This is a genomic window from Streptomyces griseicoloratus (genome assembly GCF_014534645.1).
GTDB classification, from domain to species: Bacteria; Actinomycetota; Actinomycetes; order Streptomycetales; family Streptomycetaceae; genus Streptomyces; species Streptomyces griseicoloratus.
Map to the genome: position 1 here is coordinate 1 of NZ_JACVQF010000101.1, position 57,671 is coordinate 57,671.

Below are 57,671 nucleotides of genomic sequence, written 5' to 3' on the forward strand. Positions count from 1 at the left end.
AGACCGACGAGGACGGCGCTGCCGTCGCCGCGGCCCCGCTCCCGCCGCCAGCGGGCGACCGCCCGGGCCAGGCCGGTGAGCAGCACCTCGTCGACCGCGGCGCGGAAGGCCGCGGGCACCGCGCCGAGCAGGGGGTCGGCTGCCTCGGGAGGCAGGCTGACGGTCAGCCGCCGGGCGGTGCGGGCGACATCCGCCGCGGCGTCGAGGGGCCGCCGCCCGAGCTGCGGGTCTGGGGTGTCCAGGATGTCGCGCCACAGGCCGAGTTCGGCGGTGCGGCGCTCGCTCAGGGCCTCCCTCGCGAGCTCGTTGGACCAGCGGCGGAACGACGTCCGCACCGGTTCCAGCCGGACCTCGCGCTCCTCGGCCACCGCGTCCCAGGCCGCCTTGAGGTCCTCCCGCAGCACCCGCCAGGACACGCCGTCCACGGCGAGGTGGTGCACGAGTACCAGCAGGCGTCCGGGCCGGCCGGGGCCCGCGTCGAACCAGACGGCGCGGACCATCCGGCCGTCGGCCGGCGACAGGTCGCCCTGCACCCGGGTCTGGGTGTCGGCGACGACGCCGATCAGGTCCCCGGCGGCCACGCCGGTGACGTCGACGCGGTCCAGCAGGGCGGTGGCGTCGACCGAGCCCCGCGGGGTGACCTCCAGACGCGGGCCCGCGGGGCCGGCGACGGTGCGTGCGCGCAGGATGTCGTGGTGGTCGAGGACCGCCTGCAGGGTTGCCGCCAGTCGTCGCCGGCCGGCGTCGGCGGGGACCTGGAGCAGGGCCGCCTGGTGAACCTCGTCGGTGGGGCCGCCCCGCTCGTACAGGTCGTGCATCACGGGGGTGAGGGCCAGTTCGCCGATGGCCTCCCCGGGGGCCTCGCCGGCCGCGGCGCCGTCGTCCTGCCGGGCGATGCGGGCCAGCGCGCGGACCGTCTTGTGCTTGAAGACGTCCCGCAGGCTGATCAGCAGGCCCGCGCTGCGGGCCCGGCCGGCCAGCTGGATGGAGACGATGCTGTCGCCGCCCAGCTCGAAGAAGTCGTCGTCCGGACCGACCTCGGCGACGCCCAGCAGCTCCGCGAACAGCCCGGTGAGGATCCGCTCGCGGTCGGCGGGGCCGTCCGCGTCGTCCGGTTCCGGCACGCCGGCCTCCGTGGCGGGCCGCTCCGGTACCGGCTGCCCCGCGATGCGCGCGCGGACGCCGGCCCACCAGCCGGGGAGCGGATCGTCCGCCGGACGCCAGGGCCCGGCCGGGTCCGCGGCCAGCGCCTCCAGGACGTCGCGCAGCCCGTCGGCGACGGCCTCGGCGTCGGCCTTGGTGAACAGGTCGGGCCGGTACCCGAAGCGGCAGTGCAGCAGGTCGCCGGCGAGGCCGGCGTCCAGGGTGAGGGGGTAGTGGGTGGCGTCGTCCATCACCAGGTCGACCGCCCGGACCCGGTCGCCGTCGCCGCCGAATCCGGCGCCGTCGGCCGGGATGTTCTGGAAGACCAGCAGGGTGTCGAAGAGTTCGCCCTTGCCGGTCAGCCGCTGCAGGTCGACCAGACGGATGTACTGGTGTGCCGTCAGGTCGAGCTGCTGCTCCCACAGCCGGGGCAGCACGGCCTCGGCGCTCTCCCCGGGCCTGAGAGCCACCCGCACCGGAACGGTGTTGATGAACAGGCCCACCATGCGCTCGATGCCCGCGACCTCGGGCGGCCGGCCGGAGACGGTGGCGCCGAAGACGACGTCGGCGCGGCCGGTGAGCCGGGCCAGCAGCTGTCCCCAGGCGGCCTGCACGACCGTGTTCATCGTGGTGCCGTGCCGGGCGGCCAGTGCCGCGAGGCCGGCGGTCAGTTCGCCGCCGAAGGTCACGGAGATCTTCTCGGTCGCCACCGCCGCCCGCTCCGGGTCCGCGGGCGCCAGCAGGGTCGGCTCGGCCGAGTCGTCCAGCACCCGGCGCCAGGCCCGCTCGGCGGCCGCCCGGTCCTGGCCGGCGAGCCAGGACAGGTAGTCGCGGTACGGCCGGACCTCGGGCAGACCGGCCGGGTCGCCCCCGGCCGCGTACAGCCGCATCAGCTCGTCGAGCAGGACCGGCGTGGACCAGCCGTCGAGCAGCAGGTGGTGCAGGGTCAGCACCAGCCGTGCCCGGCCGCCGCCGAGGCGGAGCAGGGCGCAGCGCAGCAGCGGGGGCCTGCCGATGTCGAACCGCTCCGCCCCGGCCTCGCGCATCGCCCGCTCCACGGCGTCCTGCCGTGCGGCCTCGTCGAGGTCGCCGAGGTCGGTCTCCGACCACGGCACGTCGACGTCCTCGGGGATGAACTGCACCGGTCGGCTCAGGCCCTCGTGGGCGAAGCCGGCGCGGAGGTTGGCGTGCCTGCGCAGCAGCGCCCCGACCGCGGCCCGCAGCACCGGGGTCTTCGGGTCGCCCTCCAGGTCGAGACCGAACTGCACGGTGTACACGTCCGGTTCACGCCGGTCGTACAGGGAGTGGAAGAGCAGCCCCTCCTGCAGCGGGGCCAGCGGCAGCACGTCGGCGAGCCGGTGTCCGTCGCGTTCGAGGAGGTCGACGTCCTGCTGGGTGAGGTCCACCAGCGGGAAGTCCGACGGGGAGCGGCCGCCGTCGTGGACGGCGGCGGCCTCGCGGACCGCCTGCTGCCAGTCCGCGGCGAGCTCGGCGGCCTCGCCGTCCCCGAACAGCGCCTCGGGCCAGGACCAGACGGCCGTCAGGCGGGGGCCGCCGGGGCCGTCGTGGGACCAGGTCTCCACGTCGAGGACGTAGCGGGCCGGTGTGTCCGCGTCCTCGCCGCGGACGGGCCGGGGGGCTCCCGGTGCGTCGAGGGGCACGGAGCCGTCGGCGAGCGGCTCGGCGCAGCCGTCCCGGTGTGCGACGCGCACCCACGGGGCGGGCAGCCCGGACAGCAGGGGCACCGTCTGCGGGTTGAGGTGGCGCAGCAGGCCGTAGCCACAGCCGTCGCCGGGGACGGCCGCGAGCTGTTCCTTGACCTGCTTGATGCGGGCCGCGGGCGCGGTGCCCGGCTCGCCGGCGCCGAGCAGCACCGGGTGGACGGCGGTGAACGGGCCGACGGTACGGCCGGTACCGGCACTGGCGTCGCGGTCGTCCTGTTCGACGGCGACCAGGACACCCGCGTCCGCGGGCAGTCCGCGCCGGGTGCGCCACTGGGCGACCGCGGCCGTCAGCGCGCCGAGCAGCACCTCGCGCACCCCGGTGGCCAGGCCCTCGGGGACGGTGGTGAGCAGGGCCTTCGACTCGGCCGCGGAGAAGGTCATCTCCAGTCGGCGGACGGTCCCCTCGGTGTCGCGGCGCGGGTCCGGCGCCACCGCCACCGGGGCCACGGTCCGGGCGGCGAGCATGTCGGTCCAGGCTTCGAGCTCGTCGACGAGTTCCGGGGCGGCGGCCGCCGCGGCGATCTGCTCGGCCAGGGTGCGGTAGGCGGTGGTGACCGGCGGCAGCTGGGGCGCCGCCCCGGTGGCGGCCGCCTGCCACGCGGTGCGCAGGTCGTCGAGGAGGATCCGCCAGGAGGCGGCGTCGGCGGCGAGGGTGTGCACCGCGAGGACCAGCCGGTGCTCCCCGTCGGGTCCGCCGTCCAGCCAGGCGGCCCGCAGCAGCACGCCGTCCTCGGGCGCCAGGGCGGACCGGACGGCGTCCGTCTGCCGGGCGGTCTCGGCGGCGAGCGCGTCCGCGCCGGCCGCGGCCACGTCGACGCGGGTGAGCAGGCCGGCCGCCGGCACGTCGCCGCGCGGCAGCACCTCCAGGCCCCACACCAGGTTGCCGGCGCGGCGGGTGAGCCGCTGCCGCAGTGCGTCGTGGTGGTCGACCAGTGCCTGCAGCACGGTGTGCAGCAGGGACTCGCCGGTGCCGGGCGGAAGGGCGAGCACGGCGGTGGCCGCCGAGTGGCCGGCGTGGCCGCCGCGTTCGCGCAGGGCGTGCACGGCCGGCAGCAGCGGAACCTCGCCGGTCCCGGAGTCACCCGAGCCGTCCGGGCCGTCGGCCGGGGAGAGGGCGGCCGGTCCGGTCGCGGCGGCGGCCAGTGCCTCGACGGTGCGGTGGCGCAGCACGTCCGCCGCGGTGAACTCCAGGCCCGCCTCAAGAGCCCGGCTGACCAGCTGGATGGAGACGATGCTGTCGCCGCCGAGGTCGAAGAAGCTGTCGTCGATGCTCACCGGCTGCACGCCGAGCAGGTCACCGATCAGCTCGCACAGCAGGGTCTCCTTGGCGTCGCGCGGGGCGCGGCCCTCGCCCCGGGAGGCGAAGTCCGGCTCCGGCAGCGCCGCCCGGTCGACCTTGCCGTTGGCGTTCAGCGGCAGGGCCTCCAGCAGGGTGTAGGCCGCGGGGACCATGTACTCCGGGAGCCGTTCGGCGAGGTGGGTGCGCAGCAGGCGCGGGTCGGCGTCGGCACCGTCGGCGGCGACGACGTGGGCGACCAGCTGCCCCCGTCCGTCGTCGCCGTGGTGGACGGTCACGGCCGAGCGGGCCACGGACGGGTGGCCGTCCAGCGTGGCCTCGATCTCCCCGAGCTCGATGCGGAACCCGCGGATCTTGACCTGGTCGTCGGCGCGGCCGGCGAACCGCAGCTGCCCGTCGGCGTTCCAGGCCACCAGATCGCCGGTGCGGTACAGGCGGGATCCGGGCGCCCCGAACGGGTCGGCGACGAAGCGTTCCGCGGTGAGGGCGGGCCGGTCGAGGTAGCCGCGGGCGAGCCCGTCACCCGCGATGTACAGCTCGCCGGTCACTCCGGCCGGCACGGGGCGCAGGAAGTCGTCGAGGACGTACACCCGCGTGTTCCACAGCGGGGCGCCGATCGGCGGCTGGACCGCGCCGGACTGGGGCCCGCTCATCGTCGCGCAGACGGTCGCCTCGCTCGGGCCGTAGACGTTGAGCAGCCGGCGGCCCCGGGACCAGTGGGCCACCTGCTCGGGCGGGCAGGCCTCGCCGCCGACGGCGAGGGTGCGCAGGTGGGGCAGCGGGTCGCCGGGCAGGGTGGCCAGCACACCGGCCGTGATCTGCAGGTGGGTGACCTCGTACTCGGTGAGCAGCTGGGCGAGTTCGTCGCCGACCGGGGCGCGGTTGCCGTCGGGCAGCACCAGGGCGGCGCCGCTCAGCAGGGTCATCGCCAGGTCGGCGACGGACACGTCGAAGCTGGGCGAGACGGCCTGGAGGATCCGGCTGTCGGCGTCGATGGCGAAGTTCTCCGCGTGGGCCCCGGCCATGCCCGCGACACCCCGGTGCGTGACGACGACGCCCTTGGGCCGGCCGGTCGACCCGGAGGTGTAGATGACGTAGGCGGGGTGGTCCAGGGCGAGCGGCCGCGTGCGGTCGGCGTCCGCCGGGTCGGTCGCCGGGGCGGCGGCCACCGCCTCCCGGACGTCGGCGGCGTCGGCGCGCAGGACCGGCACCCCGGCGGGCAGCGCCTGCTCCGCGAGGGCCCGGCCGCCGGTGACGACCAGGGCGGGGCGCGCGTCCTCGGCCATGTAGGCGATGCGCTCGGCCGGGTAGCCGGGGTCGACGGGCAGGTGGGCGGCGCCCGCCTTGAGCACGCCGAGGGTGACGGCGAGCCATTCCGCCGAGCGGGGCAGGGCGACCATGACCCGCTGCTCGGGGCCGACGCCCTGCCCGATGAGGTGGTGCGCCCAGCGGTTCGCCCGGGCGTTGAGGGCCGCGTAGGTGAGCCGTTCCCGGCCCGCGATCACGGCCGTGGCCTCGGGGGTGGCGGCGGCCTGCCGCTCGAACAGCCGCGGCAGGGTGGCCGCGGGCACCTCGCGGGCGGTGTCGTTCCACTCGGTGAGCACGCGGTGCAGTTCGGCCTCGGGCAGCAGGTCGATCCGGCCGAGCGGACGGTCCGGGTCCGCGGTGACCGCGCCGAGCAGTGCCGTGAAGCGGGACACCACGGACTCGACGGTGCCGCGGTCGAACAGGTCGGTGCGGTAGCTGACCAGTCCGCGCAGCCCGGCGGGGTCCCCGTCGGGGGTCCACTCCTCGGTGAGTTCGATGCCCAGGTCGGTCTTGGCCGAGGTGAGTTCCACGGCCGCCGGCCGGACGGTGAGACCGGGCAGCTCCAGGCGCGGGGCCGCGTTGTTCTGGAAGGCGAGGAACACCTGGAACAGCGGGGTGTGGGCGAGCGAGCGGGCCTCGGCGCCGAGGTGGTCGACGAGCCGTTCGAAGGGCAGGTCCTGGTGGGCGTAGGCCGCCAGGTCGGTGGCCCGCACCCGGCGCAGCAGCTCCGCGAAGGTGGGGTCGCCGGAGGTGTCGGTGCGCAGCACGAGGGTGTTGACGAAGAAGCCGACGAGGTCTTCGAGGGCCGCGTCGGAGCGGCCGGCGACGGCGGTGCCGACGGGGATGTCGGTTCCGGAGCCGAGCCTGGTCAGCAGGGCCGCGAGCGCTGCCTGCGCCACCATGAACAGGCTGACCTGGTGGGTGCGGGCGAGTTCGGTGAGGCGGGCGTGCAGCGCGGCGTCGATCCGGAAGTCCACCGTGGCGCCGTCGCCGGTCATCTCGGCCGGCCGGGGCCGGTCGGTGGGCAACGCCAGTTCGGCGGGCGCGCCGGCCAGCGTCTCGCGCCAGAAGGCCAGTTGGCGGGCGGCGAGGCTGTCGGCGTCCGTCTCGTCGCCGAGCAGGTCGCGCTGCCAGAGGGTGTAGTCGGCGTACTGCACGGGCAGTTGCGCGAAGTCCGGTGCGCGGCCGGCCTGCCGGGCGGCGTACGCCCGGGACAGGTCGCGGGCCAGCGGGGCGTTGGACCAGCCGTCGGACGCGATGTGGTGCAGGGTCAGCAGCAGGACGTGCTCGGTGCCGGAGACGGCGAACAGTGTGGCCCGCAGCGGCGGTTCGGTGGCGAGGTCGAAGCCGCGGGCGGACTCCTCGCGCAGCGCCGCGTCGAGCTCCTGCGGCCCGCAGGCCACGACCTGCAGCCGCACGGGGGTGGCGGCGGCGTCGAGGACGGCCTGCCGCGGCCGGCCGCCGTCGTCCGGGAAGACGGTGCGCAGGGTCTCGTGACGGGCCACCACGTCGGCGAGGGCCGCGCGCAGCGCCGGCACGTCGAGGGCTCCGTCGAGCCGGATGGCGAGCGGGATGTTGTAGGCGCCGGACGGGCCGTGCAGCCGGCTCAGGAACCACAGCCGGCGCTGGGCGTACGACAGCGGAATCGCGGCGGGCCTCTCCCGGGCCGTGAGCTCCGGGCGCCGGCTGCCGGATGCGGTCAGCCGGGCGGCGAGCAGGGCCGGTGTCGGCGCCTCGAAGACGGCGCGCACGTCGACGTCGGAGCCGAAGGCGGAGCGGACCCGGCTGAGCAGCCGGACGGCGCTGAGCGAGTTGCCGCCGAGCTCGAAGAAGTGGTCGTCGGCACCGACCTCGGGGCGCTCCAGCACCTGGGCGAACAGGCCGCACAGGATTTCCTCCTGCGGGCTGCGCGGGGCGCGGGTGGCCGGGCCGGCGGCCGTCTCCGGTTCGGGCAGGGCCCTGCGGTCGAGCTTGCCGTTCGGGGTGAGCGGCAGCTCGTCGAGGAGGACGACGGCGTCCGGGACCATGTAGTCGGGCAGGACCGCGGCGAGTCGCTCGCGCAGCGCGGCGGCCGCCGGCGCCGCCCCGGGCGCGGGCACGGCGTACGCCAGCAGCCGGTCGCCGTCGGCGGATCCGGTGGTCACGACGGCCTGGGCGGCGACGCCGGGCAGGGCGGCGAGGGCGGCGGAGATCTCGCCGAGCTCGACCCGGTGGCCGCGGATCTTCACCTGGTCGTCGGCGCGGCCGGTGAACACCAGGTTCCCGTCCGGCAGCCGGCGGGCCACGTCTCCGGTGCGGTACATCCGTGAGCCGGCCGGACCGTGGGGGTCGGCGGTGAAGCGCTCCGCGGTCAGGCCGGGGCGCCCGAGGTAGCCGCGGGCCAGGCAGGGCCCGGCGAGGTACAGCTCGCCCGGGACACCGGCCGGGACGGGCCGCAGGGCGCGGTCCAGGACGTAGGCGCGCACGTTGCCCTGGGGGCGGCCGATCGGGACCGGGCCGGGGGCGAGTTCGGTGCCGGGGTCGATGCGGTACTCGGTGACGTTGACGGTCGCCTCGGTGGGGCCGTAGACGTTCCAGACGGTGGCACCGGGGTGGCGCTCGCGCCAGGCGGTCAGCGACTCGCCGAGCAGGGCCTCGCCGCCCAGGAGGAGTTCGCCGGACGGCGAGTACTCCTCGGGGAGGGCGCCGAGCAGCGGGAGGTGGCTGGGGGTCGCCTTCATGAAGGTGACCGGGGTGCGCCCGAGGCGCCCGGCGGTCGCCGGGTCCTCCTCCAGGGCGGCCATCAGCACCGTGCCGCCGACCGTGAGGGGCGTGAACAGGGCGGTGACCGTCAGGTCGAAGGCGACCGGCGAGTGCAGCAGCGCGAGGCCGGCGGCGCCCCGGTAGGCGCTCCCCGCCCAGGTGAGGTAGTCCGCGACGGAGCGGTGCGTGACGACGACGCCCTTGGGGCGCCCGGTGGAGCCGGAGGTGTAGATGACGTACGCCGGGTGGTCGGCGGTGAGCGGGGCGCGCCGGTCGGCGTCCACGAGGGCGGTGGCCGGGTGGGCGCCGGCGCGCCGGGCCGTCTCCGGGTCGTCGACGACGAGCGTGCGCACGTCGTGGTCCGCGAGAACGGCGGCCGTCGCCCGGTCGGTGAGCGCCAGGCCCGGGCGGGCGTCGGCGAGCAGGTACCCGATGCGCTCGGCCGGGTGGGCGGGGTCGACGGGCACGTACGCGGCACCGGACTTGAGGACCGCGAGCAGCGCCACCGCCAGGTCCGCCGACCGTTGCATGGCGACGGCGACGAGCTGCTCGGGTCCCGCCCCCTCGGCGGTCAGGGTCCGCGCGAGACGGTTGGCGCGTTCGTCGAGCTGGGCGTAGGTGAGTTCGGTGGTGGCGTCGGCGACGGCGACGGCGTCGGGGGTGCGCGCGGCCTGGGCCTCGATCAGCTCGGGGACGAGGGTCGCGGCGGCGGCCACGGCGGGGCCGGCGGAGCCGGTGGTCAGCTGCCGGGTCTCCGCGTCGTCCAGCAGCCGGAGCCGGCCGACGGGGGTGTCGGGCGCGGTGACGACGGCCTCCAGGACGCGGCGCAGCTGACGGGTCGCGGACCGTACCAGGTCCTCGTCGAGCAGGTCGCCGCGGTAGTACCAGTTGATGACCATCCGCCGGTCGTCCTGCATCACGACCATGCCCAGCGGGTAGTGGTTGTCGCCCTTGGTGTCGACGTCGGACAGGGTGAGTCCGTGCACGGTCCGGCCGGTGCCGTCGTCGGCGGGGAAGTTCTCGAAGACGACGGCGGTGTCGAAGAGGGTGCCGAGGCCGGTCAGGCGCTGGAGGTCGGCCAGGCCCAGGTAGTGGTGGGCAAGGAGTTCCACGCGCTGCGCCTGGACGCGGGTGAGCGTCTCGGCGAGTGAGAGGGCCGGGTCGATGCGGACGCGTACCGGCACGGTGTTGCTGAACAGGCCGACCATGGACTCCACGCCGGGCAGCTCCGGCGGTCGGCCGGAGACGGTCTCCCCGAACAGCACGTCGTCGCGGCCGGTGAGGCCGGCCAGCACCAGGCCCCAGGCGCCCTGCACCACGGCGTTCATGGTGAGGCCGTGGGTCCTGGCCGCCGTGGTCAGGGCCGCCGTGAGGCCGGCCGGCAGTTCGTCCACGATCCGGCCGGGCAGGGCGGCGGCGTGCCCGGCCGCCTGCGGGGCGACGAGCGTCGGCTCCTCGACGCCGGCGAGCGCCGCCCGCCAGGCGTCCTCCGCGGCGCCGCGGTCCTGCCGGGCGAGCCAGGCGAGGTATTCCCGGTACGGGACGACGGGCGGCAGCGCCGAGGCGTCGCCACGCTGCCCGTACAGCGCGAACAGCTCACCGGCGAGCACCGGTGCCGACCAGCCGTCGAGCAGCAGGTGGTGGGCGGCGAACAGCAGCCGGTGGCGGTCCGCGCCGAGCCGGATGAGGGTGAAGCGCAGCAGCGGCGGCTGCTCGGGGTCGAAGCGGCGGGACCGCTCGGCGGTCAGCAGCCTGTCGAGTTCGGCCTGCTGGTCCGCTTCGCCGAGGCCGCTGAGGTCGATGTCCTGCCAGGGCGTGTCGGCCTCGGCCGGGATCAGCTGCACGGGCGTGCCGTCGGTGGTGCGGTGGAAGCAGGCGCGCAGGCTGGCGTGGCGGGCGAGCAGCCCGGCGACGGCATCGCGCAGTGCCCGGGTGTCCAGTTCACCGCGCACGTCGACGGCGAGCCGGGTGATGTAGACGTCCTCGGCGTCCTGGTCGTACTCGGTGTGGAAGAGCAGGCCCTCCTGCAGCGGGGAGAGCGGCAGGATGTCGGTCAGCCGCGGCCGGGCCCGCTCCAGGCGGTCGATCTCGTTCTGGTCGAGGGCGACCAGCGGCAGGTCGGAGGGGACGAGGCCGCCGGTGTCCTCGGGCCGGTCGGCGCGCGCGACGAGGGCGCGCAGGGCGTCGAACCAGCCGGTGGCGAGGTCCCGCACGTCCTCCTCGGTGAGCAGGCCGCCGGGCCAGGTCCAGGTGGCCGTCAGCCGCGGACCGTCGGCGTGGGTCTCGGTGACCGCGTTGGCGGTGAGGGTGTACGGCAGCGGCGTGCCGGGCTCCGCTCCGCCGCCCAGGCTGCTGTCCTGGCCGTCGCCGGCGCTGTCGCCGGACTCGCCGATGCGGCCGAGGTAGTTGAAGCCGATCTGCGGCTCGGCGAACCGGGCCAGGGCGGCCGCGGTGCGCGGGTTGAGGTGGCGCAGCAGGCCGAAGCCGATGCCGTTGTCGGGGATGGCCCGCAGCTGTTCCTTGACGGCCTTGAGCGCGCGGGCCGCCGCGGGACCCTCGGCGGCGAGGTCGGAGGCGGTGACCGGGCCGGGGTCGAGACGCACCGGGTAGAGGCTGGTGAACCAGCCGACGGTGCGCGACAGGTCGGCGCCGTCGAGGATGTCCTCGCGGCCGTGCCCCTCGAGCCCGATCAGCACCGAGGAGGTGTCGCCGCGGCCCTGCCGGCGCCGCCAGTCGGCGACGGCGAGCGCGAGGGCGGTCAGCAGGACGTCGTTGATCTGTGCGTGGAAGGCTGCCGGGACCCGGCCGAGAAGCGGCTCGGTGACGTCGGCCGGCAGGCGCAGGGTGAGGTGCCCGGCGCCGGCGAGGGTGTCGGCCGCCGGGTCGAGGGGGCGGTCGGTGAGCAGCGGGTCGGGCGCGGAGAGGATGGAGCGCCACAGCGGGAGTTCGCGGATGCGGTCGGGTTCGCCGGCGGCCGCGGTCAGGTGCTGGGCCCAGCGCCGGAAGGAGGTGCCGGCGGGCTCCGGTGTGAAGGCGGTGCCCCGGGCGGCGGCGTCGAGTGCGGCGGACAGGTCCGGCAGCAGGATGCGCCACGAGACGCCGTCCACGCACAGGTGGTGGACGACCAGCAGCAGGCGGCCGGGCCGGCCGGCACCGGCGTCGAACCAGACGGCCTGCACCGTCCGGCCCTCCTCGGGGGCGAGCCGGTCCTGGGCGGCGGCGAACTCCCGCTCGGTGACGGCCCGCACGGCGTCCGCTTCGAGGCCGGTGACGTCGACCCGGTGCAGGGCCTCGGCGGCGGCGACGGTGCCGGGCGGGGTGATCTCCAGCGTCCACTCGTCGATGTCCTCGATGCGGGTCAGCCGCAGCCGCAGCGCGTCGTGGTGGTCGAGGAGGGTCTGCAGGGCGGCGGTGACCCGTGCGGTGTCCAGGCCGGCGGGCACCGTCACGGGCATGGCCTGGCTGAACCGGGCGGCGGGGCCGCTGTGTTCGCGGAACCAGTGGATGATCGGGGTCAGCGGGACTCCGCCCACGCCGTCGGACGGGGCGGCGCGGCGCGGGGCGGCGGCCTCCTGGGCGACCTCGGCGAGTGCTTCGACCGTGCGGTGGGTGAACACGTCGCGGGGGGTGAGGCGCAGTCCGGCCTTGCGGGCCCGGCTGATCAGCTGGATGGAGCCGATGCTGTCACCGCCGAGCTCGAAGAAGCTCTGGTCGGCGCCGACCTTCTCCAGTCCGAGCACTTCGGCGAAGATCCCGCACAGCAGTTCCTCGCGCTCGGTGGCCGGGGCCCGGCCCTCGCCGGCGGCGGACTGGGGGGCGGGCAGCGCCTTGCGGTCGAGCTTGCCGTTGGCGGTCAGCGGCAGCGTGTCGAGGGCGACGACGACGGACGGGACCATGTACTCGGGCAGCAGTTCGCCGACGTGGGCGCGCAGCGCGTCGGCGTCGGTGTCGCGTGTCCCGTCGGACGGCACGACGTAGGCGACGAGCTGCCGCACGCCCTCCTGGAGCTCGTGGACGGCGACGGCCGCGCGGTCCACCTCGGGGTGGCGGGCCAGGGCGCTCTCGATCTCGCCGAGTTCGATGCGGAAGCCGCGGATCTTGACCTGGTCGTCGGCGCGGCCGACGAACTCCAGCTGTCCGTCCGGCCGTATCCGCACCACGTCACCGGTGCGGTACATCCGTTCGCCCGGGGAGCCGAAGGGGTCGGCGACGAAGCGCTCGGCGGTCAGGCCGGGGCGGCGCAGATAGCCGCGGGCGAGACCGGCGCCGGACACGTACAGCTCGCCCTCGGTGCCCTGGGGCACGAGGCGCAGGGCCGCGTCGAGGACGTAGAGGCGGGTGCCGCGCACCGCGGCGCCGATCGGCGGGACCGTCCCGGTGGGCTCCAGCGGGGTACTCATGGACACGGCGACGGTGGACTCGGTGGGGCCGTAGGCGTTGACCATGCGGCGGCCGGGTGCCCAGCGCTCGACGAGCTCCGGCGAGCAGGCGTCGCCGCCGACGATCAGGCAGCGGAAGTCCGGCAGTGCGGAAACGGGCACGCTGGCCAGCGCCGCCGGCGGGATCAGGGCGTGGGTGACCCGCCGGGCGCCGATCAGCTCGGCGAGCGGCTCGCCGGCGAGCGCGCCGGGCTCGGGGACGACGAGAGCGGCCCCGGAGGTCAGCGCCATGCACAGCTCCAGCACCGAGGCGTCGAAGCTGGGCGAGGAGAACTGCAGGACGCGGGCGGTGGCGTCGACGGCGAACCGCTCGCGCTCGGTCGCGGCGAACGCGGCGATCCCGGCGTGGCTGACGACGACGCCCTTGGGCACGCCGGTCGAGCCGGAGGTGTAGATCAGGTAGGCGGGCGAGGCCGCCGACACGGGCCCGGCGGGCCGCTCGGCGGCGCCGGTCCCGGGCTGGTCGTCGTCCAGGACGACGACGGTGGCGCCGCCCGCGGGGACGGCGGCGCGGTGAGTGGTGGTGGTGAGCACGGCGGCGGGACGCGCGTCGTCGAACATGAAGGCGATGCGCTCGGCCGGGTAGTCGGGGTCGACCGGGAGGTAGGCGGCGCCGGCCTTCATCACGGCGAGCGAGCCGATGACGGACTCGGCGCTGCGGCCCAGGACGAGGGCGACGATCTGCTCGGGGCCGACGCCCGCGGCGCTCAGGCGGGCGGCGAGCTCGTCGGTGCGCGCGTCCAGTTCGGCGTAGGTGAGCGTGAGACCGGGGGCGTCCACGGCCACGGCGTCCGGGGTGCGGGCCGCCTGGGCGGCGAACAGCTCGGGGAAGGTGGCCTGTTCGACCTCCTGCGGTCCCGCGGTCAGGCGGGCCCGCTCGTCGTCGCCGAGCAGGTCCAGGCCCGCGACGGTACGCGTGGGGTCCTCGGCCAGGGTGTTCAGGATGCGCACCAGCCGGGCGCCGATCACTTCGACCTGCTCGGGCTCGAACAGGTCCGGGCGGTAGTTGAGCAACAACCGGAGCCGGCCCTCGTGGACGTGGGAGACGAGGCAGAGCGGGTAGTGGTTGGCGTCCAGGACGTCGAAGCCGTCGATGCTGAGGTCACCGGCCAGCTCGCGCAGGCTCTGCAGGTCGAAGGGGAAGTTCTCGAACGCCACGTAGGTGTCGAAGAGTTCGGGGTGGCCGGAGACACGGAGGATGTCCCGCATGCCGGTGTACTGGTGGGCCGTCATCTCCAGGTGCTCGCGCTGCACCGCGTCGAGCACGCTGTGCAGGGTGTCGCCGCTGCCCAGCCGGACGCGGACCGGCAGGGTGTTGATGAGCATGCCGACCATGCGCTCGACGCCCGCCACCTCCGGGGGCCGGCCGGAGACCACGGTGCCGAACACCACGTCGTCGCGGCCGGCGAGCACCGACAGCAGCAGCGCCCAGGAGCCGTGCACGGCCGTGGAGAAGGTCAGGCCGAGGGCACGCAGCCGGGCCGAGAGCGCCTCGGTCTCCTCGGTGGACAGTTCCAGGACGCGGGTGTCGGGGTGCACGACCTCGCGCGCCGGGTCCGACGGCACCAGCCGGGTGGGGGCGTCGATGCCGGCGAGGGCCTGGCGCCAGGCCTCCTCGGAGGCCCGGTGGTCCTGGCGGGCGAGGTGGGCGAGGTGCTCGCGGAAGGGCGTGACCGGCTCCAGGCCGGAGGCGTCGCCGCCGGCGGCGTACACCTGGAACAGCTCGCCGAGCAGCACGGACGTGGACCAGCCGTCGAGCAGGATGTGGTGGAAGGTGCACAGCAGGCGGTGCGCGTCCTCGGCGAGCCGGATCAGGCGGTAGCGCATCAGCGGCGGGCGGGTGAGATCGAAGGCGTGGGCCTTCTCCGCCGCCTGGATGCGCTCCAGTTCCGCGGTCCGCTCGGCCTCGTCCAGGGAGCTGAGGTCGCTCACGGCCCAGGGCACCTCGACGTGCCGGGCGACGACCTGCACCGGTCGGCTCTGCTTGGGGTGCAGGAAGGCCACGCGGAGGTTGGCGTGCCGGTCCAGCAGCGCCTGCGCGGTGCGGTGCAGCGCCTCGGTGTCCAGGGCCCCGCCCAGGTCGAGGACGACCTGCACCGTGTAGACGTCGTTGCCGGTCTCGTCGTACAGCGCGTGGAAGAGAAGTCCCTCCTGGAGCGGGGACAGCGGAAGGATGTCCTCGGGACCCGTCTTCGTCATTGCAGCGTCCTCCACTCGGCTTCGAGGCCGTCGATCTCGTCTTGGGAAAGCTCCACCAGGGCCAGGTCCGACGGGGACCAGCCGCCGGCGTCGGGGCGTTCGGCGTGGTGGAGCAGTGCGCGTACGGCGCGGAACCAGGTGTCCGACAGTTCGCGGACGTCGGCCTCCGACAGGAGCCGTCCCGGGTAGGTCCAGCGGGCGGTCAGGCGCGGCCCGTCGGGCTGCTCCTGGATGAGGGCGTTGATCTCGATCAGGTGGGACAGCGGCAGGTCCGCGCCCTCGGCGAGGACCACGTCGCTCTCGGCGGCGGCCGCCCAGTCGCCGCCCGAGGCGGCGACCCGTCCCAGGTAGTTGAAGAGCAGGGGCGAGGTGGCGAGCCCGGCCAGGCGCGGCCCGGCGTCCGGATGCAGGTGGCGCAGTATCCCGAAGCCGATGCCCTCGTCGGGTACGGCCCGGAACTGTTCCTTGACCGTGCGCAGCACCCGGCCGGCCTCCGGCCCTCCGGACCACAGCCCCTCCCAGTCCTCGACGCCGGGGTCCAGCCGGGCGGGCCGGATGGCGGTCAGCCAGCCGACGGTGCGCGACAGGTCGACGCCGTCGGCGATCTCCTGGCGGCCGTGGCCCTCCACGTCGAGGAGGACTCCCTCGCCCTCGCCGCGGTGCCGGTGCCTGCGCCAGTGGTCGACCGCCACGGCGAGCGCGGTGATCAGGACCTCGTGCACACCGGTGTTGAGTGCGGTGGGCGCCCGGTCCAGGAGTCCGGCGGTGGCGTCGGCGCTCAGCACCTGGGTGAGGTGCCGGGCGGCGTGCGCCGTGTCCCGGGCCGGGTCGAGCGGCCGGTCGGTGAGGGAGGGGGCGGGCCGCCGGAGCGCCCGTGCCCACAGCTCCTCCTCGTCGGCGCGGGCGGTGGCCTGTTCGGTGAGCAGCTCGGCCCAGCGCCGCAACGGCGTGCCGACGGGGGCGAGTTCGGGTTCCTTGCCGGCCGCGGCCGCCTCCCAGGCGACCCGCAGGTCGGGCAGCAGGACACCCCACGACACGCCGTCGACGGCCAGGTGGTGGGCGGCGAACAGCAGCCGGCCGGGGGCGTCCTGACCGGCGTCGAACCACACCAGCCCGGCCATCGTGCCGGCCTCCGGGTCGAGGCGCCGCCAGGCGGCGCGGGCCTCCCGTTCCAGGGTCGTCCGCAGCCGTTCGCCGCTCTGCCCGGCGATGTCGACCCGGTGCACGAGCCCGGCGGCACGGACGCTGCCGGGCGCGGGGATGTCGTACGTCCACTCGGCGCCGCTGCGGTCCAGGCGCAGGCGGAGGGCCGCGTGCCGGTCGAGCAGGGCCTGCAGGGCGCCCGTGAGCGGTTCCTGCCCGAGGCCGGGCGGGACCTGGAGGAGCATCGACTGGTGGAAGGCGTCCACCGGGCCGCCGCGCTCGCGCAGCCAGCGCATGACCGGGGTCGGTGTGAGCGGGCCGCTGCTCGCGGCCGTGTCGTCGGCCGGCCCGGACTGCGCGGGGGCCGCCTGGGCGGCCAGGGCCGCCACCGTCCTCAGCTCGAAGACGTCCTTCGGGCTCAGCGCGATGCCGCGGCGCCGGGCGCGGGCCACCAGCTGGATGGAGACGATGCTGTCGCCGCCGAGTTCGAAGAAGCTCTCGTCGAGGCCGACGGCGTCACGGCCGAGGACCTCGGCGAACAGCGCGGCGAGCGTCTCCTCCACCGGGGTGCGCGGCCGGTCCGCCCCGGCCGGGGCCCCGGCGGTGAACTCCGGGGCGGGCAGCGCCTTGCGGTCCAGTTTGCCGTTCGGGGTGAGCGGCAGGGTGTCCACGACGACGACCGCCGCGGGCACCATGTGGGCGGGCAGCCGCCCGGCGGCGTGCGCGAGGACGTCCTCCAGTGCGGGCCGCTCGCCCGCGCCCGGCACGACGTAGCCGACGAGCTGCCGGTGGCCGGGCAGGTCCTCGCGCACCGTGGCGGCGGCCCGGGCCACCTCCGGGTGGCGGGCCAGCACGGCCTCGACCTCGCCCAGCTCGATGCGGAAGCCGTTCAGCTTGACCTGGTCGTCGACCCGGCCGAGGTACTCCAGCTGCCCGTCGGCGCGCCAGCGGCCCACGTCGCCGGTGCGGTACATGCGGGCGCCGGCCGGGCCGTGGGGGTCGGCGACGAACCGCTCCGCGGTGAGCGCCGGCCGGTCCAGGTAGCCGCGGGCGAGCTGCCCGCCGCCGATGTAGATCTCGCCGGCCACGCCCGGCGGGACGGGGGCCAGGGCGGGGTCGAGTACGTGGATGACCGAGTTCCACATGGGACGCCCGATCGGCACCGGTCCGCCGGGCACGGGCTCGTCGGGGCCGATGCGGTACTCGACGCAGCCGACGGTGGCCTCGGTGGGGCCGTACTCGTTGACGACGGTCACGCCCGGGCGGTGGCGGCGCAGTTCCGTGACGGCCTCGCCGATCAGCATCTCGCCGCCGACGACGAGTTCCCCGGTGGGCGAGAACTCCTCGGGGAGCACGCCGAGCAGGGCCAGGTGGGCGGGGGTGGCCTTCAGGAAGGCGGGGCGCGGGGCTCCCGTCGCGGGTCCGTCGAGCGCGGTGACGCGGACGGTGCCGCCGGTGATGAGGGGCGCGTACAGGGAGGTGACGGTCAGGTCGAAGGAGACCGGGGAGTGCAGCAGCGTGCCGCCGGCCACGGACGGGTAGTGCTCGCGGGCGTACTGGAGGTAGACGGCGACGGAGCGGTGCTCGACCACCACACCCTTGGGGCGGCCGGTGGAGCCGGAGGTGTAGATGACGTAGGCGGGGTGGGCGGGGTCGAGCGGCCGGGTCCGGTCGGTGTCGGTGGGGTCGGTCTCCGGGGCGGAGTGCTCCGCGCCGGGGTCGACGACGGGCAGCCCTCCGGGGACCGCCGCCCGGGTGCGCTCGTCGGCCAGCACCAGTGCGGGCGCGGAGTCGTCGAGCATGTACGCGATCCGCTCGGCGGGATAGTCCGGGTCGACCGGGACGTAGGCGGCGCCGGACTTGGTGACGGCGAGCAGCGCGATCACCAGTTCGACGGAGCGGGGCAGCAGGACCGCCACGCGCCGCTCGGGGCCCGCACCGGCCGCGATCAGGTGGTGGGCCAGTCGGTTGGCCCGCGCGTTGAGTTCCGCGTACGTCAGCACCCGGTCGCCCTCGCGCAGCGCCTCGGCCCGCGGGCTGCGCGCGGCCTGCTGCTCGAACAGCCGCGGCAGCAGCGCCTCGGGGGCGACGGCGGGGGCGGGGGCGAACTCCGTGAGGATCTGGCGGCGTTCCGCGGTGGAGAGGATGCCGATGTCGCCGGTCCGCCGGGCGGGGTCGGCGGTGAAGGCCTCCAGCACCCGCAGCAGGCGCTCGCTCATCGCCTCGATGGTCGACCGGTCGAAGAGGTCGGTGCTGTACTCCAGGCGGCCGGAGATGCCGGCGGCGGCCTCGTGTCCCGCGGACCGCTCGTCGAACCCGAACAACAGGTCGATCTTGGTGACGCCCGGGTCAACCTGCTGCGGCGCGGTGACCAGGCCCGGCAGTTCAAGGGTGGACTCGGCCGGTGTCTGGACGTCCATCATCACCTGGAACAGGGGGTTCCGGGCGAGCGAGCGCTCGGGGTTGAGGACTTCGACGAGCCGTTCGAAGGGGAGGTCCTGGTGCGCCTGGGCCGCCAGTGCCATCTCCCGGCTGCGCTCGATGAGTTCGGCGACGGTCGGGTTGCCGGAGACGTCGTTACGGAAGACCACGGTGTTGACGAAGCACCCGACCAGTTCGTCCAGCCGCGCGTCGCCGCGGCCCGCCACGGCACTGCCGAGCGGGATGTCGTCGCCCGCGCCGAGCTTGCTCAGCAGGACGGAGACCGCGCTCTGCAGCACCATGAAGAGGCTGGCCCGGTGGGTGCGGCCCAGGTCGATGAGCCGCTGGTGCAGTGCGGCACCGATCTCGAAGCGGACGATGTCGCCGCGCTGGCTCAGCTCGCTCGGACGCGGCCGGTCGAGGGGCAGGTCCAGCTCCTCGGGCAGGCCCGCGAGCGCCCGGGTCCAGTGCGCGAGCTGGCGGCCCAGCGGGCTGTCGGGGTCACTGTCGTCGCCGAGCACCGACTGCTGCCAGAGGGTGTAGTCGGCGTACTGCACCGGCAGCGGCGCGAAGTCCGGGGCCCGCCCGGCGGTGCGGGCGGTGTAGGCGCGTCCCAGGTCGCGGGCGAGGGGGGCGAGCGACAGGCCGTCGGCGACGATGTGGTGCAGGACGACGAGCAGGACGTGCTCCTCGGGGGCGAGCACCAGCAGGCGCGGGCGCACGGCGAGGTCGGTGGTGAGATCGAACCCCTCGGCGACGACGCCGGCGACGGTGGCGTCCACGGTGCCGGGCCCGGCGGGGAGTTCCACGAGGCGGGCGCGGGCGGCGGCCTCCTCGGGGGTGAGCACGTGCTGGCGGGGCCGTCCGTCGGCCTCCGGGAAGGTGGTCCGCAGGCTCTCGTGCCGGGCCAGGACATCGGCGAGGGCGGCGCCGAGGGCCGCCTTGTCGAGCCGGCCGGTCAGTTTCAGTGCCAGGCCCATGTTGTAGGCGCCGCTCGGGCCCTGAAGCCGGTTGACCAGCCACAGCCGCTGCTGGGTGAGGGAGAGCGGCAGTTCGGCGGGGCGGTGGGGGGCGGGTTCGAGGGCTCTGCGGCGGTCACCGGCGCCGTCGAGCCGGGCGGCGAGCCCCGCGACGGTCGGCGTCTCGAAGACCGAGCGGATGGACAGCTCCGCGCCGAACGCCTCCCGGATCCGGCCGAGCAGGCGGATCGCGGTGAGCGAGTGGCCTCCCAGGGTGAAGAAGTTGTCGTCGAGGCCCACGCGGGGCACCTTCAGCACCTCGGCCACCAGCGCGCACAGCGTCTCCTCGTGCGGGGTGCCGGGCGCGCGGTACTCCACCGCCTCGGCGGCAGCGGGCTCGCCGGCGTCGTCGTCCGTCCGCGGCGGCATCCAGCCGGCCGGCGCGGTGAGCGCGACGGAGTCGAGGGGGGCGTCCGGGGCGGTGCCGGCCAGCGCGACGAGGAAGGCGGTGAGGGCCTCGCGGTGCCCGGTGAGCGTCTCGTCGGTGTAGAGGTCGGCGTTGGCGTGGAAGTCGATGAGGAATCCGCCGTCGGGCGTGCGGTTGTCGACGACCAGCGACAGGTCCTCCTCCGGGCCGATCGAGAAGCCCCGCACGGTGGCCGGGCGGCCGGCGAAGACCAGGGGCTCCCCGTACATGACGAAGTTGACCTCCGGGCCCCACAGCCGCTTGCGGTCACCGACGAGGCCGAGGTCGCGGTGGATGTCCTCGTAGCGGTAGCGCTGGTGGCGCAGGGCGCGGTGGATGCCGTCGCTGACCGAGGCGAGGAATTCACCGACGCTCGTTCCGGGCCGCACCCGCACGCGCAGCGGCAGGGCGTTGGAGACCATGCCGGGGATCCGCCGGGCGGCGGCCCCGGGGCGGGCGGCTGCGGCGAGTCCGAGGACGACGTCGTCGGCGCCGGTGAGCCGGTTGAGGTAGGCGGCGAGGCCCGCGACCACCACGGCGGGCCAGCTGACACGGGTCTCGCGGGCCAGATCGCGCAGCGCCGACGCGGTGCCGGGGGTGACGTGGCCGGCCTGGCGGACGTGGTCGGCCGGCACCCGGGCCGGCCGCCCGGCCAGGCCGGTCGGCGGGGCGACGTCCGCCAGCTCCTCGCTCCAGAAGGCGGCGTCCGCCGCGAACTGGTCCGAGCCCCGGTAGGCGGTGTCGAGGTCGACGAGTTCGCGCAGGCTGCCGAAGCCGGACGGGGCGGGTTCCTCGCCGGCCGCCAGTGCCGAGTAGACGGCGGCCACCCGGGACACGATCAGGGACCAGCTGTAGCCGTCGACGAGGACGTGGTGGACCCGGCTGAACCAGGTGTAGCGGTCGTCGGCGAGCTTGACCAGGCCGAAGGTGAACAGCGGCCCGGACGCCAGGTCGACCGGCGCCCTCACCCGCTCCAGCATCCACTGCTCGGCAGCGGCGGCGGGGTCCGCCTCACCGCTGACGTCGGGGGTGTGCAGCTGCCAGTCCGGTTCCGCGACCACGCTCTGCACGGGGCCTTCGTCGCCCTCCGACAGCCGTACGCGCAGCACGTCGGCCTCGGCGACCGTCCGGCGCAGCGCCGTCTCGAACAGTCCCGGGTCGATCTCCCCCGATATCTCAACGCACTCGGCGATGCTGTACATCGGGTTTTCCGGATTCACCTGCTGCGCCAGCCACATTCCGTACTGAGCGGCCGTCAGCGGCAATTGGAGTCCATTCCGATCGGCCATTGCCATTCACTCCGATTGAGTAGATGCGTCGAGACCCGTGAAGAATCGCCTGCCGACAGGGGCGGCAGTCGCGGCGACCCGGCCCACCCTACGAATGAAATCCCGCCGGTCAGGCGACTCATGGAAAACTTCGAAGCGCCCGGAGAGCCATATCGAAGAATGCTCATCGCGCTGTACAGCAGGGCATTCCCGGCACCCGGAAAGCGCCGGGTGCCCCGCCTCGGAAGAAGCGGGGCACCCGGGGTGCGCACGGCCGGCCGGGGGGTTACCGCTCCGCGCGCAGGGAGACGGGCAGACTGCTGTACCCGTGCAGGAAGTTGGAGTGGATGGGACGTGCGGGCGAGGTCAGGGCGGCCTCCGCGACATGGGTGCGCAGCGCGCTGAGCATCGCGTGGATCTCCGCCCTGCCCAGATAGGCCCCGAGGCAGAAGTGCGGTCCGTACCCGAACGACACGTGCTTGTTGGGCGTCCGGCCCAGGTCGAACACCTCGGGCCGGTCGAAGACGTCCTCGTCGTAGTTGGCGGAGCTGTTCCACAGGGTGACGACGTCCCCGGCACGGATCGTCCGGCCGCCGATCTCCACGTCGGTCAGGGCACGGCGGCCGAAGTGCATGGCCGGGGAGACCCAGCGCAGCACCTCCTCCACCGCGCTCTCCACGGTGACCTCGCCCTCCTTGAGGCGACGCCACTGCTCGGGGTGCCCGATCAGCTCGTGCATCCCGCAGATCATCGACAGCCTGCTGGTCTCGTCGCCGCCGATGATGACGCTGTAGCAGTTGAGCACGATCTCCTGCTCGTTGAGCGGCTCGCCGTCGATGGTGGCCGCGGCGAGCACGCTGACCACGTCGTCGCGGGGGTCGTCCCTGCGTTCGGCGGCCAGGTCGGAGAAGTACAGCAGGAGTTCGTTGCGGGCGACCAGCGCCTCCTCCTCCGACTGCCCCTCCTCCTCGGAACTGAGGGCCTGCTTGGTCAGGGACAGCAGATAGTCCCGGTCGGCGGCGGGCACGCCGAGCAGGTCGGCGATGGTCGCCATCGGGATGTGCTCGGCGACGTCCTGTGCGAAGTCGCAGGTGCCGCGCGCCACCGCCTCGCGCACCAGCCGGTCGGCGCGTCGGCGCACCCCGTCGACGACGGGCTCCAGGACGCGGGGCGCGAACGCTTTGAGCAGGACGTTGCGCAGTTCCCGGTGGCGCCGTCCGTCGGTGACGGCCAGCATCCGGCCGGCGGCGGAGTCGCCGCCCTCCAGGAGGGTGGCGAGCACGTTGCCCCGCTCGGAGGTGAACCGCTTGTTGTCCCGGTACACCTCCATCACGTCCCGGTAGCGGGACACGACCCAGAAGCCGGGCACCGCCCGCCCCTGCACGGCATGCCAGTGGACCGGGTCCTGTGTTCTGAACGCCCGCCAGATGCCGACGAGTTCCTTCTGCCGGTCCAGGAAGGTCCGCGGGTCGGTGAGGTCGATGTCCGCGAGGTCGACGTCGCCCGGTGCCCTGGTGGCGGTGGTCATGCCGCGTCCGCCGTGCGCTGGGTCATGGCCACCAGCACCGTGCGGTCGCCGGTGAAGGGACGGCGGCCGTGCGAGGTGAGGATGTTGTCGATCATCAGCAGGTCGCCGGTCCGCCACGGCTCGGCCAGGGTCTTGTCCCGGTAGGCGCCGAGGATGGTGTCGATCTCGTCGCCCGTGATGGGCGTGCCGTCGCCGTAGTAGGCGTTGCGGGGCAGACCGTCCTCGCCGCAGATCTCCAGCAGGCCCTCGCGGACGGCCTCGGGCAGCGCGTGGACGTGGAAGAGGTGCGCCTGGTTGAACCAGACCTTGCGGCCGGTGACGGGGTGTTCCATGACCGCGGGCCGGCGCTGGCGGGTGCGCAGCACGTCGCCGTCCCACTCGGTCTCGATGCCGTGCTCGGCGCAGTACGTCTCGACCCGGCCCTTGTCGTCGGTCTGGAAGCCCTCCTGCCAGGACAGGCCCATGCCGGTGCGGTAGGTCCGGGTGTAGAGGACGCCCTTGTCCTCGAACCGGCGCACCAGGTCGGCCGGGAGCGCGTCGAGGAGGGCCGCGCTGTCGGCGACCGGGGTCTCGCCGCCGGTCTGCGCGGCCTGCGCGCAGAAGAAGAAGACGTTGTGCGGCCAGTTCTGCGAGTACGCGCTCTCGTTGTGCTGCGGGATCGTCTGGTCCTGCGGGTACTCGGTGGAGGTGTAGACGTTGCCGGTCACCCGGCTGCGCGGGGTGGAGCGCTCGTTGTACTCCAGGCTCGGTCCCCCGCCGATCTCCTCGGCGATCTCGGCCAGTTCGGCCTGCTCGGCGAGCCCGCTCCCCTTCACCATGACGGCGGCGTGCTCGTACATCGCCGATCGCAGCGCCTCGGCGTTGGCGGTGAACCAGCCGCGGTGGTCGTCCCCGGAACGGGGCGTCACCCGTACCAGGTGGGTGCCGTTGTGCTCGACCAGCTCGGTGTCGGCGTCGGTGAAAGGCGTCGTCATCATTCCTTCTCCACGTCCAGGCTGTAGCCGTTGATGCTCGTGTGGTTGACCGGGTCGCCGGCCGCGTATTCGTAGGGGTTGAGGAATGGGCCCGACGACACCGGGGCGGAGAACCGTCCGAAGGAGGGGTTGTACACGCGGGTGTCGAGGACCACGTTGTAGAGGGCTCCGGCATGCTCGGTGCCCACCTGGTACCGGCCGAGCCATCCGTAGTCGTAGTCGCCGGGCATGTTGTCCGGCACGCGCCGCGGGTCGACGGTGCCGTCGGCGGTCACCGGCTCGCCGTTCAGGCCGTAGTGGTAGAGGTCCCCGCGCTGGCGGCCGTCGTCGCCGGTGACGAGGAAGACGTCGCCGCGGACCGTGGGGTGGCTCCACGTCGTGGGTGTGGCGCCGTCCCGGCCGGCGTCCACGGTCAGCACCACTCCGCCGGGCAGGCCGACGACCCGGTTCAGCAGCCGCCCGTCGCCGTCGAGCACGAGGTCGGGGGCGGCCTCGGCCATGTCGGTGTGCCCGTAGCGCAGGTGCAGGGTGCCCTGTGCCGTGGTGGCGGTGCGGGCCATCACGTGGTCGGCGATGTCCTTGGTGTACGTCACGTCGGCGTCGCCGGGGCCCGCGCCGGTGACCCGGGCGCCGAGGTAGCGCTCCGCGGCGTCGGGACGCTGCGTCACCTGCGTGCCGTCGGCCCGGTAGCCGGTGAGGTGACCGTTGAGGGCGTAGTCCGGGCCGGTGACGGCGTGGTCGCCGGTGGTGGCGAGCAGCCGGTCGGCGTCGTCGTAGCAGTGGCCGGTGACCGTCGTGCCGCGGGCGGTGCGGTCGGTGAGCCGGACGACGTTGCCGTTGGCGCCGGCGTCCGCACGGGTGCCGCTCGGGCAGTCGTCCGCCGCCCGGGAGGTGAAGTCGCGGACGTACTCGTGCCCGCCGGTCCAGGCGCGCACCAGCCGCCCGGCCGTGTCGTAGACGAAGTCGGGGCCGCCGGGGCGGCCGCCCGCGCCCGCGACGGTCTCGTCCACGATGGTGCCGGACCGGGACCGGGTCACGCCGGTGTTCCTGCCGGTGCCGTCGGCGAGCGTCCAGTTCTTGGCGGTGATCCGTCCGGCGGCGTCGCGCTCCACGGCGAGCCGGGTGCCGTTGGCGTAGCGCACACCCTTCAGCGCGCCCGCGGCGTCGTACTCGGCGGAGGCCAGCTGCCTGCCGTCCAGGACGACGGCGGCCACGCGGCCGGCGGCGTCACGACGGAACTTCGTGACCTGGGGTGCGTCGCCCGCGGTCGGCGGGGTCACCGTTTCGAGCACGACGCGGCCGGCCCGGTCGTAGGCGGTCCGGGTGCGGGTGCCCTGGCCGTCCGTGTAGTCGACGGTGCGGCCGAGCAGGTCGACGGTGCGGGTCATGGTGTGGTCGTGCTGGGTGGCCCGCAGCGTCAGCGGGTCGCCGCCGTGGCTGTTGTCGTAGGCCACGCTCCAGGCGGGCAGGTTGGCGTTGCCCGGCATGGACATCCTGCTGATGACACCGCGCTCGTCGTACTCGACGCAGGTCCAGTCGGGGCCGCCGAAGTTGACCGCGACGGGCAGGCCGCGGGCGCCGAAGACGAACTTCTCGACGCGGGCGTCACCGTCGGCGCCGGCGGGCAGTGCAATGGACTTGGGCAGCCCGCGTTGCGGGGCGGGGTCGTTCTCCTGCGTGCAGGGGTTGTCCGCGCTCTCCGCGGTGCCGTAGTAGGTGAAGGTCTTCCGGGTGCCGGCCGGGCTGGTCTCGGCGACCGGGCGGAACGCCTCGTCGTAGGTGTAGCCGGTGGCGAGGGCGAGACCGTCGGGGTCGGTCACCAGGGCGGACGGGAGGCCGAGTTCGTTGAGGCGGGTCTGCGTGGTCAGCGGCGGCACGCCGTCGGAGTCCGCGCGGACGGTGGTGAGGCCGGTGGCGTCGAGCCGGGTGGTCTGCGCGGGGACCCGGGCGCAGCCGTCGGGGGCCGGGCTGACGGGGCGCAGATCGGCGCCGAAGCACTCGCTCGGTCCGGGGCCGTAGGTGCCGGAGGGCATGCCCGTCTCGTCGTAGACGGTCGTGCTCATCCGCCCGGCGGGGTCGGTCTGCGACCGCGGGCGGCCGTCCTCGGTCCAGGTGTGGCGGGTGGTGCGGCGGGTGGCGTCGGTGTCCGTCGCGAGGCGGCCGGCGGCGTCGAAGGTGACGCGGCGCGCCCAGCCCTGCGGCGTGGTGATCCCCGCGACCTCGACCTCGGTCTCCCGTGCCGCGGTGGCGTAGGAACGCACCGGCCGCAGTGCGGACCCGGCGTCGGTGCCGTCCGGGTCGGGTCCGGTGACACGCGAGACGACGGGGGTGTCCCCGCGGTAGTCGACGCGGTACTGGGCGGCGGCGGTGTCGCGGCCGGTGCCGGCCGCGATCCAGTCCATGACCAGCGGCGGGCGCACCGTGGTGAGCCGGTGGTCGGCCGTGTACCCGAAGTCCGTGACCTCGGCACCGGGGTTGACGACGCGGACGAGCTTGCCGTCGCGGTAGTGCAGCTGGGTGGTGCCGGCGCCGGGCACCCGGACGGCGCACACGTACCCGGCCGGCGCGTCGTCGTCGGCGCATGCCTCGTCGCCCGCGTAGCGGAAGGTGAGCCCTTCCTCCTCGGCGGCCTCGATCGCGGCGGCCTGGCCCTCGGGAACGGCGGCGGGGACCGCGTCGCCGCCGTCCTTGCCGCCGTCACCGGCGCGGGCACCCCGGCCTGCCTGGCCACCGGGGGCGGGCAGGGCGGCGGAGCCGGAGGCGGCGGAGCCGGAAGCGGCAGTGCCGGAAGCGGCGAAGCCGGAGGCCGCCGAGCCGGAGGCCGCCGAGCCCGAGGCCGTGGCCCCGGCAGGCGGGTGCCCCGCGGTCGTGGCGGCCGGTGCCGTCGCTCCGGGTGTCGTGGGCGCGCCGGTGGCGGAGGCCGCGGCGGGCGGCGTCGCGTCCGGAGTGACCGTCCAGCCGGGCGGGAGCACGGCGCCGGACGGCTGCAGCCAGGAGGCGGGGACGGGAGCGGCGTGGCGGCCGGCGGCGGCCCACAGGGTGACCTGCCCGCCCTGCTCCGGGCGGCGGTACTCGACGGTGATCCGGTGGGCGGTTCCGGCCGTCAGCCGGACGTTTCGGCCGTACACCGGCCCGCCCTCGCCGGCCCGGTCGCCCTGCCAGTCGTCCAGGAGCGGCTTTCCGTCGACGAGGACGCGCAGTCCGCCGTCGTAGGTGCCGCCGAGGCGGTAGGTGCCGTCGGCGGGAACCGACAGCCGTCCGCTCCAGCGCACCCGGAACCCGGCGCCGGGCTCGGCGTCCGGGTAGGGGGCGCCGGCGCCCCAGCGGAAGTCGACGCGGGCGTCGGTGCGCACGGCGGCCGGCTCGGCGTTCTTCCCGATACGGGCCTCGTCGTCGCCCGCGTAATAGGAGCCGGTCAGTCCGCCGACGGTGGCGGCGGCCTGCGCGTCGAAACTGAACATGGCACCGAGGTCGCCCGCACCGGTGGGCACCTGGGCGGTACTGACGGAGGTGGTGACGTTGCCGGTGGCGAGGTTGACGGTGACCGGGCCGAGGCTGTCGACGGGGACGGGACCACCCGCCTCCTGGGCGCCGAGCAGCTGGCGGACGGTGAGGGTGCGGGCCTCGGCGTCCTCGCCGACGCGGCCGGCGGCGTCCTTGGTGCGGACGGTCCAGTGGTAGCGGCCACCGTCCTTCAGCAGCCCGGCAGGAACCTGCCACCGGGGCGACCGGATCCAGCCGGACGAGGTCACCTGCCCGGTGCGCGCGCCGTCGCCGGTACCGATGACGAACTCATAGGCGCGCGCGCCGCGTTGCCGCTCGGCGGACAGCCAGGGCCGGGCACCGGTGACGGCGGCACCGTCGGCGGGCGCCGCCGCGGCGGCCCGGGCGCCGCCGCCGTCGGACGGCCCGGCGGCCGTGTCGAAGTCGCCCTCCGGCCACGCGGGCCGGTTGGGCGGTCCGGGATCGGCGGGCAGCAGTGGCACCCGGGTGGCGTCACCTCGCGCCGCGGCCTCGGTCGCCGCCGGGTGGACAGCTCCCAGCAGGGTGAAGGACAGAGCCGTCGCCGCGGTCGCGGCGGTCCATCCGAGTCTCTTGGTGTGAGCCATGCTCAATCACCGCTCCAAAGAGGGAAAAAGCGAGAAGAAGGGGGAAGACGGCGCGCGGCGGCGCTCGGGTACTGCCGTCCCGATCCTGTCAGTGGCCGGATCCGGGCCCCAGTCCGCAGAGAATCTTTGAATACGCTCCGGTGGCTGCCCCCGGGCCCGTCCAACTACGGTGCTCCCGTGACCATTCGCATTCTTCTCGCCGACGACCAGGAGTCGGTGCGCATCGGATTCCGCCTGATCCTGGACTCCCAGCCGGACATGGAAGTCGTCGGGGAGGCGGAGGACGGACGGCAGGCGGTGGATCTGGCCGAGCGGCTGAAGCCGGACGTGGTGCTCGCCGACATCCGCATGCCCCGCATGGACGGTCTGGAGGTGACCCGGCGGCTGGCCGGCCCCGAGGCCGCGAACCCGGTGCGCGTCGTGGTGGTGACGACGTTCGGGCTGGACGAGTACGTCCACACCGCACTGCACAACGGTGCCTGCGGGTTCCTGCTCAAGCGGTCGGGCCCGACCCTCCTGGTGGAGGCCGTACGGGCCGCGATGGCCGGCGACACCCTCATCAGTCCCTCGCTGACGGTGAGCCTGCTGCAGCATCTGCAGGGCGCGAACCGGCCCAGGGCCGCGCAGCCGCTGGAGGCGCTGACGGAGCGGGAGACGGAGATCGCCCGGCTGGTCGCCAAGGGACTGACGAACGCGGAGATCGGCGCGGAGCTGTTCATCTCGGCCGGTACGGCCAAGACGCACATCGCCAACATCCAGCGGAAGCTGGACGCCCGCAACCGGGTGGGCATCGCCGCCTGGGTGTGGGGCAACGGCCTGGCCCAGAACTGACCCACGGAACCCGGCCGGCTCTGGCCTCCTCCGCCGGGGCCGGAGCCGGCCGGGTCATGTCGGCGCACACACGTCTTTCATACTGTCGATCAGTGCGAGTACCGCCCGCGCCGAGGGCAATATCATCCGGCCTTCGCGGGTGAGCCTCGCGCCGGTCGAATCGCGGGTGAAGAGTTTGATGCCCAATACCTGTTCGAGGCACTTGATCTGGTAGCTGATGGCCGGTTGTGAATATCCGAGCACCCTGGCGGCCTGATCCATGCGCCCGATCTCTGCCACTGACACGAAAGCACGGAACTCACGCTCGTGCATCACTCCCCCTGTCTGTCCGGTGGAACACAAGCGGCTCCGACGGCCCCGCGCGGGGTGCCGCCGGATTCCGTCGAAATGCGCTTCCATGTCAGCCGACTTGGCCTAAAGAGGCAATGAATGGTGCAGGAAGCTGCAATCGGGGGGAGGTGCCGCGGGCGGCAACGAGCCCGGTTTCCCCCGCCGTACGGGGAAACCGGGCTCGGGCGGGTGCCCTGCGGTCAGCTGTGGTTGACGGCCGCGAGGACGTTGAGCCGCGCGCCGCGCCGGGCCGGGGCGATCGAGGCGATGACCCCGACGACCGCCGCACCGATCAGGTAGGCAACCATCTGCCCCCACGGGAGGGAGAGCCGGGTGACGCCCTGGTCCTCCATCGCGTGGGCGACGGCGAGGCCGAGCACGCCGCCGACCGCGATGCCGAGCACGGCGCCGAAGAGCGAGATCACCACCGACTCGGTCATGATCATGCGCCTCGTCTGTCCCCGGCTGAGGCCGATGGCGCGCAGCGCGCCCATCTCGCGGGTCCGTTCCAGGATGGAGAGGGCCAGGGTGTTGACGATGCCGAGGATGGCGATGAGCATCGCCACGCCCAGCAGTGCCTGGACGATCGCGAGCATCATGGCGAATCCGCCGCTGAACTCCTCGATGACGTCCTCCCGGGTCTGCACCGTCACCTCGGGGCTGTCCTTCAGGAGCGTCTCGATGCGGGACCGCACCTCGGACTCGTCGGCGCCGCCCGCCAGCTGGAAGAAGGCCTGCGAGGGCTGTCCGGTGCGGAAGCCGGCCTCGGCGTCCGCCCACGGCACGACCATGCCGTTGACGAGGGTGGAGTTGGCGAAGAGGCCGCCGACCCGGTAGGTGCGCTCCTCGCCGCGCTGGAGCTGGAGGCGGACGGTGTCGCCCACCTTCAGTCCGCGCGCCTCGGCCGTGCTCTCGTTCATCACCACGGTCCCGGCGGCCAGGGTCTCGACGGATCCGCCGGCGGACCGCAGGCCGAGCACCTCGCGCGCGGCGTTCCAGTCCCGCCAGGCGGCGACCGGCTGGTTCTCCTTGCCGACGGCGGCGGTGTCCATCGCCGCGGCGGCCAGGTGGCTGACCCCGGGCACCTCGGCGATCCGGTCCAGGGCGGCCGGGTCGATGGACGCGGAGTTGGCCGAACCTGCCTCGCCCATGGCCACCAGGTCGGCCTTCAGGTCCCGCCGGATGTCGCGGGTGACGCTGTCCTCCGACGACGCGGCGACCGTGCTGATGGCCGTCACCAGCGCGACGCCGATCATCATGGCCGAGGCCGTGATGGCGGTACGGCGGGGGTTGCGGGCGGAGTTGCCGCGGCCCAGCCGCCCGGGCAGCGAGCGGGCGAACACCGCTCCGAGCAGCTGGACGGCGGGCCGGCTGATCAGCGGGGTGAGAAGGACGACGCCGAGGAAGGCGGGAAGGAGGCCGAGCAGGATGAGGTTGGCCCCGTCGGAGGCCACGGAGCCGCCGACGAGCAGCAGTGCGCCGAGGCCGAGCAGGATTGCGCCGGTCCAGGTCTGCTTGCGGTGCCGGCCCTCCGGTCCCGCCGACGCCCTGATCACCGAGATCGGCGCGACCTTGGAGGCCCGCAGCGCCGGGAAGAGGGCGGCCAGCATGGTGGTGAGGATGCCCACCGCGAACGCGGTGACCACGGCACTGGCCGGAATGCCGAGCGAGGCCACCTCCAGGCCGTCGGTCGAGCCGGCCAGCAGGTTGGAGCCCAGCGCCCCGATGCCGACGCCGGCCGCGAGCCCCAGGGCGGAGGAGACCAGGCCGACGACGAACGACTCGAGGAGCACGGAGCCGATCATCTGCTTACGGCTGGCGCCGAGGGCGCGCAGCAGGGCCAGTTCCCGCAGGCGCTGGGCGACGATGATGGAGAAGGTGTTGATGATCAGGAAGACGCCGACGAGGACGGCCACACCGGCGAAGCCGAGGAGCACCGTGCTCATCATGTCGAGAATGCCGCGCGACTTGTCGGACGCCTTCTCCGCCAGCTCACGGCCCGTCAGCACCTCGTAGTCGGCGCCCAGGTCCTTGCTGAGCGCGGCGGCCACGGTCTCGGCGGAAGCACCCGCGGCGAGACCGACCCGCACCCCGGAGAAGTCCCCGGCGCCGTCGAGCATCAGCCGCTGGGCGACCGGCTCGCTGAAGACGACCGTCTGCTCGCCGCCGATGGAATCGCGGCCGCCGGAGTATCCGAAGACGCCCGACACGGTGAAGTCCTGCCGCGGCTCGTTGGTCAGCACGCCGATCCGGTCGCCGACCTTCAGGCCCGCCTTCTCCGCGAGACCGGCGTTGACGGCGACCTCGCCGTCGGTGCGCGGCTCGTGGCCCTCGCGGAGGTTGATCAGGTCGCTCTCCCCGCGCCAGCTGCCGCCGTAGCGGGGGCCGCCGGTGCCGGGGACGACCTTGCCGTCCTTGCCGATGGCGCGGGCGCCCTCGGCGAGGACCAGACCACTGGCCCGGTCGACGCCTTCGACGCGGGAGACCGTCTCGACCAGCGCCCGGTCGACCGGCGGTACGACGGCCGGGTCGTCGGCGGTCTGCGCCTCGACCTTGGGCTTGCGCTCCACGTACAGGTCGATGTCCTCGTACGCGCCGCTGAACTGCGCGTCGATGGAACGGTTGAGGGTGTCCTTGATGACCATGGCGCCGGACACGAACATCACGGCGAGCACGATCGCGAGGCCCGACAGGACCAGGCGCAGCTTACGGGAGAGCAGGCTCTTGAGGGTCGCGGTCAGCATCACGCCACCCGCGCCCGGGAGTCGAGGTTGCGCATCTTGTCGAGGACCGCGTCGGCGGTGGGCTCGCGCAGTTCGTCCACGATCCGGCCGTCGGCGAGGAAGACGACGCGGTCCGCGTAGGACGCGGCCCGCGGGTCGTGCGTGACCATGACAATCGTCTGGCCGAGCGTGCGCACGGAGTCCCGGAGGAATTCCAGCACCTCGGTGCCGGAGGCGGAGTCCAGGTTGCCGGTCGGCTCGTCCGCGAAGATGACCTCCGGCTGGGAGACCAGGGCGCGGGCGCAGGCGACGCGCTGCTGCTGGCCGCCGGAGAGCTGGGTGGGCCGGTGGCCGAGCCGCTGGCCGAGTCCGACCGTGTCGACGACCCGGTCGAACCAGTCCTTCGACGGCTTGCGGCCGGCGATCGCCAGGGGCAGCAGGATGTTCTCCTCGGCCGTCAGCGTCGGCAGCAGGTTGAACTGCTGGAAGATGAAGCCGATCCGGTTGCGCCGCAGCAGCGTCAGCTCCTTGTCCGACATGTCGCTGACCCGGGCGTCACCGATGTAGACCTCGCCCTCGGTGAGCGTGTCGAGGCCGGCCAGCGTGTGCATGAGCGTCGATTTCCCGGAGCCGGACGGCCCCATGATCGCCGTGAATTCACCGGCGGTGAATTCGACGTCCACACCACGCAATGCCGCGACTTGCGCCTCCCCTTCGCCGTACAGTTTCGTCACCCCGACAGCTCGGGCGGCGACCTGTCGCTTCGTCGAAGCCGAAATGGTCGCGGTCATGACTCACACTCCCCACACGGGTTTTGAGATCGGACGGTTCATGAGCGGGTCACTGTGCACCGTGCCCGGCCGTGGACAAGAACCTACGAGCAGGCCCGCCCGGGCCACATCCACCAAACGGCATAGATGGTCTCCCGGTCCGCCCCCGTGTTCCGAGGGCAGATCGAACTCTTGAAACCAGCACTGCGCCGAACGGCAGAGCCCGCCTAGCGTGCCGGACCGAACGGGGTACTCCCGGCTCGGCGGCACGGAGGTCGGACATGACAGCCACGCGGACCCTCTCCAAGTTCTGGATGCTCACCAACGAGTTCACCCAGAATCCCTATCCGGTGCTCGAATACGTGCGGCGTGAATGCCCGGTGCGCGAACTCGCCTTTCCGGACGGCGGACGGGCCTTTGTGGTGACCCGCTACGAGGACGCGAAGGCCGCGCTCGCCGATCCGCGGCTCAGCCGGGACATCTACGTCCACTACCGTCTGATGTCCGAGCGCACCGGGCGCACCATGAGCCCGCCGCCCGAGGAGGCCAACCACCTCGCGAACCTGGAGCCGCCACGGCACACACCGCTGCGCCGGGCGATCAGCTTCGCGTTCACCCCGCGCCGGGCGGAGGCCCTGCGTCCCCGGGTGGAGGAGATCGCCGACGGCCTCCTCGACGCCCTGCCCACCGGCACCGGCGCCGACCTGATCGCCGGATACGCCGATCCCCTGCCGGTCATCACCATCGCCGAGCTGATGGGCGTGCCCGCCGACCGGTGGCCGGACTTCCTGCGCTGGTCGGCCGCCCTGCGCACGTACTCGCCCACGGACGGCTCCGGCGCCCTGGACCGCAACATCCGTGAGCTGTCCTCCTACATGTCGGAGCTGATCGCCCGCAAGGAACGGGAGCGGGGCGACGACCTGCTCTCCGCGCTCATCCACGCCGATCCGGAACGCCGCCTGACCAGCACCGAGATCCTGTCCACCGGGTTCGCCCTGATGACGGGCGGCAACGACACCACCGCGAGCCTGGTCGGCGGGGTGCTCGCGGCGCTGCTGACGCATCCCGCCGAGCGGGAGCGGCTGATGGCGGAGCCGGGCCGGTGGGGCAAGTCGATGGACGAGCTGATCCGGTACGTCGGCCCGATCAGCAATGCGCTGCAGCGCGTCACGACCGAGCCGGTGGAGCTGGGCGGGGTGACCATCCCGGCCGGCGAAGTGGTCGTCATCTGCGTGATGTCGACGAACCGGGACACCAGTCAGTTCCCGGACCGCCCCGACGAGCTGGACCTGGACCGGCCCAAGCCGGCGCACCTCAGCTTCGGGCACGGCATCCACTACTGCTCCGGCGCGCACCTGGCCAAGGTGATCACCGAGATCGCCGCCCGCCGGCTCTTCGAGCGGTTCCCCGACGCCCGGCTGGCCGTCGACCCCGCCCGTCTGGAGTACCAGCAGAACGTGGTGGTGCGCCCGTTGAAGGCCCTGCCGGTCCTGCTGCGCCCGTGAGAGCCGGGCGGCGCGCCGCTCACTCCGGGCGGCGCATCGCCGTGTACAGCGCCCGCAGGATGAGGATCGCGCTCACCGCGAGGACGTGGTAGCCGACCAGCGGATACAGCTCCAGCTGGCGCGTCACCCGGGGTCCCTTGCCGGTGCCGAACACCACCAGCATCACCCCCATCAGCCCGGTGCAGCAGGCCATCAGGCTGACGGTCACCTGGTGGATGAGCCCGGAGACGAACCGCCGCTCCCGCTCGTCGGCGAGCAGCCGGATCCGCACCCCGAGCCGGCCCTCCTCCAGTGAGGCGCTGATCCGCTCCGCCCGCCGCGGCAGCCTGCGCAGCATGGGCAGCACGTGCAGCAGTTCCTGCGCCGCGCCGTGCATCAGGGCCGACACCGTCGTCGTACCGGACTCGCCGGCCCCGCCGTACGCCTTCGACGCGCCGGGCCTGAACCGGTCGGTGAGCATGCCGACGGCGAACGCACGCGCCTCCTGCAGCAGGTTGAAGGAGGGTGCGAGCCGGGTGAGGGTCCCCTCGATGGTGGCCAGCGCCCGGAACACCGCGGCGACCTCCGGGGGCACCGCCAGCCCGAACCGCGCCAGCATCCGGAACAGGGCGGTGAACATCTCGGTGTCGGGCTGGGCGTCCACGCCCAGGTGCCGGGCCATGAACCGGGCCAGCTCCCGCTCCAGCAGCGGGCCGGGCAGCAGTTCCTCGTGCACGGTCGCGCGGGTGCCGAGCAGGGTGAGCAGCGCGTCGTGCAGTCCGGCGGGGTCGCCCCGGTCCACGGCGACCAGCAGCTCACGGATGGCGCTCTGCGCGGAGGGGTCGATGCGGCCCACCGAGCCGAAGTCGATCAGCCCGATCCGCCCGTCCTCCAGCAGCAGCATGTTGCCCGGGTGCGGGTCGGCGTGGAAGACGCCCACCCGCAGGATCTGGTGGAGCATCGAGCGCAGCGCGGTGCGGGCCAGTGCCTCCCGGTCGCGGCCCGACTCGTCGGCGACCGCCGCCGCCCGGTCGAAGGTGACGCCCTCCAGCCACTCCTGCACCAGGACCCGCGCCGAGGTGTACTCGTAGTAGACGTGCGGGATGCGCACCCGGGCGTCGCCCTGGCGGCCTCCGGTGGCCTTGGCGACGGCGCCCGCGTTGCGCGCCTCGATGCGGAAGTCGAGTTCCTCGCGCACGGACCCGGCGAAGCCGTCGCTCAGCTCGCGCAGCCCGAAGGCCTGAGCGGCCCGCACCCGGCTCTGCAGACTGCGGCTGACCGCGAGGACGATGTCCAGGTCCCGTTCCACCACTTCGCGGATGCCGGGCCGCTGGATCTTGACCACGACGGTGGGTCCGCCGCGCAGCCGCGCCCGGTGCACCTGGGCGATGGAGGCGGCGGCCAGCGGCTCGTGCTCGATGCTCTCGAACACCTCCGCGACCGGCCTGCCCAGCTCCTTGCGCAGCACCGCCTCGACCTCCGGCCAGGGTGCCGGGGCCACGTCGCTCTGCAGCCTGCTCAGTTCGTCGATGAAATGGGGCGGCAGCAGATCGCGCCGGGTGGAGAGCACCTGCCCGAACTTGATGAGCGCCCCGCCGCACTCCTCCAGGGCACGGCGCGCCGACCGGGCGGACTGCTCCCCGTACGGTCCTGGCCGCATCGCCCGGTCCCAGCCGGCCCGGCCGCGCAGTACCCAGCCCAGTCCGTTGCGCATGAGGATGCGGCTGATCTGTGCGTAGCGGCGGGCCCGGCGCATCCGGTCCCCGAAGCCGCGGGCCGCCTGCAGGGGCCGGGCCCAGGTGCCGTAGGGCACGAAGACCTCCAGGGCCACCAGGGTGGCCATCGCCGCGAACAGCGCCAGCGGGATCTGGATGGTCGACAGGGCCCCGAGGTCGTCGTCGCGGCTCCCCGGGACCTGCCCGTAGAGGAAGAGGCTGGCCACGCCCACCAGGCCGGCACCGAGCGCGCGCAGCGGGGCGACGGTGACCCCGAGAAGCCGGCGCGACGCCGTGGAGACGCCGAACGCGAGGACGGCCAGCAGGACGGTGGCGATCAGGGCGACGAGGAGAGTGAGGGATATGTCGCTGAATTCACCTTCGGCCAGTAATGCCATGAAACCGCTCCCTGGGTAGGTCGCGGGTCACCCTAGGCCGAATCCGCCCTGATCCGGGGACCCGTGGCAGCTTCATGCAGCCCCGGTGCGTCCCCGCCGGCCGCAGCCGCGCCCGCGCCGCCGGCCGCCCGGCACCGCGTGTCTGTACGAAATCTGTACCGGAGCTTGCACACCCCTGTACCCGGGGGCGGAGAAGGACGCGGCAATTCGTATGCCGGCTCCTCCGAATCTGTCGTCACGGCCCAGAACGACCGGGACCGACACAGAGGAGGAGCCATGCGCAACGATCACGGATCCGCTGCCGGGGTTCAGGATCCGCTGCAGTTCCTGAACGAGATCGAGCAGCGGGCGGCGGTGTGGGGCGGCGCCGGACTGGAGGTGCCGCAGGACGGTCCGGTGCCCAGGGCCCGGCTCCTCGCGGAGTACGTCAACGCGCTCACCGAGCTGATGGCGCGACGTGCCGTCGAGCCCCCCGCGGAGATGTACACCTTCGACGAGGGGCACGCGGGCGGCTGCGGCTGACGGCACGACGGGCCCGGTGGGCCGTCCGCTCCGCTGCGGACCGCCCACCGGATGGGCGCGGTCGCCGGCCGCCGGCGTGGGCGCCGCGCCGAGGGGGCGGTCAGGCCGCGGCGAGCGTGTGACCGTGGGAGCGCCGGGCGAGCAGGCGCACCAGCGGCGCGAGCCGGTAGGACGGCCAGTCATCGCCGTCGGCGTCCCCCTCGGCCTCCAGCAGCCCCGCGTCGGCCAGTTGGCCGAGGACGTCCTCGGCGTCGTCCTCCCCGGTGCCCAGCACGAGGGCGGCGTCGGCGGCGGTCAGCCGTCCCGCGCCCGAGGCGGCGAGCGCCGTGAACGCCGTGGCGAGGGAGCCGGGCAGCGTGTCCCGTACGGCGCCGAGGCCCGCCGCCACGTCGAGGCTGCCCAGGCGCAGCTCGGCCAGCCGGCGCTCCTCCGGCTGCAGGCGGGCCACCAACCGGGCGACGGACCACTGGGGGCGCGCCGCGAGGCGGGCCGCGGCTATGCGCAGCGCCAGCGGGTTGCGGTCGCACAGCTCGGCGAGGCGCACCGTGGCCTGGGGCTCGGCGATGATGCGCTGCCGGCCCGCGACGGCGGCGAGCAGGCGCACCGCGTCGGCCGGCGACATCGGCCCGAGCCGCACCAGGCTGGTGCCCTCCAAGGAGGCGAGCGGGGCGCGGACGCCAGTGACGACGGTGCGGCAGGCTCCGCCGCCAGGGAGCAGGGGGCGTACCTGGAGGTCGTCCACCGCGCCGTCGAGGACGACCAGCAGGCGCCGGCCCGCCGACACGGTGCGGTAGAGGTGGACGCGTTCGTCGAGTCCGGCGGGCAGGTCGCCGGCGCCCAGGGCACGCAGGAACCAGCCGAGGATCTCGCGGGGGCCGCCGCGCACGGCGGCCGGGGATCCGAGGTCGGCGTAGAGCCGGCCGTCCGGGAAGGCGTCACGGCACTGCTCGGCGACGTGGCGCGCGAGCGCGGACTTCCCGGTCCCCGGTGCGCCGGTCACCACCACGTCGCGCCCGCTCCGCAACGCACCGGCCACCCGGCCCAGCTCACCCCGCCGCCCGGTGAAGTCCGCGGGGGCCGCGGGCACCTGAGCCGGCACGGGCCGACCACACCCACCGCGCACGGCGCCCGCACCGAGGCCGGACGGAACACCCGCCACGATCCCGGCACCGCCGTCCGCGGCGGGCTCCGCGGGCGTCACGGGTTCCGCGGGTGTCACGGGTGCGGCGGGTGTCACGGGTGCCGTGGCCATCGTGGGCGCCGTGGCCGCGGTAGCCGCCGCGGGCACGATGGGCGTGGGCGCGATGGGCGCCGTGATCGTGGTGGCCGCCGTGGGCGCCATGGCGGCCGTGGGTGCGGTGGACGCGGTGGGCGCGGTGGGCGCCGTGCGCGCCGTGGCAGCCGTAGGCGCTGTGGGCGTCATGGCAACCATGGGGGCCATGGGCGCCGTGGCAGCCGTGAGCGTCGTGGCCGCCGTGGGCGCCATGGCAGCCGTGGCCGTCGCGGGCGCCGTGAGCGTCGTGGCCGACGCGGGCGCCATGGCAGCCGTGGCCGTCGCGGGCGCCATGGCAGCCGTCGGTGCGATGGACGCCACGGCATCCATGGCCGTCGTGGAGGCCGTGGCAGCCATGGCATCGGTGGCCGACGCGGGCGCCGTGGGTGCGGTGGGCGTTATGGCAGCCATGGGGGCCGTGGCAACCGTGGGGGCCATGGGCGCCGTGGCAGCCGTGACTGCCGTGGGTGCGGTGGGCGCCGCGGCAGCCGTGGGTGTCATGGGTGCCGTGGCAGCCGGGGCGGCCGGTGGGGGTGGCACGGTGGCTGTGAGTATGCGCTGGTGCAGGGTGCGCAGGGCCGGGCCGGGGTCGAGGCCGAGGTCGTCGGCGAGCAGGCGGCGGCCCTCCTCGTAGACCGCCAGCCCGTCCGCCTGGCGGCCGCAGCGGTACAGCGCGGTCATCAGCTGGCCCCGCAGCCTCTCGTGCAGCGGATACCGGCCCACCTCGCGGGTGAGGCCCGGCACCGACTCGGCGTGCCGGCCGAGGGCCAGCGCGGCCTCGGCGTGCTGTTCCACGACGGCGAGCCTGGCCTCCTCCAGCCGGGGCCCCTCGGCCGCGGCGAAGCGCTCGGTCACGCCGGTCAGCACGGGCCCGTTCCACAGCGCGAGGGCGGCCGCGAGACGGCGTTCGGCCTCGGCGTGCCGGCCCGCTGCCAGATCGGCGGCCCCGGCCTCGCGGAGCTCGCGGAAGGACGCCCAGTCGAAGGAGGCGTCACCGATGTCCATGCGGTAGCCCTGGCCACTGCGCTCCACGACGACCGTGTCGCCCAGCCGGGTGCGCAGCCGGGACACATAGGTGTACAGCTGCTTGGTACTGGTGGCCGGCGGGTCGCAGTCCCACAGCAGCGTGATGAGCCGCTCGTCCGGGACCACCCTGCCCCGGGCCAGCAGCAGGGCGGCCAGCACGGTGCGCTGCTTGCCGCCGCCGAGCCGGATCGGCCGGCCCTCGCGCTCGGCCGACACGAAGCCGAGAACCCGGAAGTCCATGTCGCCCCCCCTGCGGCAGGCCCGGTGCGGTCACCGGACGGTCTCCGCGGCACGCTAGGGGGCGGGGTTTCCGTGGCTGCATCGGTGCGATTTCGTCCCCGCGAAAGCGATGCGAAACCGCCGGAGAAAGACCGCTTCGTACCTTCGTTGTGCACCGCGGCGCTCCGGCCCGCGGGTCACCCGCTCAACGCTCGTCCCCGGGAGGGCACATGCACGGCTTCCGCACCGCTTCGGCCAGGCTCGTCGCGACGACGGGCGCGGCCCTCTGGCTGACGGTGGCCGGCGCGGGCACCGCCCAGGCGCTGGCCCCGCTCACCCCGGCCGCCCACACCGGCGCCGACGACCCGTGGACGGCCGCCCCGCTGGGCGACGACCCGTGGACCGCCGCCCTCCACGGGGACGACCCCTGGACCTGACCTCCCCTGACGGTCCCGGGACGGCATGGCCGGACCCTCACGGCCGCACCAGGCCGAACAACTCGTCCGTGTCGAGCGGACCGGACCGCGACAGCAGATCCAGCAGGCGCGTCGTACGGTCGCGCCAGGACTCGACGCCCACCTCGGCGAAGAGGTCGGCGGCGATCTTGAAGCAGTCCGCCGCGCTGTCACGGTCGCCCCGCAGTGCCCGCACGCAGCCGAGCACGGTTCCGGCCCGCGCCTCCAGGAAGCGGTCGGGCACGTCGGCGGCCGCCGTGAGCGCCTCCTCCAGCACCTCCTCCGCCTGCGCGGTCCGGTCCTGCCGCCACAGCGCCTCGCCCAGCGTGCGCAGCGCGTGGGTCTCGCCGCGCCGGTCCCCCGTGGCGCGCACCAGTTCCAGGGCGCGCCGGCAGACCTCCTCCGCCCGTTCGCCGTCCCCCTGGTGGATCAGCACCTCGGCCAGCCGCACCGAGCTCTGCGCCTCCCCGCGGGCCGTGCCCAGGCCCCGGCTGCGGGCCACCGCCTCCGACGACAGTACGAGGCTCGCCTGCGGCCGGCCCCGCTCCAGCTCGATCTGCGCGAGCAGGCCGAGGACGTGGGCCTCGGCGTAGCGGTCGCCGGTGCGGCGGAACAGCTCCAGGGAGCGGTGCGCGAGGTTCCGGGCGGCGTGCAGGTCCCCGCGGTGCCGCTCGCACAGGGCCAGGTTGCGCAGGACCAGGGCGCGTCCCGTGTCCTGCCCGGTCTCCTCGAACAGCCGCAGCGCGTCCGCCAGATGGCCGAGGGCGGCGTCGTACGCCCAGCCGACGATCTCCAGGGTGCCGAGGGAGTGCAGCATGGCCGCCTCGCCGAGCCGGTCGCCGGCCCGGCGGGCGGCGGACAGCGCGCGGTCGGCGCAGTAGCGCCAGTCCTCCAGGTAGTCGCGGTTCTGGAAGAGGGTGACGCTGGTGAGCGCCAGGTCCCAGGCGTGCGCCGCCTCGCCCTCCCGGGCCAGCTGGTCGACCAGTCCGGTGATGGAGCCGCGCTCGCTGTCGAACCACTCCATGGGGTTCTCCAGCAGGCTGTCCACCAGGTGGTCCGGCAGCTCGTGCAGCGGCGCCGGGCCGTGGACGAGGGTGAAGTCCCCGCCGTAGACGCGCCGGTGGGCGGCGGAGGCGAGGGCCAGCCAGGCTCCCGCCGCCCGGCGCAGCGCGCCGCGCCGTTCCTCCTCCGGGTCCTGAGCCAGGGACAGCTCCCGCGCGAACAGCCGGGGCAGGCCCTGGAAGCGGTACCGGACGTGCCCGGTGGCCGAGGAGGACGGGATCAGCAACTGCGCGTCGACGAGTTCCTCGATGAGGTCCTCGGCGTCGAACGGGTCGATGCCGAGCAGCGCGGCGCCGACCCAGGCGGCGAAGTCGGGCACGTTGACGGAACCGAGCAGCCGGAACATCCGGGCCGTGGCGTTCGGCAGGTCGCGGTAGCTCAGCCGCAGGCCCGCCCGCACCCCGCGCTCGTCCGGGCTGAGTTCGTCGAGCCGGCGGCGCTGGTCCTCCAGCCGGGCCACCAGGGTCCGCACCGACCAGTGGGGTTTGGCGGTCAGCCGGGCGGCGGCGATCCGCAGCGCCAGCGGCAGCCGGTCGCACAGCGCGCTCAGCCGTGCGGTGGCGACCGGGTCGGCGCTCAGTCTGCCGTCGCCGTCGACGCGGGTCAGCAGCGCGATCGCCTCGTCCTGGCCCAGGGCGTCGAGGTGCAGCGCGACGCAGGCGTAGTCGCCGGCCAGTGCGCCGCCCATCGGGTCGCGGCTGGTGACCAGGACGCAGCAGCGGCCCGTGCCGGGCAGCAGGGGGCGGATCTGCTGGAACGAACGGGCGTTGTCCAGCACGATCAGCACGCGTCTGCCGCCGAGCACGGTCCGGAACAGCGCGCTGCGCTCGCCCAGGTCGGGCGGGATCTCCGAGCCGGGCACGCCGAGGGCGCGCAGGAAACGGTCGAGGACGGCGCCGGGGCGGTGCGGGGCCTCCTCGTCGTAGCCGCGCAGGTCCGCGAAGAGCTGGCCGTCCGGGAAGCGGCCCGCGACCTGGTGGGCCCAGTGCACGGCGAGCGCGGTCTTGCCCACGCCGCCGATGCCGGAGATCGAGCCGACGGGCAGCGCCGGTCCGTCCAGGTGGTCCAGCAGCCGGTCGAGGGCGGCCAGTTCGGGGTGGCGTCCGGTGAACGAGGCGACCCCGGAGGGCAGATGGGCGGGCACGGCCGCGGTCAGGGCGGGAGCCGCCGGTTCGGCCGGCGGGCCGAGGCGCGGGGAGTCGGCGAGGATCTCCTCGTGCATCTCCTGGAGCGCGGGACCGGGTTCGATGCCCAGTTCGTCGGCGAGGATCCGCCATCCCTCCCGATAGGTCTCCAGGGCCTCGGCGCGCCGCCCGGAGCGGTACTGGGCGAGCATGAGGTGTGCCTTGGCCTGCTCGCGCAGCGGGTGTTCCCGGACGAAGGCGGCCAGCTCGCCCATCACCTCGCGGTGCTGGCCGAGTTCCAGGCGCAGCCCCATGTACTCCTCGTACACGTCGAGCCGCATGCCGGTCAGCCGGGCGGCCTCGGCCTCCACCCGGCCCGCCGAGACGCCCTCCAGCGCCGGGCCGCGCCACATGGCGAGGGCTTCCTCGAAGTGGCCGCACGCCTCCTCGGCCCGGCCGCTGCGGGCGGCGGCCCGGCCCACCGCGACGCGTTCCTCGAACTCGACGGCGTCGATGCGGTGTTCGCCGGAGAAGAGCATGTAGCCGGGGTGGCTGGTGACGACCACGTCCTCGACCCCGGCGGCCTCCTTGAAGGCCTTGCGCAGGGAGGAGACGCAGATGGCGATCTGGTTGCGGGCGGTCGAGGGCGGGTTGCCGTGCCAGACGGCGTCGGCGAGGGCCTCGACCGACACGACCCGGTCGGGCGCCAGCAGCAGCATGGACATGATGGTGCGGCGGCGCGCCCCGGTGAGCACGACCGGCTGCCCACCGGCACTGATCTCCAGCGGCCCCAGGATCCGGAACACGACCTGAAGCACGACCTGCCTCCCGATACCGCGGCCGGCCGGGTGTGACCCGTTCGTGCCGCTCTTGCGCTGGTTGATGGGGCGTCGGGCTGCCCGCGACGCCGTCGGCAGCTAGCTGCCGGGCCGGCCACCGTCCGTCATCCAGGACATCGGGGGAACCAGCTCCGGCCGGGTCCAGCCGGCCCTCCGGGTCGCGGGGACCCTGTCGGCCGGGGCCTCCCCGGCGCCGGCTGCCAGCGCGCCGAGCAGGGCCGCGACGACCGCCAGCTCCTCCGCGGAGGGGGTGCCCCGGACGACCTTGTACAGGGTGGGGCCGAGGGGCCCCTCGAAGAGCTGCGCGGACATGTGACGGCCTCCTTCACGCCGGGGGGTTGCCGTGCTTGCGGGCGGGCATCGCGGCGTGCTTGGCGCGCAGCACGGCCAGCGCGTCGATGACCGCGGAGCGGGTGTCGGCGGGGTCGATGACGTCGTCGACGAGACCGCGTTCGGCGGCGTAGTAGGGGTGCATCAGCTCGGCCCTGTACTCCTTCACCAGCTGAGCGCGCACGGACTCGGGATCCTCGGCCTCGGCGATCCGCCGGCGGAAGACCACGTTCGCCGCGCCCTCGGCTCCCATCACCGCGATCTCGTTGGCCGGCCAGGCCAGGGAGACGTCGGCGCCGATGGAGCGGGAGTCCATGACGATGTAGGCACCGCCGTAGGCCTTGCGCAGGATCACCTGGATCCGGGGGACGGTGGCGTTGCAGTAGGCGTACAGGAGTTTTGCGCCGTGGCGGATGATGCCGCCGTGCTCCTGGCCGACGCCGGGCAGGAAGCCGGGCACGTCGACGAGGGTGACCAGGGGGATGTTGAACGCGTCGCACATCTGGACGAAGCGGGCGGCCTTCTCACTGGCCTGGATGTCCAGCACACCGGCGAGCACCTGCGGCTGGTTGGCGACGATGCCGACGACCTCGCCGTCCATCCGGGCCAGCGCGCAGATCACATTGCGGGCCCAGTGCTCGTGCACCTCCAGGTACTCGCCGTCGTCGGCGATCTCCTCGACGACCCTGACCATGTCGTACGGCCGGTTGCCCTCCGGCGGCACCAGGTCCAGCAGTTGCTCGCAGCGGCGGTCGGCCGGGTCGGCCGAGGGGACACGGGGCGGCGTCTCACGGTTGTTCTGCGGCAGCATCGACAGGAGGTAGCGGACCTCGGCGAGGCAGGTCTCCTCGTCGTCGTAGGCGAAGTGGCACACCCCGGAGGTCTCGGCGTGCACGTCCGCGCCGCCCAGGCCGTTGTGGGTGATCTCCTCGCCGGTGACCGCCATGACCACGTCGGGCCCGGTGATGAACATCTGCGACGTCTCACGCACCATGAACACGAAGTCCGTCAGCGCCGGACTGTACGCCGCGCCGCCCGCACACGGGCCCAGCATCACCGAGATCTGCGGGATCACCCCGGAGGCCTTGGTATTGCGCTGGAAGATCCCGCCGTACCCCGCCAGCGCCGAGACGCCCTCCTGGATGCGCGCACCGGCACCGTCGTTCAGCGACACCAGCGGAGCGCCGGCCGCGATGGCCATGTCCATGATCTTGTGAATCTTGGTCGCGTGCGCCTCGCCCAGCGCACCGCCGAAGATCCGGAAGTCGTGCGCGTAGACGAAGACCGTACGCCCCTCCACCGTCCCCCACCCGGTGATCACACCGTCCGTGTACGGCTTCTTCGCCTCCAGTCCGAACCCCGTGGCCCGGTGCCGCCGCAACTGCTCGACCTCCCGGAACGATCCGGTGTCCAGCAGCAGCTCGATCCGCTCCCGCGCCGTCAGCTTGCCCCTGGCGTGCTGCGCCTGCGTCGCCTTGGCATCCCCCGCCTCGGCCTCCCGGCGGATCAGGGTCAGCTCGGCGACCCGGTCGTGCATCGACATGGCCGGCTCCCTCTTCCTTCAGTTCGTTCGGGCGGCGACGGTGTCGCACAGCGCGTAGACGGCTCGGCGGGCCGGCAGCGACGGCAGCGCCCCGACCGCCGCCCGGGCCTCGTCGAGCCACCGGTGCAGGGACTGCTCGGCCCGCCGCGCGGCCGTGCCGCCGGTCCGGGCCAGGAGAGCGGGCCGCCGCGCCGGCCCCACGGACCCGCGGGTCCCCGGGGCCCGGCCGCGCACCGCACGGCGCATCCGGGTGCCGGTGCGCCGGCCATCCGCCGCGCCCAGGTCGTCGGCGATGTGCAGGGCGATCCCGAGGTGCTCCCCGCACCGGACCAAGGACCGGACGTACGGCTGCGGCGCGGCGGCCTGCAGGGCGCCGAGGCCGAGTGCCATGCCGAACAGCGCCGCGGTGCCGCCCGCCGTCGCCTCGACGTAGTGGGTGTGGGCGTCCTCTCCGGGTGCGGGCCCGGTCAGGGTGCGCAACTGCGCCGCCGCGAGCCGGCCGGCCGTACGGGCGTTGAGCCGCAGCGCGTCGGGGCCGAGGCCGGCGGCGAGCTGTGCGGAACGGGCCGGCAGCCAGTCGACGGCCGCGGTCGGCCCGGCGCCCCGGGCGGGCGTGGCGGACATCAGCAGGGACAGGTGGACCAGCTCCGTGACGACCGCGGCCCGGGTCACGCCCTCCCTCCACGGCTCGCCGAACTCGGCCCCGAGGAGCGTGAGCAGCACGGGGAGGCGTCCGCCGTCCCGCCTCGCGAGCCGGTCGGCCCGTTCGACGGCGTCCCCGTCGGGCATGCCGGCCAGACAGTCGCGCAGGCACTTCTCGGCGGCGTCCATCGCCTCGCGCATTCTCGACTCGAACTCGGGAGCCCGCAGATCCAGTTGCCCCAGGAGACCGGTTTGGTCGTACACGAAGTCAGCGCGCGTCTGAACGAGGTTCATGACCGCAGGCCCCTTTCGCCGTACCGAGAAGCACAATTCACCACCGAATGGCGGTACCTGGCGTCGACTCTGACACCACGGCCGAACCGGGCCAACAGCCCTGTCAGGAAAGTGCCATTGCGCGGCGACAACCGGCACACCGAACCCCCCGTACACCTTCCTGCCAACCTTTCCGCCACACCCCTGAACACGGCCGGCGCGGCTTTACGCTCCCATATCGAAGAACTCGAAGAAGGGAATGGAAATTGAGCAGACGATTCGCCCGCACCGCATTGGCGGCAGCCGGACTCGTTCTTCTCTTCGGCGGAACGGCGACCGCCGCGCCCGCGGGCGGAACGGACACCCCGCGCAGCTGTGAGGGGGTACGGCTGACCGGTTCCCTGCCGGTGCCCCCGGCCGGCCTCTCCGCCCGGCAGACCGTCACGATCGGGGAGGACTGCACCCCGGTCACGGGCAAGGTGGAGTACGTCCCGGCGGGTTCCGCCCCCGGCGCCGCGCGGCAGGCCCGTGTCGCGGCCGCGGATTCCGCCGGCCGTCATGTGCGCGGCTGGAACGAGATGTACGACTGCTGCAACATCCGGATGACCGGTCTGTACACCACGGCCGACTGGGACACGGCCGGCGGACGGATCACCACGGCGTCCAGCGCGGCGACCCAGGGCTGGAACCGTGAGCCCTGGGACGCCGGCTGGTCGCTCGCGTCGGCCGCGAACAGCCAGGACTGCGCGGCGGACTGCGCCTCCGTCACGGCGGAGGCCGACGCCTCCTTCACCTACCGGGGCATCTTCGACGCCACCGGCGACTGGTACGCCAACACGCACCGCACCTCGGTGCGGCTCAACGCGGACGGCACCGCCTCCTGCACCTTCGACGTCGAGCTGAAGCACACGTTCATCGGCTGGAACTGGCAGCGCGGCTGCGAGTGACGGAAGCGGCGGCCCGCCCACCGCGTCACGCGCCCCCGGCGCGTGGCGTGGCGGGGCGGCGTTCGTCCCCCGCCCGGGACCCGCAGGAGGCGACCGCACCCAGCGGCCACACACCCCGGGTCCTCCCCGGAGCAGCACCCGCGTGCCGCGTCCGGGCGACCAGGCGGGGTCGGGGGGTGGACGGCCTGAGCCGGGGTGGGCGGGGCACTGCCGTCCGGGCCGCGCGGCCCGGACCGGGCGCCGCGTCCCGCGCGCGGGCTCGCCGAGAGCGTGTCGATCGCCGCCCCGGCCCCCGTTCCGGCGACCGGACGGCTCACCGGCTCATCGGCACGGCGGCAGTTGCCCACCTGAACCCCTTCGAGCTGCACCCGACCGGCGGGGCCTTCGCGGTCACGCGCGACCGGCCGGCACGACCCGGCTCTCGGCCGGGCGGCGTGCCGCCCTGGACCGGCGCATCCCGTTGCTGAGTTCCCCGGCCGCGTCGATGGCGGCACCGAGCAGCAGCCGGCTCGGCGTGGCGGGCATCCGGGGGCCGCGCCCGGTGAGAGTGAGCGCCGCGATCACGTGGTCGCCGAGCGCCCACACCGGAACCGCCGTCGAGAGGGCGCCCGGAACCATGGGATCCGGGCCGTGCGCCCAGCCGCGCCGGCGGACCTGGGCGAGCTGAGCGGCACTGAAACGGGCGCCGCGCAGCCCTTCATAGAGGGTTTCGGGCTCCTCCCAGGCGAGCAGCACCTGGGCGACGGGGCCGGCGGAGGCCAGTGCCGTGCCGACCGGGACCTCCTCGGCGCCTCCGGGCTCACTGGAGGTGCCGATGCAGATCTGCGCGGCGCCGTGCCGGCGGAAGAGCCGGGCATGCAGTCCGGTCAGCGCGTGCAGATCCTCCAGGATGGGCGCGGCCGCCTGGACCAACTGGTCCCGGCGGACTTCGACGGCGATGTTCCCGAGCCGCGGGCCGACCACGAACCGGCCCTGGAAGTCCCGGGCCAGCAGCCCCAGCCGCTCCATGCCCTGCGCGATGCGGTGCACCGTGGGGCGGGCGAAGCCGCTGATCTCGACCAGCTCGGCCAGCGACGCCGGCCCCTGTTCGACCACGGCGAGCAGCGTGGACGCCTTGTCCAGCACGCCGATGCCGCTGCGCCCGGCAGGCGGCCTGACCGCGACGCTCATCGTTCCACCCCCGGCGGCACGGCCAGGGCGGCGGGTCCGTCCACGGAGACGGTCTCGATCTCCGGGTCGATCCGGCGGATCAGCCCGGCGAGGGTGCGGCCGGGGCCCAGTTCGACCAGCCGGCGGCAGCCCAGCCGCCCGGTGAGGGTGCCCACGCTGCGCTCCCACAGCACCGGGGAGGTGAGCTGCCGTACGCCGAGACCGGGCCAGTGCCGGCCCTCGGCGTACGGCTCGGCGTCGGCGTTGGCCACGACCGGGAGATGGCCGGGCGCGAACGGCGCCTGCCGCAGGGCCCGGCCGAGGGTTTCGGCGGCGGGGGCCATGTACGGGCTGTGGAACGCCCCGCCGACGTCCAGGCGCAGCATCCGGCCGCCGATCGAGCCGGCCCGCGAGCCGGCCTCGCCGACTCCTTCGGGCGAGCCCGAGACGACGGTCTGGCCGGGCGCGTTGACGTTGGCGACCCAGACGTCGGCGCCCTCGGCGCGGACCTCGCCGACCAGTGCCTCCACCTGGTCCAGGGGGGCGGCCACCATGACGCCCATGGTGCCCTCGCGGGCCAGAGCCGCCTCCCGCATGGCACGGCCGCGCGCCGCCACCAGAGCGGCGGCCGCGGAGACGGTGAGGGCCCCGGACGCGGCGAGGGCCGCGTACTCGCCGAGGCTGTGACCGGCGCACGCGACGACGTCCGGGCCGAGCATCCCGGCCCGTACGGCCTCCGCGTGCGCGATCGACGCGACGGCGAAGACGGCGAGCTGGGCCAGATCGGTACGCCGCAGCTGCTCTCGCGGGGTGCGCAGCAGCAGTTCCTCGACGTCCTCCCCGGTGACCGCGGAGATCTCGGCGGTGAGCTCCCAGGACGGGGTGTGCCGCCAGGGCACGCCCATCCCCTCTTTCTGCGTCCCCTGCCCGGGGAACACCAGGCCGACCGGTACTCGATTCATGGACTCGCCTTCCGCACGACAGTCATCGGTGGGAGCGACGGGGCCGGGTCCGGCTGCGGCCTGGCGGCCTGCCTGCCCCGGCCCCGTGCACCGACGGCCCGTCGGGGGGTACCGGCCGTCGGGGACGGGACGTGCCCGCCGCGGAGCCCCGTTCCTGGTGCCCCATCGAACTGGCCGGACGGATCGTGCGGCAACGGACCTTTCAGGAAGATGCCAGGGTGCCCCTGCGCGGCGGACCGGAACGGGTCGCGGGTGGCAGCAAACCCAGCTCCGCGGCGCGGACTCCGGCCTGGAAGCGGGAGGTCGCCCCCAGCAGCGCCATGATGTCGGCGACGTGGCGCCGGTAGGTGCGCACCGAGATGTTCAGCTCGCGGGCGGCGACCTCGTCGGTCACGCTGGCCTGCAGGGCGCCGAGGATCCGCCGGCCGAGCGCGGCCCGGTCACGGTCGCCGAAGACGATGCGCTCGCCGGCGGGCACGGCGTGCGCCCACACGTTGTCGAAGAGGGTGGTCAGGGTGTGCAGCACCTCGGGCACGCGGATCACCGAGGCGCGCCGGCCGACCGCCGAGTGGGCGACGACGACGGCGGCGGCGCCGTCGGCGATGATCGCCTGCAGGGGCGGGATGCCGGTGATCCGGATGCCCGCCGGGTGTTCGCGGCCCAGCTGTTCGCGCACGAAATCCTCGTCGATCAGCTCGGGGCTGGCCAGCAGCCGGACCGCGACGCCCTCCTGGGCGGCGTAGATCAGTTCCCGCTCGGTGCGCTCCGCCTGTTCGTCGGAGCCCCGCCGGCGGGCGTGCACGATGTCGATCGTGCGTCTGGCCCCGGCGATGAGGCCGTGTGCCTCGTCGAGCACGGTGTCGTAGTCCTGGGGCAGGACGGTGATCAGCTCCTCCTCACGGCTACGGGAGCGGTGCAGCGCCACGGTCGTCTCGATCAGTGCCTGGACTTCGAGCAGGGAACGCTCCAGCTCGTCGTCTCCCCTGTTGGGCACGTCGTCTTCCACCCTCTTCAATGGTGTGTGGGAACGGCCGGCACGGGCCCGCCCGGCCCGTGCCGGGTATGTCACGCAGCGGTGGGGCTACTCCGAGAGCAGTCCGAACTCGACGGCCCTGACGCCCGCCTGGAAACGGGAGTTGGCGTCCAGGGCGCGCATGATTTCCGCGACGTAGCGGCGGTAGGTGCGCAGCGACACGTTCAGTTCACGGGCGGCCGTCTCGTCGGTGTGGCCCGCGCGCAGCCGTTCCAGGATGTAGCGGGCCAGTTCGGTGCGCACCCGGGGGCTGAGCTGGAGGTGGCCGGCCAGCGGCCGGCCGCGCGACCATGCGCTGGCGAAGAAGAGCTCGAGGGCTCGGACGGTGGCGGCGTCGTAGACGACGGCGGCCGGGGCGGGGCCGCTCTCGGCGGACTGCACGAGGGAGGCGGACCCGTCGACGACGAGGATGGCGCGCAGTTCGCTGCGGGACACGCGCACCGCGAAGCGCTTGTCGGTCAGGTCGGTCAGCGGCGCCAGGGAGGAATCGGCGACCTCGGCGGAGCACAGCACCCGCACGGTCACCTCCTCGGGGACCTCCAGGAGTAAGCGCACGGTCGTGTCGGTGAATTCGCCGGCGTCGTCCAGCATCGCGCACACGGTGTGGCGGGCCGGGCCGATGAGCGACTCGAGGACTTCCGTGATCTGAACCCCGCCCGTGCGCGCCACCGGAGTGGGCGCCTCCGAGCGCTGCCGGTGCAGCGAGACCGTGTTCTCGATCAGGGCGCTGGCCTCCAGCAGCGCCCGTTCCACATGGGCGGCGTGATCGGCCGGTTCCGGCCGTACCGCACCTGCCACGGTCCCTTGTTCGATCACCGGCTCCGTCATGACATCCCCCACGTCTTAGAAGTCCGACCGCCCCCGACGAACCACGACGTCAAGCCGGTCGTCGCGGCCTCTCCCGCCGAGTCCGGCAGGCGGAGCTGCTTTGGAATTTCTCCAGTCACAAAGAAGAAGATCATAAGCACCCCGACAGTAGTTGACGACATAAGCCGGAGTCAACCGATCCGCACCCCCGGCGGAATGCGAATGGCTGGGTCAATCCCAAGGCCGACATCTCGCAAGAATCGGGCCCCGGGACGGGCGCCGATGTCAGCAAAGTGCATCCAAACGCGGAAACGGAGCTTCCAATTTCCGTTACCGTCACGCAGCGCAGCGAAAGGATCACCCATCGCAGTATCCGTGTCCGCTAGCGGCCAACCGTCCCACAGAGCGAGCAGATCCTCGCCTACGGTCACATCGTGACCACACGCCGCACACGAACCATGCAGCGTGCGTTCGCGACCCCTGCACGGATACCGGACCGCCCCGAGGCCCTTCGCGGAACAAAGTGGACCGTACATGTGATTCGCATCGTCCCCGCCACCCGGCGTCACCGGCACTCAGAAATGGGATTCCAGCGGCGCGGAAACAGGCTTTCCTTTTTCTTGATGTCCAACGAATCCCGGATAAACCGAATCACCCGGCCCGGAAGCGGTTAACACGACCCACCGTCCGACTCGTTTCGGAGTTGTGTGAACGGCCGTGATATCGAGTCGAACAGCGTATGAACTCCGGAACCGCACCGGCTCCGGATCTTCCCGACGATCACCGCACGACCCGTCAGCACCCGCCCCGCGTGCCCACCAGGCAAGGGAGACCACCGTGCACACCATGCGCCAGAAGACCATCGCCGACCTTCTGCTGCACGCCGCCCGGCACCACCCCGGCTCGGGCGTTCGCCACTGCCTCGGCGGAGCGTCGGCCGGCTTCGTGGACCAGAGCTACGCCGAACTCCGCGACGACGCACTGCGGCTGCTCACCGGTCTGCGCGAGCGCGGGCTGCGCCCGGGCGACAAGGTCGTCCTGCTGCTGGAGCGCCCGAGAGACTTCCTCACCGCCTTCTGGGCAGCCGTCCTCGGCGGTCTCGTCCCCTGCCCCCTGGCCCCGCTCGGCGCCGACCCGGAACGCGGTGCCGCCCAGCTCCGCCACGTGCACACCCTGCTCGACGGCCCCCTCGTCGTCACCGCCGGCCGCGGACACGGCCTGCCGCGGGTGGAGGGCCTCACGGTCGCCTCGCTCGACGAGCTGCGCACGGACCGGATCGCCGAGCCCCACGACGGCGCCCGGCCCGGCGACACCGCGGTGCTCGTGCTCACCTCCGGGTCCACGGGGAACTCCAAGGCCGTCATCCTCACGCACGCCAATCTGCTGGCGTCCATGGCGGCGAAGAACGGCCACCAGCGGCTGACCGCCGACGACACGAGTCTCAACTGGGTCTCCTTCGACCATGTCGCGGCTCTCCTGGAGGGCCACCTGTTCCCGTTGTCCACCGGCAGCCGTCAGCTGCACGTGGAGCCCCGTGTCGTCCTCGGCGAGCCCCTGGAGTTCCTGCGGCTGATCTCCCGGCACGGCGTGACGATGACGTTCACCCCCAACTTCCTGCTGGGTGCGCTGCTGTCCGCCGCGGACCGCCTGGACGACACCGGTGAGCGGCTCGACCTGTCCCGGCTGCGGCACATCGTCAGCGGCGGCGAGGCGGTGGTGTGCGCCACCGGCGAGGCGTTCCTCGACCGGTTCGCGCCCCACGGCCTGGCCCGCGACGTGCTCTGGCCCGCTTTCGGGATGACCGAGACCTGCGCCGGCAGCATCTACTCCCGGGGGGCCTTCCCGGACGCCGACCGGGGTCAGGAGTTCGCCGCCCTCGGCACGCCCGTCGAGGGGCTGCGCATACGCGTCGCCGACGGCGAGGACCGTGCGCTGCCCGACGGCGAGATCGGCGAACTGCAGCTGACCGGACCCATGATCACGCCGGGGTACCACAACAACCCGCGGGCCACCGCCGAGGCGTTCACCGCCGACGGCTGGTTCCGCAGCGGCGACGTGGGGTGGATCGACGACGGCCGGCTGACCCTCATCGGCCGCAGCAAGGACAGCATCATCGTCAACGGCGTCAACTACTTCAGCCACGAGCTCGAGACCACCCTGGAGCAACTGCCGGGCGTGACCGCCTCCCATGTCGCGGTCTTCCCCACCCGCGCGCCCGGTGACGACACCGAGCGGGTCGTCGTCGCGTTCTGCCCACAGGGCGCCGACGGGGAGACGGGCGGCGCCGTCGACGAGGGCACGCTGTACAAGGCACTCGTGGCCATCCGCAACACCGTGGTGCTGCACTGGGGTTTCCGTCCCTCGCTCGTCCTGCCGCTGCCGCGCGAGGCGTTCCCCAAGACCAGTCTCGGCAAGACCCAGCGCGCCCTGATGCGGCGCCGCCTGGAGTCCGGCGCGTACGACGACGTACGGCAGGCCGTGGCCGGCCTCACGCTGCGCATGCTGGGCGGCTACACCCCGCCCGCCGACGGCACCGAGCGCGTCCTCGCCGAGATCTACGCCGACATCCTCGGCGCCGACCCCGCCACGATCGGCGCCGACGCCAACTTCTTCGACCTGGGCGGCACGTCGCTCGACATCCTGCGGCTGCGCAGCAGGGTCGCCCAGCGGCTGGGCGCCGTCGGGCTGGAGGTCATCACCGTGCTGCGGTCTCCCACCGTGCGCAGCCTCGCCCGGCACCTGGCCACCACCGCCCCGGGCCCGGCGCCCTCCTACGACCCGGTGGTGCCGATGCAGACGAGCGGCACCAAGACCCCGCTGTTCTGCGTCCACCCCGGGGTCGGCGAAGTCCTGGTCTTCGTCAACCTCGCCCAGTACTTCACGGGTGACCGCCCCTTCTACGCGCTGCGCGCCCGCGGGTTCAACGAAGGCGAGAAGCCCTTCGCCACCTTCGACCAGATGGTGGACGCCTACGCCGCCGCCATCCGCGCCCGCCAGCCGCACGGCCCCTACGCCGTGGCCGGCTACTCCTTCGGCGGCGCCGTCGCCTTCGAGATCGCGAAGGTACTGCGCGACCAGGGGGAACGGGTCGACTTCGTCGGCAGCTTCAACCTGCCGCCGCACATCAAGTACCGCATGGAGGAACTGGACTTCGCCGAGACGGCCGTCAATCTGGCGTTCTTCCTCGCCCTGATCGACGGCGAGCAGTCCCGCCGGCTGCCCGGCGAGCTGCGCGGGCTGCCGGTCGAGGAGCAGATCGACCGTCTCGTCGGCCTCTTCCCGCCCGACCGGATGACCGAACTCGACCTGGACGCCGAGAAGTTCGGCGCCTGGGCGGAACTCGCCAACGCCCTGACCGATCTGGGCCGCGACTACCGCCCGAGCGGCAGCGTGCCGTCGATGAGCGTCTTCTACGCCACTCCCCTGCGCGGCACCAAGCAGGACTGGCTCGACAACGAGCTGCGCCGCTGGGACGAGTACACGACCGAGCCCAACCGCTACATCGAGGTGCCCGGTGAGCACTACACGCTGATGGGCCCGCGCCACGTGGCGTCGTTCCACGCGGCCCTGCGCCGGGAGCTGGACCGCGCCCTCGCCGACGCCGACGCCGCTCGCCCGCGGCCGGACGGCACCCGCTGAACGCGCCCGCCTTGACCACCGCACACACGCAGATGGAGGACACAGACATGCTGAAGGGCAAGAAGATCCTGGTCACCGGCGGCACCGGCCAGGTGGCCCGGCCGGTCGCCGAGGCACTCGCCGAGCACAACGAGGTGTGGTGCCTCGGCCGGTTCGGCGCACCGGGCGTCCGGCAGGAACTGAACGAGCGGTCCATCGTCACCCGGCCGTGGGACATGACGGATTCCTCGGGCGGGTCCCTGGAGGGCGTGCCCCAGGACTTCACCCATGTCATCCACTCCGCCGTGCTGCGCGGCGACGACGGCGACTGCAACGCCGCCGCGGAGATCAACGCGGCGGCGACCGGCCGGCTGATGACGCACTGCAGAACGGCCGAATCGTTTCTGTTTGTCTCGACAGGCGCCCTGTACGCCCGTCGGACCCTCGATCACGCCTACACCGAGAGCGACCGGGTCGACGCGGTCGCCGACTGGCTGCCGGCCTACCCGGTGGGCAAGCTCGCCACCGAGGGCGCGGTGCGCGCCTTCGCCCGGGTGCTCGGCCTGCCCACGACCATCGCCCGCCTGAACATCGCCTACGGTCCGGGGGGCTACGGCGGGGTGCCGATGCTGTACTTCCGGCGCATGCTCGCCGGCGAGGAGATCCCGGTGCCGCTCGACGGGCAGAACTGGTGCTCCCCGCTGCACACGGACGACATCGTCGCCCAGGTGCCTCATCTGTGGCGAGCGGCCGCCGTCCCGGCCACGCTGGTCAACTGGGGCGGGGACGAGGCCGTCGGCATGACGGACTGCGTCCGCTACATGGCGGAGCTGACCGGCGTGCCCGCGAAGCTGGTGCCGAGCCCGGTCACCCGGGAGACGTACCGGTTCGACCCGACCCTGCGCCGGTCCCTGACCGGCCCCTGCACGGTCTCCTGGCGGGACGGCGTCCGCCGCACCCTCGAGGCCCACTTCCCCGAGCACGTCCGCCGGCCGGCCCACGTCTGAGGAGCACCGCGTCCATGTCGAACCCCACACCCGCCGACTCCGCGCCGGACTCCGCCCCCGCGCCCGCGTCACCCAACGTCGGTCTGATCCAGGCCGCCTACCGCGCCTTCCACGCCCGTGACGTCCAGGGCCTGCTCGGCACCCTCGCGCCCGACGTGCACTGGGTCCACCCCGACGGCATGGCCGACTACGAGCTGGGCGGCACCAAGTACGGGCACGACGGCGTACGGGAGTTCCTGGCCCGGGTGCCCGGCGTGCTGGGCGGAATGCGGCTGGAGCCGCGAGAGTTCGTCGAGGCCGGGGACCGCGTCGTCGTCTTCGGTGAGCGGTACGTGACCTCCGTGCGCGGGCGCACCGAGCGGATGAAGTTCGTGCACTCCTGGACACTGCGCGACGGCAAGGTCGCCGTCATGGAGGACATCTTCGACACGGTGCTGCTGCACCGCCTCATCGAGAGCTGACCGCGAGCCGGCCGGGAAGCCGTCCCGCGGCCACCGCCCGGGGGCCCGTCACACGGACGGGCCCCTCCGCTCACGCTCACCCCGGCCCGACGTCCCCCGGCCCGACGCCCGACGCCACACCACGGCGTCCTCGGGCAACTCGTCCACCGCGTGGCGCACCTCGGTGATGACGGCGTCGACGGCCGGCCGGTCCAGGTGGCCGCTGCGGACCACCAGCGACAGGTGGCGGACCAGCTCCGGGCCGTCGAGGGCGACCCGGCGCACCGGATACCCCGGCCGGTCGGGCACCAGGTCCGGCATCAGCGAGACGCCCCAGCCGAACGAGACGAGCCCGAGCACGGCATGGGGGTCGCTGGTGCGGGCCACGACGTCGGGTGCGAAACCGGCCTGGGCACAGGCGTGCAGCGCGAGGGCGCCGAGGCCGGAGTCCGTGGTCAGCACCCAGGGCTGTCCGGCGTACCCGGCGAGCGTGCGCGGCAGCGGGCGCCGGTCCCCGGGGCCGGGACGCGCCCCCGGGGCCGCCTCCTCGGGGCCGACGACCAGCCGCACCCGGTCCCCGACGAGCGGCTCCTCGTGCAGCCCGGCGACGGACGGTTCCGGCACGTGGTCGTAGCGCACCGCGAGCGCGAGGTCGACCTCGCCGAGCCGGACGGCCTCGCGGGTCCCGCCGACGGGCAGTCCCCGCAGAACGATCTTCAGGTCGGGATGGGCCCGCCGCACCCGGGTCAGCGCGGGCACCAGCATCGCGGGCCCCTCGTGGAACGGGACGCCGACCCGCAGCTCGCCGCTCACCCGGCCGCTCAGCGCCGCCAGTTCGGACTCCGCGGCCTCCAGCCCGATGAGGATGCGCTCGACGTGCTCGACCAGCATCCGGCCCGCCGCGGTCAGAGACGCCCGGCCCTTCCCCCGGTCCAGCAGCTCCGCACCGGTCTCCGCCTCCAGGGTCGACAGCTGCTGCGAGACCGCGGACCGCGTGTAGTTGAGGGCCTCCGCGGCCGCCGCGATCGACCCTCGGGCCTGGACTTCGCGCAGCAACACCAGTTTTCGAACGTCAAGCACCTTGTGTCCCGTCAATTCCGCTAACGCCCACCGTCGTCGACCACCACGTCGTTCCGCGCGACTCGGGCCCATCCGATCGCTTGAATGGTGTTGTCTTGTACCTGCTCCTGCACAAAAGGAGTCGTCCGCGCATGCTCACTCTGCTCCACCTCGACTGCAGCGCGCGCCCCGAATCGGTCTCCGCACAGATCACGGCGGAGTTCGCCGCGGCCTGGCGTGTGGCGCATCCGGAGGGCCGACTCCTCCAGCGGAACCTGGCCCGGCATCCCGTCCCGCACATCGACGGCGCCCACATCGAGACCGTCACCCGGCTGGAGACCGCGGGCATCGTGGAGCTGGAGGAGGCGCGGCATGCGGCACGCACGCTGACCGAGCGCCGGTCGTGGAGCACGACCTGGAAGCTGATCGACGAACTCCTCCTCGCGGACGTGCTGGTGATCGGTCTTCCGGTGTACCACCTGTCGGTCCCCTCCGTCTTCAAGGCCTGGCTCGACAGGATCGGCATCCCGCCACTGTTCGTCTCCCCCAAGACCGGCCGGGGACCGCTGTCCGGCACCCGGGTCGTGGTGGCCACGGCACACGGCGCGGCCTACGGGCAGGACGTGCCGCACGACGACTTCCTGGAGCCCCATCTCCGGGCGGTGTTCCGTGCGCTCGGTCTCGCCGACGATCTCGTCTTCCTGCGCGCCGAGATGACCAAGGCCGGGCACGTGCCCTGGCTCGCCCCGTTCCGGGCCGCCGCGCAGGGCTCATTGGAGCAGGCGATCGAGAGCGCCCGCGAGGCGGCGCGCCGCTGAGGGCGCGGCCGCACGTGCGGCCACCGGGCGGTGACGCATGGCCCCGGCGGCGTCTCAGTGGGTGCGGGACGCCACGAAGTCGCACAGTGCGCCGAGAGCGCGCCGCGGTGCTCCCGGCGGCAGTGGGGCCAGCGACGCGCGGGCCCTGGCGAGCCGTTCGGTCATCAGCGCGCGTGCCCGGTCCACGGCCGGGGACCGCTGCAGGAGGGCGAGAGCCCGGTCGCGGTCCTCGCCCTGCACGCCCCCGGGCCTGCCGAGCAGCCCCCGCAGCTCCTCGTCGCCGGGGTACACGTCCTCCAGGGCCAGCAGCATCGGCAGTCCGGACACGCCGACTTCGAGGTCCTTGCCCTGCTCCTTGCCCGACTCGCCGACGGACGAGGTGATGTCGAGCAGGTCGTCGGATATCTGGAAGGCCACGCCGAGGTGCTCGCCGTACTGTTCGAGTGCCTTGCCCACGCCGTGCGGGGCGCCGGCCTGGACCGCGCCGAGACGCAGGGCGAAGGAGATGAGTGACGCCGACTTGTCGGACACCACGCCGAAGTAGTGGGCCAG

At 74.0% G+C, this 57,671-nt stretch carries 29 protein-coding genes (1 of these 29 running past the window's edge); 9 read left to right on the forward strand and 20 right to left on the reverse strand.

Going from position 1 to position 57,671, the window contains the following annotated elements; translation table 11 throughout:
• The 5 genes from H0H10_RS40450 to H0H10_RS02655 form a co-directional block, all read right to left on the reverse strand.
• Positions 1 to 14,852: non-ribosomal peptide synthetase (locus H0H10_RS40450; RefSeq protein ID WP_188179145.1), on the reverse strand; the 14,852-nt coding region annotated here is incomplete at its 3' end.
• The gene (locus H0H10_RS02640) at positions 14,849 to 21,136 is read right to left on the reverse strand and encodes a non-ribosomal peptide synthetase (protein WP_306420923.1); all 6,288 of its coding nucleotides are present in this window, start codon (positions 21,134 to 21,136) and stop codon (positions 14,849 to 14,851) included. The genes H0H10_RS02640 and H0H10_RS40450, both read right to left, overlap by 4 nt.
• 259 nt (positions 21,137 to 21,395) lie before the next feature.
• Positions 21,396 to 22,637 (reverse strand): cytochrome P450, encoded by a 1,242-nt coding sequence (locus H0H10_RS02645; protein ID WP_188179147.1) that lies wholly within the window; start codon positions 22,635 to 22,637, stop codon positions 21,396 to 21,398.
• The gene (locus H0H10_RS02650) at positions 22,634 to 23,614 is read right to left on the reverse strand and encodes a TauD/TfdA family dioxygenase (protein WP_188179148.1); all 981 of its coding nucleotides are present in this window, start codon (positions 23,612 to 23,614) and stop codon (positions 22,634 to 22,636) included. The genes H0H10_RS02645 and H0H10_RS02650 overlap by 4 nt, the downstream gene beginning before the upstream one ends.
• Positions 23,611 to 27,720 carry a PA14 domain-containing protein gene (locus H0H10_RS02655; protein WP_188179149.1) on the reverse strand — a complete coding sequence of 1,370 codons (4,110 nt, stop codon included), beginning with the start codon at positions 27,718 to 27,720 and terminating at the stop codon, positions 23,611 to 23,613. Before H0H10_RS02655 ends, H0H10_RS02650 begins: the two co-directional genes overlap by 4 nt.
• Positions 27,721 to 27,897: 177 nt before the next feature.
• Between H0H10_RS02655 and H0H10_RS02660 the strand changes: the two genes are divergently transcribed.
• Positions 27,898 to 28,551: a response regulator gene (locus tag H0H10_RS02660; RefSeq protein WP_188179150.1), complete on the forward strand. Its 654-nt coding sequence runs from the start codon at positions 27,898 to 27,900 to the stop codon at positions 28,549 to 28,551.
• 54 nt (positions 28,552 to 28,605) lie between these two features.
• Here the strand turns inward: H0H10_RS02660 and H0H10_RS02665 are convergent, their stop codons facing one another.
• From H0H10_RS02665 to H0H10_RS02675, 3 genes are all read right to left on the reverse strand, one after another.
• Positions 28,606 to 28,863 carry a LysR family transcriptional regulator gene (locus tag H0H10_RS02665; protein ID WP_188179151.1) on the reverse strand — a complete coding sequence of 86 codons (258 nt, stop codon included), beginning with the start codon at positions 28,861 to 28,863 and terminating at the stop codon, positions 28,606 to 28,608.
• Between the two features lie 218 nt (positions 28,864 to 29,081).
• Positions 29,082 to 31,625, reverse strand: a complete 2,544-nt coding sequence (locus H0H10_RS02670) for an ABC transporter permease (protein WP_188179152.1) — start codon at positions 31,623 to 31,625, stop codon at positions 29,082 to 29,084.
• Positions 31,625 to 32,395, reverse strand: coding sequence for an ABC transporter ATP-binding protein (locus tag H0H10_RS02675; RefSeq protein WP_188179153.1), 771 nt, complete (start codon positions 32,393 to 32,395; stop codon positions 31,625 to 31,627). The genes H0H10_RS02670 and H0H10_RS02675 overlap by 1 nt, the downstream gene beginning before the upstream one ends.
• 260 nt (positions 32,396 to 32,655) lie before the next feature.
• Between H0H10_RS02675 and H0H10_RS02680 the strand changes: the two genes are divergently transcribed.
• Positions 32,656 to 33,879, forward strand: coding sequence for a cytochrome P450 family protein (locus H0H10_RS02680; RefSeq protein WP_188179154.1), 1,224 nt, complete (start codon positions 32,656 to 32,658; stop codon positions 33,877 to 33,879).
• 19 nt (positions 33,880 to 33,898) lie between these two features.
• On the opposite strand, the gene H0H10_RS02685 is transcribed toward H0H10_RS02680, so the two are convergent.
• Positions 33,899 to 35,971 (reverse strand): ABC1 kinase family protein, encoded by a 2,073-nt coding sequence (locus tag H0H10_RS02685; RefSeq protein ID WP_188179155.1) that lies wholly within the window; start codon positions 35,969 to 35,971, stop codon positions 33,899 to 33,901.
• A gap of 276 nt (positions 35,972 to 36,247) precedes the next feature.
• Here H0H10_RS02685 and H0H10_RS02690 point away from each other — a divergent pair, with 276 nt between their 5' ends.
• Positions 36,248 to 36,493 carry a DUF6269 family protein gene (locus H0H10_RS02690; RefSeq protein WP_188179156.1) on the forward strand — a complete coding sequence of 82 codons (246 nt, stop codon included), beginning with the start codon at positions 36,248 to 36,250 and terminating at the stop codon, positions 36,491 to 36,493.
• Positions 36,494 to 36,593: 100 nt separating this feature from the next.
• Here H0H10_RS02690 and H0H10_RS39575 read toward each other — a convergent pair whose 3' ends face one another.
• Complete coding sequence (locus tag H0H10_RS39575; RefSeq protein ID WP_223179284.1) at positions 36,594 to 39,032, reverse strand: AfsR/SARP family transcriptional regulator; 2,439 nt, start codon at positions 39,030 to 39,032, stop codon at positions 36,594 to 36,596.
• Between the two features lie 209 nt (positions 39,033 to 39,241).
• Between H0H10_RS39575 and H0H10_RS02700 the strand changes: the two genes are divergently transcribed.
• The gene (locus tag H0H10_RS02700; RefSeq protein WP_188179157.1) at positions 39,242 to 39,448 is read left to right on the forward strand and encodes a hypothetical protein; all 207 of its coding nucleotides are present in this window, start codon (positions 39,242 to 39,244) and stop codon (positions 39,446 to 39,448) included.
• Positions 39,449 to 39,485: 37 nt separating this feature from the next.
• On the opposite strand, the gene H0H10_RS02705 is transcribed toward H0H10_RS02700, so the two are convergent.
• The 4 genes from H0H10_RS02705 to H0H10_RS02720 all read right to left on the reverse strand — a co-directional run bounded on the left by H0H10_RS02705 (position 39,486) and on the right by H0H10_RS02720 (position 45,300).
• Positions 39,486 to 42,470: an AfsR/SARP family transcriptional regulator gene (locus H0H10_RS02705; protein ID WP_188179158.1), complete on the reverse strand. Its 2,985-nt coding sequence runs from the start codon at positions 42,468 to 42,470 to the stop codon at positions 39,486 to 39,488.
• Between the two features lie 99 nt (positions 42,471 to 42,569).
• Positions 42,570 to 42,803: an acyl-CoA carboxylase epsilon subunit gene (locus tag H0H10_RS02710; RefSeq protein WP_188179159.1), complete on the reverse strand. Its 234-nt coding sequence runs from the start codon at positions 42,801 to 42,803 to the stop codon at positions 42,570 to 42,572.
• 13 nt (positions 42,804 to 42,816) lie between these two features.
• The gene (locus tag H0H10_RS02715; protein ID WP_188179238.1) at positions 42,817 to 44,358 is read right to left on the reverse strand and encodes an acyl-CoA carboxylase subunit beta; all 1,542 of its coding nucleotides are present in this window, start codon (positions 44,356 to 44,358) and stop codon (positions 42,817 to 42,819) included.
• Positions 44,359 to 44,382: 24 nt separating this feature from the next.
• Complete coding sequence (locus H0H10_RS02720) at positions 44,383 to 45,300, reverse strand: polyprenyl synthetase family protein (protein WP_188179160.1); 918 nt, start codon at positions 45,298 to 45,300, stop codon at positions 44,383 to 44,385.
• Positions 45,301 to 45,545: 245 nt separating this feature from the next.
• Here H0H10_RS02720 and H0H10_RS02725 point away from each other — a divergent pair, with 245 nt between their 5' ends.
• Positions 45,546 to 46,226: a hypothetical protein gene (locus H0H10_RS02725; RefSeq protein WP_188179161.1), complete on the forward strand. Its 681-nt coding sequence runs from the start codon at positions 45,546 to 45,548 to the stop codon at positions 46,224 to 46,226.
• Between the two features lie 390 nt (positions 46,227 to 46,616).
• Here the strand turns inward: H0H10_RS02725 and H0H10_RS40455 are convergent, their stop codons facing one another.
• The 4 genes from H0H10_RS40455 to H0H10_RS02745 all read right to left on the reverse strand — a co-directional run bounded on the left by H0H10_RS40455 (position 46,617) and on the right by H0H10_RS02745 (position 50,198).
• Positions 46,617 to 47,396: an IclR family transcriptional regulator gene (locus tag H0H10_RS40455; RefSeq protein WP_188179162.1), complete on the reverse strand. Its 780-nt coding sequence runs from the start codon at positions 47,394 to 47,396 to the stop codon at positions 46,617 to 46,619.
• Positions 47,393 to 48,337 carry an ACP S-malonyltransferase gene (locus tag H0H10_RS02735; RefSeq protein ID WP_188179163.1) on the reverse strand — a complete coding sequence of 315 codons (945 nt, stop codon included), beginning with the start codon at positions 48,335 to 48,337 and terminating at the stop codon, positions 47,393 to 47,395. Before H0H10_RS02735 ends, H0H10_RS40455 begins: the two co-directional genes overlap by 4 nt.
• A 202-nt stretch (positions 48,338 to 48,539) precedes the next feature.
• A complete protein-coding gene (locus H0H10_RS02740) occupies positions 48,540 to 49,331 on the reverse strand; it encodes a TrmB family transcriptional regulator sugar-binding domain-containing protein (protein ID WP_188179164.1) in 792 nt (263 codons plus the stop codon).
• Between the two features lie 87 nt (positions 49,332 to 49,418).
• Positions 49,419 to 50,198 carry a helix-turn-helix domain-containing protein gene (locus H0H10_RS02745; protein WP_188179165.1) on the reverse strand — a complete coding sequence of 260 codons (780 nt, stop codon included), beginning with the start codon at positions 50,196 to 50,198 and terminating at the stop codon, positions 49,419 to 49,421.
• 825 nt (positions 50,199 to 51,023) lie between these two features.
• On the opposite strand from H0H10_RS02745, the gene H0H10_RS02750 reads away from it, so the two are divergent.
• From H0H10_RS02750 to H0H10_RS02760, 3 genes are read left to right on the forward strand one after another with little or no spacing between them, the layout of a single operon-like run.
• A complete protein-coding gene (locus tag H0H10_RS02750) occupies positions 51,024 to 53,816 on the forward strand; it encodes a non-ribosomal peptide synthetase (RefSeq protein ID WP_188179166.1) in 2,793 nt (930 codons plus the stop codon).
• 47 nt (positions 53,817 to 53,863) lie between these two features.
• Positions 53,864 to 54,802: an NAD-dependent epimerase/dehydratase family protein gene (locus H0H10_RS02755; protein ID WP_188179167.1), complete on the forward strand. Its 939-nt coding sequence runs from the start codon at positions 53,864 to 53,866 to the stop codon at positions 54,800 to 54,802.
• Positions 54,803 to 54,816: 14 nt separating this feature from the next.
• Entirely contained in the window at positions 54,817 to 55,263 is a 447-nt protein-coding gene (locus H0H10_RS02760) for a nuclear transport factor 2 family protein (RefSeq protein WP_188179168.1), read from the forward strand.
• Between the two features lie 48 nt (positions 55,264 to 55,311).
• On the opposite strand, the gene H0H10_RS02765 is transcribed toward H0H10_RS02760, so the two are convergent.
• On the reverse strand, positions 55,312 to 56,322 hold the full coding sequence (locus tag H0H10_RS02765; protein ID WP_309141716.1) for a LysR family transcriptional regulator: 1,011 nt from the start codon (positions 56,320 to 56,322) through the stop codon (positions 55,312 to 55,314).
• Positions 56,323 to 56,453: 131 nt separating this feature from the next.
• On the opposite strand from H0H10_RS02765, the gene H0H10_RS02770 reads away from it, so the two are divergent.
• The gene (locus H0H10_RS02770) at positions 56,454 to 57,119 is read left to right on the forward strand and encodes an FMN-dependent NADH-azoreductase (protein WP_188179170.1); all 666 of its coding nucleotides are present in this window, start codon (positions 56,454 to 56,456) and stop codon (positions 57,117 to 57,119) included.
• A gap of 54 nt (positions 57,120 to 57,173) precedes the next feature.
• Here H0H10_RS02770 and H0H10_RS02775 read toward each other — a convergent pair whose 3' ends face one another.
• On the reverse strand, positions 57,174 to 57,671 hold the 3' portion of the coding sequence (locus tag H0H10_RS02775; RefSeq protein WP_188179171.1) for a polyprenyl synthetase family protein. It continues 531 nt past the right edge of the window; the window shows 498 of its 1,029 coding nt (coding positions 532-1,029); its start codon lies off the right edge, out of view; the stop codon is at positions 57,174 to 57,176.

What these genes read in the sequence shown, in the direction of transcription:
- H0H10_RS02640 (WP_306420923.1), bottom strand. Translation starts at nt 21,136, where the DNA reads ATGGCAATGGCCGATCGGAATGGACTCCAATTGCCGCTGACGGCCGCT.
- H0H10_RS02645 (WP_188179147.1), bottom strand. Translation starts at nt 22,637, where the DNA reads ATGACCACCGCCACCAGGGCACCGGGCGACGTCGACCTCGCGGACATC.
- H0H10_RS02650 (WP_188179148.1), bottom strand. Translation starts at nt 23,614, where the DNA reads ATGATGACGACGCCTTTCACCGACGCCGACACCGAGCTGGTCGAGCAC.
- H0H10_RS02655 (WP_188179149.1), bottom strand. Translation starts at nt 27,720, where the DNA reads ATGGCTCACACCAAGAGACTCGGATGGACCGCCGCGACCGCGGCGACG.
- H0H10_RS02665 (WP_188179151.1), bottom strand. Translation starts at nt 28,863, where the DNA reads ATGCACGAGCGTGAGTTCCGTGCTTTCGTGTCAGTGGCAGAGATCGGG.
- H0H10_RS02670 (WP_188179152.1), bottom strand. Translation starts at nt 31,625, where the DNA reads ATGCTGACCGCGACCCTCAAGAGCCTGCTCTCCCGTAAGCTGCGCCTG.
- H0H10_RS02675 (WP_188179153.1), bottom strand. Translation starts at nt 32,395, where the DNA reads ATGACCGCGACCATTTCGGCTTCGACGAAGCGACAGGTCGCCGCCCGA.
- H0H10_RS02680 (WP_188179154.1), top strand. Translation starts at nt 32,656, where the DNA reads ATGACAGCCACGCGGACCCTCTCCAAGTTCTGGATGCTCACCAACGAG.
- H0H10_RS02685 (WP_188179155.1), bottom strand. Translation starts at nt 35,971, where the DNA reads ATGGCATTACTGGCCGAAGGTGAATTCAGCGACATATCCCTCACTCTC.
- H0H10_RS02690 (WP_188179156.1), top strand. Translation starts at nt 36,248, where the DNA reads ATGCGCAACGATCACGGATCCGCTGCCGGGGTTCAGGATCCGCTGCAG.
- H0H10_RS39575 (WP_223179284.1), bottom strand. Translation starts at nt 39,032, where the DNA reads ATGGACTTCCGGGTTCTCGGCTTCGTGTCGGCCGAGCGCGAGGGCCGG.
- H0H10_RS02700 (WP_188179157.1), top strand. Translation starts at nt 39,242, where the DNA reads ATGCACGGCTTCCGCACCGCTTCGGCCAGGCTCGTCGCGACGACGGGC.
- H0H10_RS02710 (WP_188179159.1), bottom strand. Translation starts at nt 42,803, where the DNA reads ATGTCCGCGCAGCTCTTCGAGGGGCCCCTCGGCCCCACCCTGTACAAG.
- H0H10_RS02715 (WP_188179238.1), bottom strand. Translation starts at nt 44,358, where the DNA reads ATGCACGACCGGGTCGCCGAGCTGACCCTGATCCGCCGGGAGGCCGAG.
- H0H10_RS02720 (WP_188179160.1), bottom strand. Translation starts at nt 45,300, where the DNA reads ATGAACCTCGTTCAGACGCGCGCTGACTTCGTGTACGACCAAACCGGT.
- H0H10_RS40455 (WP_188179162.1), bottom strand. Translation starts at nt 47,396, where the DNA reads ATGAGCGTCGCGGTCAGGCCGCCTGCCGGGCGCAGCGGCATCGGCGTG.
- H0H10_RS02735 (WP_188179163.1), bottom strand. Translation starts at nt 48,337, where the DNA reads ATGAATCGAGTACCGGTCGGCCTGGTGTTCCCCGGGCAGGGGACGCAG.
- H0H10_RS02745 (WP_188179165.1), bottom strand. Translation starts at nt 50,198, where the DNA reads ATGACGGAGCCGGTGATCGAACAAGGGACCGTGGCAGGTGCGGTACGG.
- H0H10_RS02750 (WP_188179166.1), top strand. Translation starts at nt 51,024, where the DNA reads ATGCGCCAGAAGACCATCGCCGACCTTCTGCTGCACGCCGCCCGGCAC.
- H0H10_RS02755 (WP_188179167.1), top strand. Translation starts at nt 53,864, where the DNA reads ATGCTGAAGGGCAAGAAGATCCTGGTCACCGGCGGCACCGGCCAGGTG.
- H0H10_RS02760 (WP_188179168.1), top strand. Translation starts at nt 54,817, where the DNA reads ATGTCGAACCCCACACCCGCCGACTCCGCGCCGGACTCCGCCCCCGCG.
- H0H10_RS02770 (WP_188179170.1), top strand. Translation starts at nt 56,454, where the DNA reads ATGCTCACTCTGCTCCACCTCGACTGCAGCGCGCGCCCCGAATCGGTC.